Genomic DNA, 56727 nt, shown 5'->3' with positions numbered 1-56727 from the left:
CATTGCTGCCAGGCGAGAAGCACTTCCTCGAACTGCTCCCACGGCCATGTGATCCGGTAGACGGTCGCCTTCGCCGGAGCCTTGCGAACCTTGAACTTATACCGGGTGCAGATGCCGAAGTTGCCTCCCCCGCCGCCGCGCGAAGCCCATAGCAGATCCGCGTTCCGCTTCTTGCTGGCGTGGAGGATCCGCCCCTTGGCATCGATCATTTCCAGGGCGGTCAGATTGTCGCTGATAAGGCCGATCGTCCGCTGGAGCGGGCCGATGCCGCCGCCGAGTGTGATGCCTCCGATCCCGACGGACGGACTGTCGCCGAACGGAGCGATGAAGCCCCGCTTCGCCAGCGCGTGGGCGAGCCGCCCTACCCGGTTGCCGGCGCCGACGACGACGGTGCCTTTGGCTTTGTTCAGCTTGATCTCGTTCAGCTTGCTGACATCGATGACGATGCCCCCGGTTACTTGGGACAGATCGCCTTCCAGCGCATGGCGGCCGCTTCTCGCCCGGATCGGGACGTCGTTCTCCCGAGCCCATTTGATCGCGTTGGACACGTCTTTGGCCGTCCGGGCAAAGACGAACACCTTCGGAAAGCGGTCCGTGTGCGGATCCCAGTTTTTGCGCGCGGCATCATAGCCCGGTTCGCCGCGAAAAATGACTTTTCCAGTCAGCTTCGTGTTGGATTTCATGGATCCAGCTCCCATCGGGACAAGTGGGCATCTCGCCTTGACGCGGCCAGATGCCCTCTATCCTATGTGGGGCATTCGCGGACGGAATGGGCCCTTGCGGCAAGCCGGGAAGGACCGCGGAGCGTTCCTGCTACATCTCTCTATGCTCCCGCCACATTCTTCTATTCGCAACCGGCTGCGATTCTGGTTTAATCCGAATAGACGACATCATGCGGCGAGCGTTCCTCCCGATCGGATCGACGGCGCATGATAAAGAGAGGATGAAGGAAATGGATGCTAACAAGCCGCTTGGCCTGACGCCCGCTTTGGGCTGGAATTCATGGAATACGTTTACATGGGATATCAACGAGGAGCTGATCCGCAACGTCGCCGATCTATTCGTGACGGATGGCTATAAAGATGCCGGCTACGAATATATCGTCATCGACGACTGCTGGAGCTTGAAGGAACGGGATGCCGACGGCAATCTTGTGGCCGATCCGGCCAAATTCCCCAGCGGGATGAAAGCGCTGGCCGATTATATCCACGCCAAAGGCTTGAAGTTCGGCATGTATTCCTGCGTCGGCACCCACACTTGCGCCGGCTATCCGGGCAGCTTCGAGCATGAGTTCCAGGATGCGGCGCTGTTCGCCGAATGGGGCGTCGATTTCCTTAAGTACGATTACTGCTTCAAGCCCCGCCATATTTCCGGCGAGCTGATGTACAAGCGGATGAGCCTCGCCCTCAAGAACAGCGGTCGCGACATTCTCTTCTCCGCCTGCAACTGGGGCGCGGACGATGTGTACGACTGGATCCGCGAATCCGGCGCCCATACGTACCGGTCGACCGTCGACATCCGCGATTTCTGGGATTCCATCAAAGAGCTCGCCATCTCCCAGCTCGACAAGACGCCGTATACGGGACCGTTCAGCTACAACGACCTGGACATGCTCGTCGTCGGCATGAACGGCGGCAGCAACGACGCCTTCATCGGCAGCAAGATCGGCGGCTGCACCGACATCGAGTACAGGACCCACTTCGCGCTCTGGGCCATGATGGGATCCCCGCTCATGATCGGCTGCGATATCCGCAACGCGAGCGAGGCGACGAAGGACATTTTGCTGAACCGGGATCTGATCGCCATCAATCAGGACATCGAAGGGCGCGGCGCCTACCGGATCAAGCCGGAGCCGAACTGGTTCCATAACGACGAGGTGTTCATCCTCGTCAAAGTGCTGACGGACGGCGATCTGGCGATCGGCTTCTTCAACCTGAGCGACACCCAGCGCGAAGTGCCGGTGCTGTTCTGGGATCTCGGGCTGCCGCATGCAGCCGGCTTCTCCCTGTCGCTGTACGACTGCATCGAGCATGCGGAGCTGGGATCGTTCAAGGAACGTTTCGCTCCGGTCGTGCCTGCTCACGATTGCCGCGTCGTGCGCGCCAAGCTCGTCCGCTGAAATGGCCGGCCCCCGCATCTGCACCAGCTGCCGCGTGCCGCTCCAGACGGATGACGTCGCCATCTACCTGAAGCTCGTGTCCCGCTTCGCGCAGGACTTCCTCTGCATCGACTGCCTCGGCGTCAAGCTGAATTGCGGCCGCGAGCCGATCGAGAAGCTCATCCAGCATTATCGGGCTTCCGGAAAATGCTCGCTGTTTCGTTGATGGAATAGGATTTCACGACGAAAGCAATCGGGAAGAAACGGATGCATCCGTTTTAGGTTAAACTCAAGGGGATGAACCTAAAAGGAGGCCGTTTACGATGAGCATGCACCAATCGGGTCTGGATCGGGGAATCGTTCCGCATCTGTGGTTTGACAAGGAAGCGAAAGAGGCGGCAGAGCTCTACAGCAGCGTCTTTCCGGATTCCAGCATCAACAGCGTGACGCCCTTGAACGACACGCCTTCCGGCGATGCGTCCCTCGTCTCGTTCCAAGTATGGGGGCAGCCGTTCATGGCGATCTCGGCAGGACCGCATTTCAAGCTGAATCCCTCGATCTCGTTCTTTGCCAATTACGATCCGTCGCGGGAACCGAAAGCGAGGGAAATGCTTGACGAGGCATGGGAGAAGCTGGCCGAAGGAGGAACTCCTCTCATGCCGCTCGGCCCATACCCGTTCAGCGAACGGTTTGGGTGGATCCAGGACAAATTCGGCGTCAGCTGGCAGCTCATTCTGACGAATCCGGACGGGGAGCCGCGTCCGCCGATCATCCCTTCCCTGCTGTTCGTCGGCGCCAACTGCGGCAAGGCTGAGGAAGCGCGCGACTTCTATCTTTCGGTGTTCCGCGACTCGCAGCCCGGCGAGCTCGTTCGTTATGGACCCGGCATGGAGCCGGATCGCGAGGGAGACGTCATGTTCTCCGACTTCAGGCTGGGAAGCACCTGGTTCACGGCGATGGACAGCGCCCATGACCACTCGTTCCAATTCAACGAAGCGATTTCCTTCGTGGTCCGTTGCGACACCCAGGAAGAGATCGACTTCTACTGGGACAAGCTGTCCGCCGTTCCTTCAGCCGAGCAATGCGGCTGGCTCAAGGACCGCTACGGCGTGTCATGGCAGATCTGTCCCAGCGCCATGGACAAGATGATGGCCGAAGGAACGCCGGAGCAGCGGGTCCGCGTCACGAAAGCTTTCCTGAAGATGAAGAAGTTCGATCTGGCAGAGCTGGAGCAGGCTTATCGGGGAGATTGACGAGGGCAGCAGCTTTACCTGAAAAAACGCCATCCCGGTCGGGAGGGCGTTTTTTTTGGTTCAACCTGCGTCAGCTTTGTCTTTATGGACAGAGCGTCTCGCCTACCGCCGCCGGGGAGCCGGCTTAGCGTATTTTCGGCTATGGCCTCAGCTTTGCCGCTCTTTTTGGAAAGAGCGTCTCGCCCACCCGCGATAGCCGATCAGCGTCACGGCTAAAAAGACGCCGTAAATGGCGGCCGCCGCCCAAATATTCCGCGCGTCGTAGACGAGGCCGTCGCCGATGACGACAAACAGCAGCATCGACGGCACCTTTCCGAGCGCCGATGCGACGGCGTACACGCCGAACGAAACGCGGCTGAGCGCCGCATACACGTTGATGATGATCGACGGGATGACGGGAATGAGCCGTGCGAACAGGATCATCAGAAAGGCATTGCGCTCGAACAGCTGCGTCATCCGATCGAGCCGGCCATAGCGTGCCAGCATGCGCTTTCCCCAGTCCTGAAAGACGTAGCGGATGAACAGGAACATGAGCAGGGAAGCGGCGGTCGAGCCGACCCAGGTGACGATGCCGCCCTCGATCGGGCCGTATGCCGCGCCGATGACGGCGCCGACGACCGGATACGGGATGACGGGAAACAGCGCCATCCCCGTCGCTGCCAGCATGACGGGCAGGGCCGACTCCCGGCTTTCGATCCAGCCGAGGATCGGCTCATGGTACAGGTAGACGACGACCGCAATTCCGGCGTACAAAATCGTCATCGTTAGCTTTTTGATCATGGATGCGCTCTTTTCCGGTTCGTCATTAGCGTGCTTGCTTCTATGATACGGAATGGGCGGGGTGGATACAAATGCGGGGCGAGGCCGTCGATCCATGAATGGGTTTTTCTGGTTCAGATCAAGTCCCCGCTTTGGACAGAGCCTAAAAGCTCATACGAGTAGACTTTTCCTGATGGTCCAGCCGGGACAGGCCTCAGCTTTCCTTTTTGCGCGAGCTCGCGACAGTACTTGATGACGGTCTGCTTATGCAATTCCAGTTCGACTGCCGCTTGCGCCGGCCGAATGATTCGGTGATGACGGACCGCAAAAACGCATCCATTCGCGCTCTATCTTCCCATGCCGCCGATTTCCTGTTCCCGAATGATCTATGCCGGAATTCAAGTATGGGGCCAATATATTCCGTAGAACGGCCTCAATGTAAGCTGGATTTTCTTTCAACTCGTCCAATGAAATCGCGATCAAGCGGCATGAAAAGGATTGCAGGAACATTCCGCGGTTCAGGTCCATCCGATACTTCGTCCGGTCCTTGCCGTGCGAGCCATAGTCCATGATTTCGATCGCAAAGCGAAGAGTCCCCACGATCCACATGAAATCGACGAAATACGATCGCCCGCGCCAATCCATCACTTCATACTCGGGGTGCAAGTCATGAAAATGGCCCACGAGCGGCCACCATGTTTTCTCTGCAAAGAATCGATTTCCATACCCATGGCCTCGCTTCAACGCATCTTTTCGCTCCCCTTCGCGTCGATTCAAATGCCCCTTGATCCATTTTTCATGTTCAGCTTTGAAACTCATCCTTATCCACTCCCTCTGTTAGAATAAAATGAAATACGAGAAGAAAAGGCGTTCTGCCGGAGCGTTCTTCCAAGACAACGATCTAATCATATGTACCAAGATTGGAACCCCTGTCAATCCCCGCAATCTCCTCCGCACGTTTTATGACCTTATGAAGAAGGCTGATGTTCCCAAAATTCGCTTTCACGATCTGAGACATACTGTGGCTACTCTGATGCTCAGCCGCAACATCAATCCCAAGGTAGTAAAGGAAATATTGGGCCATTCCGATATTCGCGTCACATTGGATACGTATAGTCACGTACTACCTTCTGTTCATAAGGAAACGGCACAGCAGTATGGCAACATGCTCTTTGGGACGGAGCAAAAGAGCAAGGGACATGAAGTCTCATTTACCGTCCCGCCAGAGAGACTATTTGATACCGACTCTGAATCGTCAACGACGATTCAATAATTCGCTCTCAAGCTACTGACCGCCTTTCAACGTAGCTTTCGGAGCGGTACAAAATGAATCGCCCTGCCTTTAACAGAAGACAGGGCGATTCATTTTCTTAAAAAATATTGATCTGGATGAAGCGCGTTAGCTTTTGAGGTCCAAAATGCTACGTTGGAAATATCCTGCCTGCCGTAAGAAATTATTATGAACTTTGGTCTGTCAACATTGCTTCCTGCTCCAATTTAATACGTTTTTCAATCATGTAGTCGATGCAGGCTTGACAATCGTCAAGCTCTTCACGTAATTTCAAGGTGCCAAGTTTCTCAAGATATTTTGGCGTGAATGATGCTGTCAATGAAGAATGTTTTATCAACTCCGATTTATTCATACGGTAAGGAATGACATTATGCTTAATTTCCCGTCTCAATCTTGCTAACATTGAAAATCCACCATAATCGATATCGCTCCAATGATACCAGTTACAAGTGTTTGGTATGTTATTGGCAATGCTTTGTAAAAACTTCCGCTTTGCCGGACTGAATTGTCCTCCATGAAATACAACCAATTCATGCTCACTTTTTTGCTTATAGATGTAATCAATGTAATTTGCCCGATTTTCGATAGAGATCACACTTTTTATTTCAGGAGAAACGTTTAGGTGTCCTCTTTGGAAATCAGTTATGCTCACAGTCCCCCCGAAAGTTAACGGTGAAAAATCTACGGATTCATTATCAAATATGATTTTGACGTGCCCACAAAACTCCATTTGCTCAGGATATTTGGAAATCCCTACCTGTCTAAGAAGCCCCTCTTCAGATTCATCTACGGAATCCAAATATTTTGACAATATGCCAAGCAGCCGAGTTTTTACCGTCTTCTCAAATCTCTTTGAATCACCGAAACATTGTATCGAAAAAACACGCTCAAGTATTTCCACCGTGCCCAATTGTTCCACAAAGCATATTGCATGAATAAGATCTGTGCGCTCCTTTTTGTCGGCGGGCAATCTCTTTCCAATAGAGCGTCTGCTAGAAATAGCTTCATAAGCATCAGCTAGGAACTGTTTGGCCCAATCACTTTGGACAATTTCCATGGCAGCCAACAGTTCAAGACACACGTCGTCTATTTCATCACCTTTAGGCTTTCTACAAATCAAGGCATATGCTGAGGATATATTCTCAATATTTAACCACACCTTAGCAATAATGTGGTGTTCTTCTCCTCGCATCCACTGATAGGAAACGAGTTGCTCCTCATTCAAAGACAGTACCGCATTATTAATCATCGTACGTTTTTCAAATTGTTCAATATCATATTGGGGGAAATCTGTCTGCCCACCATCGTATAGATTCAATATGATTCGGCGTGAAGGCTGTTTTCTCTCAGAAAAATAACTACTGCGTTCGTATTTGTCTAGCAATGCTGCTATCAGTTGGTACCTGTACCGTTCACTCATATTCAAGGTCCTCTAGTTTTCTAGGATCAAATTTGCGAACACAAGCCTGTTTGCCTTCACGTAACACTAGTAGATTACTGTCGACGAGAGTGGCAATATCTCCAATTTTATCAGGTGGTGCAGAAATCACCACTTGGAAATTGAATTGACGTAGTAGTTCAACGCTACGTACGATACGCTCTCCGTCCATTTTAGAAAAAGCCTCATCAAACAGAATTATGCGAGATGTGTTTGCAATCTTATCCCTACCAACCCGATATAATTGAGTGAACGATGCCAATACAGCTATATAAAATGGCGTCTGCGTTTCACCGCCCGACTTTTTACCTAGCGTTTTCGAAAGACGTTGTGATTCGCCCTCACTGTTCATGACCTCCAAATCGAAAGACAAGTATGTACGGTAATCTGTAAAGGCTTGAACACGTTTTTCATAATCTTCGCGCTCCTGAGTTTTGGATCCAGTTCCTTCATTCGTTATGATGGCAAATAGTTCTGCTATCTCGTCCTTGTATTTTGTATTAAACTGATCGGATAATAGATTGTATCCACCCTCCAGAAGCATTGGATCAACGATCATATCATAATACCGCTTGTATTCAGGCTTGGGAATAATCCGGAATCGATATGTATCCTCACCAAAGGAACTTCCACTTAAAGCATTATTGAGTCCGTCAATTTGTCTTTTGGCATCATTAATGTTGTTTTGCAAGCGACTTAAAAAATCTTCTTGAAACTGCTCAAAGGCTTTGTTCCTTGTGTCCTGGATCAGTGAAAGATACTCTGGAAGCTTATTATCACTAAGCTCGAGCCACGCGTTATCGTAAACTTCGTTATGCAAGTCATTAATATTGTAACCCATAAGATACATATCGTTATATTGTCGGCGCAAGTTTCGCAACTCGTCCCATGTCGCAGTTTTGGCGTTTGTTGAGCGGTTGAGCTCTCGCGGAAAAGCCCTTTCAATATCGATAGCGTTGCCTCTACTAAGTAGCTCACGTTCATACCTCATTACCCCTGTATTTTCCAGCCACTCCATTTCGAATTTTTCGGATAACTGCTTTTCCATGGCGTTGAGTTCTTCGGACAATTTCGGTATCGTTTCGTCTTTGCATACTCGCAAGCGTTCTTTGATGGTGCTGCAATGGTCTTTATATCCATCAATTTCTTCACGCAACTTATTCAACATTTGATCTAAGCCTCGAATACGCTCCTGTAGGGCTTCAACAACGCTCTTATCAACGGAATTCAAATCGTGTTTCAATTGGGTAATATCCCGCTCAATCTCCGGAATCAACCCGACATTTTTCGCGGCTGATACTATTTGTCCTACTTCTGATGTGCTTATGGACATTAGGCTGCTACCCAGTTGAAAGGCAGTCTTGATGGAAGAGCAGATGCCTATTTTATCGGTTAGTTCTGCTATCTCTATTCTCACATCTTCCAATCGTTGCCGAATCGCGCCTTGACCTATAGCTGGTTTCGCCCATCTTTCAGGATTCATAGCTCTTACAACGAAATTCTGATAAATCATGCCTTCGTCAGTAATTGATGTTCGATGACGACGCAAGTCACCGACGCGATCACACTTTTTCACACGGCCAAGAGTATAATCCAAAAATAGTCGCACATTGGCATCATTGGTGTCGAGTTCTTCTGCTAAGCTACCGGGGTCCGCAGTAGGATTTATTTTCTTAATACTTTCAATATCTACAATTCCGGTACCATAAATACTACGCTTTCGTTTGATTTCGTCATACACATGTAGCGCAGTATCGAAATGTTCTGGAGGGACTATAAGATAAAATTTTTGCGTATGAAGATACCCTTCTATGACATTACGCCAGCGATTATTCCTTATTTCCGCCGCTTCCGCCACGATTACGACTTTGACACTTGTCCCCGTTTTAGCACGTAAACGACCTGATACCGCTTCTTTGAGATCCAAGACATCTCGTGGAAAGCGATAAACACCACTCTCAAGGGATTGTAGTTCTGTCTGTAATATTTTACGTTCATCAGCAATCTTCTGCTGTTCCTCAGAAAACCGGGAAACGAGTCCACCGGACTCTATTCGCATTGCATCCGCAGTTTGTGCGATGCGGATAAGCCCATCCTCACCAACTGACAAAATAGCTTCAGCATCACTATTACCGATTGTGTCAAAATTGACGAAGAATTCTTGACCTTCAGCAACCAAATCATGAATACGAGTAGTCAATAGAGGGTTTAGAGAAGAAATATCGATTTCATCTATCTTCCGGATCATTCCACCCAAATTAATACGCCACGACGCCACGCTTTTTGTAAGCATTGCCGAGGTCCTGTCATATTCCTTCTGTAATTCGTCTTTTCGTAGTTCTTTTTCTTCAATCTGCCCCTGAAGGTGTTTCAGGGTTTGAGTCTGCTCATTATTCAGATACTGGGCTTGTAAAATATCACGTTTTTCCTGCATTTCTATTTGCCGTTCATTTTCCACTTCCAATTTACCGTTCAGAGTGAATACCTGCGCTGTATATTCTATTGCCTTTTTCTTTTCAACTTCTAAGTCCATCGTTTTGATATCAGCCCGAGCACGGTCCACTAAATAAGAATAGAGCATTTCATTTTGTTGGTGAGTTACAAAACTCTGATGAGAAGTAACGATTTGATCAAGCAAGGCAATACGATCCTTAAGTACATCAGCTTCTTGTTCCAATCTTTTATAGCTTCTAATATTCTCTTGCATTCGGCTGACATCGACTGTTTGTTGCGTATCGCATACGAATTCTGAAATAAACTGCTGGATGTCCACATCCGGATTAAATGAAACAGCTTTTTTCAATAATTGCCCGAAACGATCACGCAATCCCCCGAGCTTTCCATACAGATCATTCCTGAAATCCCGGTTTACATCAGTGGTATAGCTATGTCCTGTATAACTTTCTTTGATATAAGCCCTAAGTGCTGTAATATCCATTGGCTTACGGTTAACGACGAGAGCATTGGACGGTATGGATCCATCAAATCGGAAGAACAGTTTTTGCATGTCGTTTTCCGAGTAGGTATCAAAGCAACACCCGGCAGTAAAATATTTCTTCTTTTCCTCATCATAAAACTCTATGGCAATGTAACTTGTAAACCGACCGTCTCGCAGGTATTTGAAACCAGCGTTCTCATCGTCCCCCAATTCTCCACGCAAATATCCGCTCAAGGTTCGATTCCCGCGTCCGCTAGCAGCTTTGTTGAAGAAACTGCCACTCGTATCGGCCAATAGCAATAACTGAAGCGCATCCATGATTGTGGATTTTCCAGAGGCATTTTTTCCGGTCAGAAAATTCACTTTATCAAACTCAATCATTTCATGGACAAAATAGTGCCAATGAATCAGCAGTAGTTTAGTCATCCGTTTCATTTCGCATCCTCCAGTCCCGGCTCCGTCTTGTCGACATCATCTTTGCGAAGTTCCTCTAATTCTGCCATCATATCATTAATTCCCTGATTAGAGACAATAGACAAAATGGAAGGAAGAATGAGAACTTGGTTTCCTTCACTGTTCCATGCAGAAGTATCCATTTTCTGTATGATGTTATGATGAGCAAGTGTTCTCTGAGCATCCATCCGTTCTTTTTGAGTCGTTTTCCCTTTTTCCAGAAGCCCAAGCATCTGCATCTTCTCTACGATTGCCTGAGTATCCGTTTTCACAGTGTGGAAGCTGCTCGCTTGTTCTCGTTCTTCCTCATAAATGAGACGACATGTATATAGAAAGAGTGTGGTGAATCGATCGATTCTAAAGCGATTATGGTCGTAAATGTTGATTAAAGACATAATGCCGTAATGATCATCTTTCTCAAGACGCCAACCCGTGACAGCAAAGTAATCCCGTAAGACTCCAAAAAAACGTGACGCATTCTGGTAATCATAGCTAGGCAATGTCATTTGCTGCGATGGCTGATATTCATATCGCACCATATAAGTGTGGGATAGCAGATAATTCGCAAGTCGTCTAAACTCGCCCTTCTCGTAACTAGTAAGTGCTTCATATTTCTCACTCCACAAGATGCTTTGCCACCTTTCTGCTGATTGTCAGATTCGGAATGGTGTATCCATTTTTCTCATGGCGCCCTTCCTTCATTTGAACCTTATATGTCATACCACGTTCATTAGCGCGGACAATAGCTAAAATCAGTAAAATAAAATCGGTATCATTATCCACTGGAATCGTCTCACTGCTGACCTCGCTGTTACCCGAAGCAAATAGGCTATCTACATAGGCTCGTATTCTTGCTATAGGATACCCCTTTTTAATTTGTTGCAACATGCCAGCCATTGCCGAATCGGAGAAAGTTTGATTATCCGATATTTCTAGAGGGTTTAAATTAACTCTCCGACTGCGTACATTTTTATGATAAAGAGATTTTCCATCTAAAAATTCTTGTCGATTAACTCGAACATTTCTTTCAAGCATCTCTCCAATTTTACTTCTTGCTGTATTCGTGGACTGTGCATATCCCTTCAACAATTCAACTAATTTTCCCTTGATACTTTGGTCGGCAGTCATCAAATACTGGATTTTGTCTATGGAGCTTTTGGTATAGGTACTGTGCTTTCTATCGATTTCGTTTACAATACCACCTACAGACTGATATACATCCAAAACATAATCAATCAACGTTATAATTTCCTGACTAGCTTCTTCGTGACTTTCATATTTTCGTATAGTCATAGCTCTTGAACGCATGTTATCCATAAGTTCCTCATCCGCAAGAACATCTGACAAAATCCCTTGAATTGGAGCCATATACCTATGAATAGAATCCATCGTTTTGATAGGATGATAGATACGATCGGACATCCGTTTATACTCTTCGAAATGATTTTTCAAGAGTATGTTCACATCGCTCTGCTCTTGGATCCGCCGCAAATAACTTCGAATACCATGATAGAGACTTTTCAATTCGAATGTAAGCCGCTCTGTATTTGCCTTCGCCGATAAAACCGCCTCGTACATTTGCCCGCGGTGTTCTTCTTTTGCTTGTTTAAGACTAGAGTAAGTGGCAAAAACGAGAGAGTTATACTCGTGTAACGTGTGGTCGTTCAGTTCACTTAAAAGTTTCATTACTTGAATGGCATAATCTCGCGGCGTAATTATCTCGATGAATGATCCGTCCAGAAACTCTTTATCAACCCAGCCCGTTTTTACCAACCGATTCAAGATCAAACGCGCCTTAACATTTGGTGTTAAACTACCCTCAGTAGCATCGTCATCTGCTTCAGGTGTAAACTCCTTATCTTCAATCTGTGCAATTAAAGAAGTTAAATAGTCATCCACGCGTATATTGAGTTCATATTTAAACATCTGATGTAAAAGCATGATCGCATCAAGATATATTTCTTTGTTTCCAGATGAAAGCACGGAAAAAAAGCTTCCGGGAATAGTGGCAAATAGGCTCATTTTTATACCTGCCTTCTTATACATGGTATAGATACAGCATGAATTAATTTCTTTTATGCCATACCATTTTTCATACATTCAGAAATTTCATCCAACGAAAAAGATGAGTATATAAATTAAAGTTTTCGACAAAAAATGAGGAAATTCCTTCCTAATGACAAGAATTTCTATAAGTTACCCATCCGATTGTAACTAGCCATTTTAGGCATAGTGGGCTACGAATGAAGCCGAGACGCTTTCATACTATTTAAAATGTTGAATCTCACTGCAATTAGCTGACCGCCTTTCATCCAAGTGTTGATATTTATCATAAAAGTCGCCCTGCCCTTATGAAAAGGACAAGGCGATTTTTTTTATCGAGGGATACGATGCTCTGGAATTCTCACAAGAAATTCGAAAATCCTGATTTTACACCAAAAAAATCGTCAGCGTGACCAAACGTGTGACCACGACCCAAAATCAGCTCCGTTTCGGGCATAGAAAAAACCGCCAAACACCCGGAATCCCTTGTGTTTAGCGGTTTTCTTTTGTATGGAGCCTAGGGGGATCGAACCCCTGACCTCATCGCTGCCAGCGATGCGCTCTCCCAGCTGAGCTAAGGCCCCGTATGATCATGTCGTATGTATGTCATCTGCTTCGTTAGAAGAAGATTTGCTTACCGCGACAAGAAAGAATATACCATGCTACCGAATAAAGTGTCAACACTTTATTCAATATTCTTTTCACCGCTCCGTGCGATGTGTCCAGCTGCTGCGTCATCCACTGGCTTTTCCGGCGAATGCCAGTTGCAATCCGCTAAAAAATGTTCTAACCTATTAATTGTTAAGACCTTTTAACTATTATTGAAATGAACCTATTCGACATGCGAGGTGAATGCCGCTGAACCCTCAGCATCCCCTCTCCCGACTGGTCGGAGAGTACATGCAGACGCTCGTCGAGCGCTTTACCAAGCTGCAGGACCCCGCCTTGTCGGCGCCGCAGTATTCCATCCTGCAGACGCTCGCCCGCGAAGGCCGCAAAACCTCGTCCGAGCTGGCCGCCCGCCTCGAGGTGACGCCCTCCGCCGTGACGAACCTCAGCACGAAGCTCGTGCAAAAGGGATACGTCGAACGGATCGTCTCCGAGCAGGATCGCCGGATCATGTTTCTGCAGATTACGGAATCCGGCATGGCAGCCGAAAAAGGACTGCTGGACCGATTCGAAGAGCTGATGGACGGAGCCTGGGAAAGCTTCACCGAAGAGGAGCGGAAGCTGCTCGAACGCTCCTATCGCCATCTGATCGACCACCTGCGGCAAGAAAAGAACTCCACCGGGACATCTTAGCATGGGCAGCATCCAGCATCCCAATTCATCGAATGCGGAGGAATCAACTATGGATCGACTCAAAGGAAAAGTCGCGATCGTAACCGGCGCAGCCGGAGGCATGGGCAAGGCGGACGCGCTGCTGTTCGCCAAGGAAGGCGCGAAGGTCGTCGTCACGGATTTGCAGGAGGACAAGCTCCAAGCCGTCGTCGAAGAAATCAAGGCGGCCGGCGGCGAGGCCGCAGGCTTCAAGCATAACGTCGCCTCCGAAGAGGACTGGCAGCGCGTCGTTTCCGAAGCGAAGAACGCTTTCGGCAAGATCGACATCCTCGTCAACAACGCCGGCATCTCGGACGCCACTCCGTTCATGGACCAGACGGTCGACAACTGGGAGCGCGTCATGAAGATCAACGTCACGAGCATCTTCCTCGGCCAAAAATACGTCATCCCGCATATGATCGAAGCCGGCGGCGGCTCGATCATCAACATCTCTTCGATCGCCGGCCTGACCGGCGGCAGCGGCACCGGACCCTATACGGCCAGCAAAGGCGCCGTCCGCCTGCTGACGAAGGCGACTGCGGTCGATTATGCGAAGCACAACATCCGCTGCAACTCGATCCATCCGGGCTTCATCGAGACCCCGATGACGGTCGACATGTTCAAGGATCCGCAAATGGTGCAGTGGTTCCAGATGCAGACGCCGCTGCCGCGTCTCGGCAAAGCGGAGGACATCGCGAACGGGGTGCTGTTCCTCGCCTCCGACGAGTCCTCCTATATTACCGGCGTGGAGCTGCCGATCGACGGCGGCTACTACGCGAAGTAATCCTGCCTGCCGCGGCTGACTGCCGCCTTGTAGCGGCTGCTGCCTCATAGCGGCCGGCGCTGCTCCGGCCCCCTGCCACGCGGACTAGCTGCGCGGACAAGCCGCGCCAAAAAGCCCGAGCCGCTTCGCAGCATGCGAAGCGGCTCGGGCTTTGGGCCGTCCATCGGATGCCAAGCTTGTTCCGTCTCAGCCTTCGACTGGATTTTTGGACAGCAGGCTCGACAGTTCCTTCATGAACATGTCGATATCCTTGAACTGGCGGTAAACGGAGGCGAAGCGCACGTAGGCGACCTCGTCCACCGGATAAAGCTGCTGCATGACGAGCTCGCCGATCGCCCGGCTGTCGATCTCGGCCTGGGCTGTCGTCCGCAGCTCCTTTTCGACCTCGGAGACGATCTCCTCGAGACGCTCGACCGGCACCGGACGCTTCTCGCAGGCGCGGATGAGGCCGCGCAAGATCTTGTCGCGGCTGAACTCCTCGCGGCTGCCGTCCTTCTTGATGACGATCAGCGGCGTTTCCTCGATCATCTCGAACGTCGTGAAACGGCGGCTGCACTTCTCGCATTCGCGGCGGCGGCGGATGGACTTGTCCCCGTTGGCGGGACGCGAATCCAGCACCTTCGTGCCGTTATGCTCGCAATAGGGGCATTTCATCGTTGGTCCTCCCTTTCCTCGGCTGGTTGCGCGGAGGCAAACCCGCTTCCCGCATGGACTTGCGGGCGTTTGTACAAATTTATCTTCTCCTTGCGTATGAAGCCGGCATTTCGGCACATAATACTTTTACCAACCGCGAGGAGGTGAAACGACAATGGCACAGAACAACGGCAGCAACAAGCTGGTCGTAACGGGTTCCCACGCAGCCCTGGACCAAATGAAGTACGAAGTTGCTCAAGAGCTCGGCATCGCCATCCCGCAGGACGGCTACTACGGCAACTTCACGACGTATGACGCAGGTTCCCTCGGTGGCTACATCACGAAACGCCTCGTAACCATCGGCGAGCAATCCCTCGCAGGTCAATATAAATAATTGACCTCATACCGAAAGGCCCGGAGACGCTCCCGCAGCGGACGCTCCGGGCCTTTTTCCTTCTCTCCCCCATTATACATAACGGGACCATTCGGGATAAAGGCTTTTGTACTTTTTGTAGTAATAATTGACTCTTTGCACATAATGACGAGTCTCTCCGTACGGCACCTGATCGAGCCGCGCCATCGTTCCGTCCCAGCGGCCTTCCTTGAGCCATTGGCCGACCTTGCCCGGACCGGCATTGTAGGCCGCGACCGATGCCGCCTGGTTGCCCTTGAACTGGTCCTGCAGCGAATGCACGTACCAGGAGCCGGCGCGGATGTTCTCCTCCACGCCGATCATGACCGTCTCGCGCGACATCGACTTGAATTTCGCCGTGTCGATGATCCATTCGGCCGTATCGGGCATGAGCTGCATGACGCCGCCTGCGCCCTTGCGCGACACCTTGTCCGTGCGGAAGTTGGACTCGACCCGGATGATCGCCGCGATCAGATAAGGATCGACCTGCTGCTCGGCGGCCGCCTGCTCGATGCTGTCCTTGAAGGCGATCGGATACATCAAGCGGCCGAGCCAGTCGGACTTCAAAAACAGCAGGGCGATGAAGCCGGCCAGCACGATCAGCAGCACCCGCTTGCGGACGAGCCAGCCCCAGCTCATGAGATCCCCCGCTCAGCCAGGAATCGCTCCGCCTGCCGCATCGTCTCTTGCTCGCTGCCGCCGTTGTCGATGACCCAGTCCGCACGCCGCTTCTTCTCCTCGAGGTCGAGCTGCAGCCCGATGCGCCGCCGCGCCTCCGTCTCGTCCATGCCGCTGCGCTTGATCAGCCGCTCGAGCTGGACATCGGCCGGCACGTAGACGACGAGCACGCCGTCATAAGCCGCGTCCTGTCCCGTCTCGTACAGCAGCGGGATGTCCGCGACGACGAGCCTCTCCGGCCGCTCCCGCTCCGCCTGCTCCATCTCGGCTTGCATATGCCGCCGGATCGCCGGATGCAGGATGCCCTCCAGCTGCCGGAGCTTGTCCGGCTGGCCGAAGACGATGCGGCCGAGCGCAGGCCGGTCGAGCCGGCCGTCTGGCTGCAGCACGCCCTCGCCGAATGCGGCGGCGATCGCCGCGAGCGCGGGCTCTCCCGGCTCGACGACGGCGCGTGCCGCCTCGTCGGCGTCCGATACGAAGACGCCTTTCTCCCTCAGCATGCGGGAGACGGTGCTTTTGCCGCTGGCGATGCCGCCTGTAAGGCCGATTCTCATGCGAGGTCCTCCTCCCTGTTTGCTTGTCCCGGATCTGGCCGGGCAGCGGATAAAATCCAAAATCCCCCCGTCGCGGGAGGGATCGATGTCAGTCTGGATCACGGGGCGGGCGTCGGCTCGAAAGCCGGCGTCACCAAAGCTTGCCGAGGCCGATCAGCAGCAGCAGCGTGCCCGGCAGCACGCTCAGCAGCTTCATGCGCTTGCCTCCGGAAAATCGGAAGCCGAAGCGCAGGCCGGCCGCCAGGAACAGGCCGCTGGCCAGCATGATGCTGAGCGCCGTCAGCCACGGCTCGAGGCCGACCATCGCCGCGCCGAGCCCCGCTCCGAACGCGTCGAGCGACAGCGCCGAGCCGAGCAGCAGCGCTTCGCCGGCGCTGATGCTGCCGGAGCTGTCGACATCCGCCGTCTGCGGCGAACGCAGAATCTGGATGACGATGCCGAGCTTCTTGATCTCGAGCGTCAGGACGGCGATCGACGGCACGGCGAGCTCGGCGGCGGCGCCCGAGCCGGAGCCGGCGGAAATCGCCGCAGCGGAGCCGCCGGCTCCCGCGGCAGAAGCGGCGCCCGCATGGCTGCCGTCTGGCGAAGCGGCAGCCTCGCCCTTTCGCTGCTCCTCGCCAGCCTCCGCCTCGGCGGATGTCCGCTTGGGGCGCAGCTGCTGGAACAGCGTGAAGCATCCGATGCCGATCAGGATGAGCGCGCCGATGCGCCTTGCGTCATCGGGGTCGACGAATCCCGTCAGCCAGGCTCCGACTTTCATGCTGAGCAGGATGACGACGCCCGAGCATCCCGTTATGATGAGCACGGACAGCAGCGGGATGCGGATTCGCCTCAGTCCGTACGTGATTCCGACTCCGAATCCGTCTACGCTGACGGCAAAGGACAGCAGCAGCAGCGGCAGCAGATGGGAAAGCATAGCCGAACAGTCCTCCCTGCGAATGGCTTTGCTCCATCCTATGCAGGGGCTGGGCATCTGTTCCTATCCGGCCGCCGATGCAGGCTTCGCCGCAGCGGACGGCAGCCGCTCGAAGCTAGCGGATCGCTGCCTCGGAGCGCTTGCGGCGCACGCTCGGCAGCGGCTGGCAGGCCGCGCAGAAATGGGTGCCTCGGCCGCCGACGACCGTCTTGACGATCGGCGCCCCGCAGCCCGAGCAGGGCTCGTTCTTGCGGCCGTAGACGAGCAGCTCATGCTGGAAGCGGCCTGCGTCGCCCTGGCCGTTGACATACGACTTGACCGACGAGCCGCCCGCCGCCACGGCGCGCTCCAGCGTCGCCCGGATCGAAGCATGCAGCTTGCGCCACTGCTCCGGCTTCAGCCGGTCGGCCGTCGTCTCGGGATGGATGCCCGCGAGATGCAGCGCCTCATCGACATAAATATTGCCAAGCCCGACGATGTATGCCTGGTTGAGCAGCAGCGGCTTGATCATCGTCGTGCGCTTCGCCAGCAGCCCGCGCAGCGCTTCGAGCGTGAACGTCTCCTCAAGCGGCTCCAGCCCGAGCTTCGCGAGCGGCGGCTGCGCGAACTCCTCGCCCGGCTCGAACAGATGCATCGTGCCGAACTGGCGCACGTCCTGGTAGCGCAGCTCGGTGCCGTCGGTGAAGCGGAAGCGCACATGCGTATGCTTGGCCACCGGCTCGCCGGCGTCATAAAGGCCGTAGCGGCCTTCCATGCGCAGATGCGAGACGAGCACGAGCCCGTCGAGCACGATGCGGATGAATTTGCCGCGGCGCTCGACGGTTTGGATCGTATGCCCGGCCAGGGCGGCGGCGAACGCCTCCGGCTCCTGCGGGCGCTGTATGATGCGCGGCAAGCTGACGACGACGCTCTCGATCGTCTTGCCCGCCGCGATGAGGGTGAGCGTTCGGGTTACAGTTTCTACCTCCGGCAGTTCCGGCATGGGGATCAGCACCTTTCTCTATCCTCACCATTATAACGGAGATAAGCGCTTCCTGCATGCCCAGCGAGCTGGGAAAACAACCAAGCCGCCTCCCCCGCCTCGCGGGAAAGGCGGCTGAAGGCCGTCCGTTACTTCGCTTCGTACCAGTTCGCTCCGTAGCTGACGTCCGCGCGCAGCGGCACGCTCAGCTCCAGGGCGCTCTCCATCACTTCGGGGACGAGCGCCTTCATCGTCTCGAGCTCCTCGGGATGCACCTCGAAGACCAGTTCGTCATGCACCTGCAGCAGCATGCGCGAGCGCAGTCCCTCGGCGCGCATCCGCTCCTGCATCTTGACCATCGCCAGCTTGATGATGTCGGCGGCCGTGCCCTGGATCGGCGTATTCATCGCCGTGCGCTCCGCGAACGAGCGCAGGTTGAAGTTCGACGCCTTGATCTCCGGCAGGTAGCGCCTGCGCTCCAGCAGCGTCGTCACATAGCCGTCGCGGCGCGCCTGCTGCACGATGTCGTCCATGTACTTGCGCACGCCCTGGAACGCCTCGAAATACTGATCGATGAAGCGCGCCGCCTCCTTGCGCGTGATGCCGAGGTTCTGCGAGAGGCCGAAGTCGCTGATGCCGTACACGATGCCGAAGTTGACCGCCTTGGCGGAGCGGCGCATGTTCGCGTCCACGTCCGCCTGCGCCACGCCGAACACGTCCATCGCCGTCTTCGTATGCACATCCAGATCCTGCGTGAACGCCTCGCTCAGTCCCTCGTCGCCCGAGATATGCGCGAGCACGCGCAGCTCGATCTGCGAGTAGTCGGCCGCGAGGATGAGCCAGTCCGGCTCGGACGGCACGAACGCCTTGCGGATCTTGCGCCCTTCCTCCAGACGGATCGGGATGTTCTGCAGGTTCGGGAACTGGCTGCTCAGCCGGCCCGTCGCCGCGATCGTCTGGCGGTAGTACGTGTGGATCTTGCCGCTGTCCGGACGGATCTCCTTGAGCAGCCCCTCCACGTAGGTCGACTGCAGCTTGTGCAGCTGGCGGAAGTGCAGGATGAGCGGGATGATCTCGTGGTACGGCTCCAGCTTCTCCAGCACGTCGGCGTCGGTCGAGTACCCGGTCTTCGTTTTTTTCATGACGGGCAGCCCGAGCTTGTCGAAAAGGATCTCGCCCAGCTGCTTGGGCGAGTTGATGTTGAACTCCTGGCCGGCGTGGCGGTAGATCGCCTCCATGTCGGCCTTGATGCCTGTCTCCAGCTCCGCTCCGAGCTGGCGGATCGTCTCCGCGTCGACGGAGATGCCTTGGCGCTCCATGTCGGCGAGCACGCCGGACAGCGGCTGCTCCAGCTCGTAGTAGAGCCGGTGCATGCCCGTCTCCTCCAGCTGGGCCATCTGCAGCGGCGCGGCCGCGCGCACGGCGTCGGCCTTGACCGCCAGCTGCGCGTACAGAGCCTCCTTGTCCGGCACCTTGAACTTCGCGCCCTTGCCGTAGACCGACTCGTCGGTCGGCACCGACGGCAGGCCGAGGCGCGCCGCGATGCCGCTGACGCTCTGGTCCGTCGCGGTTGGGTCGAGCAGGTAGGCGGCCAGCACGATGTCGAACGCTCCGCCCTGCAGATGCACGCCGAGGCTGGCGCTGAGCGCCAGCTCCGCGCGGTGCAGGTCGCAGCCGGTCTTCGGCGCGGAAGCATCGGCGAGCCACGCCTTGAACTCGGCGGCATCGCCGCTCGCCAGCCATTCGCCGGACATCGCATAGACGGCGTCCTCGGCCGCGTAGGCGGCTCCGATCAGCTCGGCGTGATGCGGGTTGTCGCCGATCGCCTCGAGGTAGAACGCGCCCGGAGCGCGGAGCGCCTGCTCGAGCGCCTCGCGCGCGGCGGTGTCGCCGATCTCGACCGGCCGGACGTCGAGCTCCTTTTGCGGCTCGGCCGATACGGGGGCTGCGGCGCCGAGGCCGAGCCGCTCGATGAGCGACTTGAACTCCAGCTTGCCGAACGCCGCGGCCAGCGTCGACGGCTCGTATCCTTTGTAGGCAAAATCGCCCGTCTCGCCGGCAAGCGGCACCTCGCGGAAGATCGTCGCCAGACGCTTGCTCAGCCGCGCCGACTCCTGATGCTCCTCGACGCGCTCCTTGAGCTTGCCCTTGAGCTCGCCGGAGCGCTCAATCACCGCCTCGACGGTGCCGTATTCATGCAGCAGCTTGAGCGCGGTCTTCTCCCCGACGCCGGGGATGCCGGGAATGTTGTCGGACGTGTCGCCCATGAGCCCCTTGAGGTCGATGATCTGCGCCGGCTCGAGGCCGTAGCGCTCGCGCACCGCCGCCGGATCGTACAGCTCGATCTCGCTCACGCCCTTGCGCGTGACGGCGATCGACACCCGCTCCGAAGCGAGCTGCAGCATGTCCTTGTCGCCGCTGACGACGATCGCCTGCACGCCCTGCTCGTCCGCCATGCGGGTGAGCGTGCCGATGATGTCGTCCGCCTCGTAGCCCGAGAGCTCGAACTGGCGGATGCCGAACGCCTGCACGACCTCCTTGATGAGCGGGAACTGCTCGGACAGCTCGGACGGCGTCTTGTCGCGGGTTCCTTTGTAGTCGGCGAAGCTTTCCGTGCGGAACGTCACCTTGCCCGCGTCGAAGGCGACCAGCACATGGGTCGGCTTGTGCTCCTCGAGCACCTTGAGCAGCATCGTCGTGAAGCCGAAGACGGCGTTCGTATGCAATCCAGCCGCGTTGGTGAGCGGCGGCATGGCAAAAAACGCCCGGTAGGCGATGCTGTTGCCGTCGATCAAAATCCACTTGTCCATATCAGGGCACCTCGTCGTCGTTATGATTGCTTCTACTATACCACACTCCGCTGGAAAACCTTGAAACCTTAGCGCTCAAATGTTCGTATCCAAAGAAAATATCAAACGAAAGCGAGGCATGGCTATTGATGGCAGGCATCGGCATCATCGGCGTCCTTTTCTTGCTTATTGCGCTCGGACTGTTCGTGCTTCACATCGCGCTCTGCGTATGGGCGTACCGAGACGCCCGCGACCGCGGCTACAGCAGCGAGTTCGCGCTGCTCGTGCTCCTGGCGCTGCTGTTCTTCCCGGTCGTCGGGCTGATCGTCTACCTGATCATCCGCGAGGATCGGCGCGGGAATCGGCTTCGCTGAATGGCAAAAAGGCATGGCTCCGGCGATCCGGAGGCCATGCCTTTTTCGTGCTTGCTCTAGCCTTGCTCTGCCGCTGCCGCCGCCGGCAGATGCGAAGCCGCGACGCGGTAGATCGTCACGCGGTTGCCGACGATCGGTCCCGCGCCTTCGCCGGCAGCAGCCGGACGGCCGTGCGCGCCGTGGCCATGGGCTTGACCGTGGCCGCCATGTCCGTGAGCCGGCTTTTCAGCCGCCTCGCCTTCGGCCTGCTGCTCCTGCCGCTTCGCATGCGCGCCGCGGAACGAGTCGCTCGACGCCCAGGCCTCGAAGTCGGCTTTGGCTCTCCAGGTCGTGCAGACGCGGATTTCCTCTTCGCCTTCGTTCTCGCTTTTGCCATGCAGCACGTCCATCCGGATGAAGCCTTCGAACGTGTGCACCTGCTTCGGCTTCGCGAACCGCTCCAGCACCGCCTCGGCGAATCCGGCCTTGACGACGATCCGGTTCTCGACGAGCACCGGGCCGGCGGGCTCTTCCTTCGCTTCTCCCAGCTTTTCCTTCAAATAAGCCACGACCTCTTGCGCGTCCGGCCCGCCCATCAGGGCGTGCTGCAGCAGCGTGATGCCATGCGGTCCCTTGGCATGCAGCTGAGACGGATGGCGCTCGATGACCGAGCGGACGAGCTCCAGCTCGCCGAGCATCGCCGCGCCGAACAGATCCAGACGCGCTCCCTGCTCGAGCAGCCAGTTCAGAATATCCTTGCGGCCGACGTGAGCGGCCGCTCCGGCCGCCGTCTCCCAATCGCCGCCGCCCCAGTTCATAGCGGCATGCAGCAGTCCCGGCTCTTCTTGCAGCAGCTGCTGCACGCGCTCCAGATCGCTATGGGCCGAGCCGACGAAGGCGCGTACCAGTTCTGGATTCAATGCTTGCTCAGACATTTGTCATCTCTCCCGTTTCCTGTGGTTGAATCGCTTCATGGCTCGAATCCGCGCTTGCGGATTCGGCCGGCGCCGCCAGCCGGCGTGCCGTTGTCGCACGCCGCGCCTGGAAGCTCGGCACGCCTTCGTCGGTCCGGATGCTGCCCTCGACGCCGAATACGTCGCGGAAAAACGCATGCGTAAACAGCTCGGCGGGCCGGCCCTGAGCGGCGACTCGGCCGTCCTTGACGGCAACGAGCCTGTCGCAGTAGCGGGCGGCTTGATTGAGGTCATGCAGCACGGTCACGACGGTCATTCCCTGCTCGCGGTTCAGCCTTTGGACAAGCTCCATCAGCTCGAGCTGATGGGCGATGTCCAGATACGTAGCCGGCTCGTCGAGCAGCAGCACCGAAGGCGTCTGCGCGATCGCCATCGCGAGCCAGGCGCGCTGGCGCTCCCCGCCTGACAGCGCAGGCAGCGGCCGATGCTGCAGCTCCTGCAGCGAGGCCGCCGCGATCGCCCAGTCGACGATGCTCTCATGCTCTTCGGCGCTTCCATCCTGGTACCATTTCAAATGCGGGTGGCGTCCCTTGCGCACCAGCTCGCGCACGGTCAGCTCCAATCCCGACTCCTGGGCTTGCGCCAGCATCGCGATTTGTCGCGCCACGGCTTTGGGCGGAATCGCCGCCAGATCTTTGCCGTCAAGCAGCGCCGATCCGCCGCGCGGCTTCATCAAGCGGGCAAGCATCCGCAGCACGGTCGACTTGCCCGAGCCGTTCGGGCCGATGATGCCGACCCACTCGCCTTTGACGATGTCGATGTCGACGCCGTGCACGACAAGCCGGTCGCCGTAGCCGTGCACGAGCGCTTCTCCGGTCAGACGGCTCATCGTTTCGCCCCCTTTCGCAGCAGATAAAGGAAGAACGGAGCTCCGAGCAGCGCCAGCAGGATGCCGACCGGGAACTCGATCGGATCGAACAGCGTGCGCGCCGCCGTATCGGCCAGCGTGACGAGCGCCGCGCCGCCGAGCGCGGACGCCGGCATGAGAACGCGGTAGTCCGAGCCGACAAGCATGCGGACGATATGCGGCACGACAAGGCCGACGAAGCCGACCATGCCGGCCTGGCTGATCGCCGCGCCGGCGAGGAATGCCGCGACGCCGACGATGATGAGGCGGTACAGCTCGACGCGCACGCCGAGCAGCTTGGCCGCGTCGTCACCGAGCGCCAGCAGGTTCGCCGGCTTGATCAGCAGCAGCGCCGCCGCAAGTCCGGCCAGCGCGTAAGGCAGCAGCGCGTCGGCATGCGGCCAGCTGCGGCCGTTCAGGCTGCCGCTCATCCACGGCAGCACCGATTGCACCTTTTCGCTGTTGAGGATCATGAGCGCCGACATCGCTGCGCCGAGCAGCGAGTTGACCGCGACGCCGGCGAGGATGAGCCTCACCGGAGATGCTCCGCCCTTCCAGGCGAGCCCGTAGATGACCGCGCTGGCCGCCAAGGCGCCGATGAACGCCGCCGCGGGCAGCAGCGCGATCTGCGCCGGGAACAGGATCATGATGGCGACAGCGGCGATGCCTCCGCCCGACGAGACGCCGATGATGCCGGGATCGGCAAGCGGATTGCGGAATACGCCTTGCAGCAGAGCGCCGGAAAGGCCGAGCGCGCCGCCGACCATAAGGCCGGTCAGCACGCGCGGCAGACGCAGGTTCCAAACGATTTGCCACGCCTCGGTGTCGGAGCGCCCGAGGAGCGAGGCCCACACGTCGGCGATCGGAATCCGGATCGATCCGAGCGCGAGACCGCAGACGACGCTGGCGACGACGAGCGCCGCCGCGCCGACGAGCACGGCCGCATGCCGCGCCGACGCCGGGCGCCTCGCCCGCTTGACGTCAGCCGGCGACAGGACGGCCGCCATGTCAGTTCACCTGCAGGAGCAGCTTGTTGATCGTCTTGATCGCCTCTGGAGCGCGCAGGCCCGGGTTGGCGGCGAACAGGTTCTGCGGCAGGATCTCGAACTGGTCGTCCTTGATCGCCGACAGGTTGTTCCAGGCCGGATTCGACTCGAACTGCTTTTTGAACGCCGACTTGACTTCTGCGGCGTCGCCATGGGCGATGAGCAGGATCAGGTCCGGGTTGGCCGCGACGATGCGCTCCATGCTGAGCTCGGCGTATTGCGGCATCGTGTCCATTTTCGGGAACTTGGACGCTACGTTCTCGCCGCCCGCCAGCTCCAGGAAGCTGCCCGGGTAGCTCGTCGGCAGAGCGACGACGAAGCTGCCAGGAGCGCCGTACACGATCAGCGTCTTCGGCTTGGTCGCCGGCTTCTTCAGGCTGCTCACCGTGCGGTCCATGTTGGCTGCGATTTCCTCGGCCTTTGTCTCCTTGCCGAGCAGCTTGCCGTACAGGCGCAGGGAGGACTTGATCTGATCATAGGAGTTGTGCGAGTTGAGCAGCACTTGCGCGCCGAGCTTCTCGATCGTCGCCTTCTGGCTGGCAAGAGACGGGCTCGCGATGACCAGATCCGGCTTGACGGATGCCAGCTTCTCGAACAGGATGCCGTGCGTGCTGCCGACTTCGACCGCCGATGCGGCTTCCGGCGGATTGACCGCGCCCATCGCCGTCGGACGGCCGACAACCGTGCCGCCGAGCGCGTAGATCATCTCGGTGTCGGACGAGGAAAGCGTGACGATGCGCTGCGGACGCTTGTTCAGCGTGAACGGTCCGGTGCTCGTCGTCAGCGTCAGCTTGCTCGAAATCGCGACCGTGCGGCTCGATTGCGACCAGGTGACCCACTTTCCGAACGCTTCCGTGATGAGGCGCAGCGGAACGAACGTCCTGCCGTTCTGGATGACCGGAGCGGCCTCCAGCTTCGTGGCTTTGCCGTTTATGTATGCCGTCGCAGAGCTTGCCGTCAGCTTGACGGTATCGCTTCCGCTCGTCGCCGTCACCGTGCGCGTCGAGCTGTTCCAGGTTGCCTTGCCGCCGAGCGACTGGACGATCGAGCTGTAAGGCACGAGCGTGCGACCAGCGGTTACGATCGGCTGCGCGTCGAGCGACAGCTTTTTGCCGTCGAGCGTCACCTGGATCGGCGCGGCAGCGGCGCGCGCCGTCGACGGCACGCCGGAAGCCGAGACGAGAATAAGTGCTGCCGCGGAAGCGGCGAGAAGCGATTTGGTGCTGCGGAACATGAAAGAAACCTCCCCGGTTGGATTAAGAATGAGAATCAGTATCATTTACTGAATCTATAATACTGATAACGATTCTCATTGTCAACGGGGTCCGACCATCTTTTTCCGCGCCATGGTAAAATGGAGAAATCGACCCGAAGGAGATGAACATCGACTATGACTTTCTCAGCTACGCCCGCCTCCATCCCGTCCGTCTACCTCGCCGGATTCGAGGTGTTCCGACCCGACGCGGCCGATACCGGCCGCGCGATGAAGGTGCTCTGCGCCGAATACGGCTTCCGCGGCATCTTTCCGCTCGACAAGGACATCCGTCCATTGCCCGACCGGCTGGACACCGCTCGCGCCATCTTCGAAGGCAACGTGCGGCTCGTCCGCCAGGCCGACTTCGTAATCGCCAATCTGAACGCGTTTCGCGGCGCCGAGCCGGATGCCGGCACCGTCTTCGAGTGCGGGCTCGCCTATGCGCTCGGCAAGCCGCTCTACGCTCATCTGGCCGATGCGCGGGACCAGGCCGAGCGTCTCGCGGCCGAGATCGATCCGGCTACCGGCCTGCATCGGGACGGGATGAACGTCGAGAACTTCGGCCTGCCGGTGAACCTGATGCTCGCCATCCCCGCCACCGTCGTCGAGGGTGGACTGGAGGACGCGCTGCGTCGCGCCTCCGCTGATCTGGCCGCCGGCGTGTTAAGCTTCGGTTAAACCCGACGAGTCGGGCAGACAAGCCGCTGCGCGAGGCTTATAATGGCAGGGAAGCGCCAGCGGCAGCTACGGATGCCGGTGTATGGCGCACCCGAGCCTGGCGCGACCGAGCCTGATGCGGCCGAGCCTGGCTCGACCGAGTCTGGCGCGGACGAGCCCTGGCGCGGCTGTTCGGCCGATGCGGCCGGCAGCCGGCGGCTTGGGCCGACCCTGCTTGCCGTATCCCATTTGAGAACCCGAAAGGATGGTCAAGATGAATTCCTCCCTCCAGCCGCTCGTCATTGGACATCGCGGCGCCGCAGGTGAAGCGCCTGAGAACACGCTCGCCAGCTTCCGGCTCGCCGCAGAGCAAGGCGCGCAGATGGTCGAGCTCGACGTCCATCTGTCCGCCGACGGACAGTTGATCGTCTGCCATGACGATACGCTCGATCGAACGACGGATGGCGCAGGCGCGATTCGCGACCAGACGGCAGAAGAAATCCGACGCGCCGACGCCGGAGCCTGGTTCGGTCCGGCATTCGCCGGCGAGCGCGTGCCGCTGCTGAGCGAAGTCTACGAGCTGCTGCCGTTGACGGTAGAGATCAACGTCGAGGTGAAAGACGCGGCCGGAGAGCAACTCGACGCCAAGCTGCTCGACTTTCTCCGTCAAGGAACGAACCTGTTCCGCACCGTCGTCTCCTCGTTCGACCACAAGCTGCTCGTCCGTCTCAAAGCTGCCGAGCCGGAGCTGCGCATCGGGCTGCTCTATGCCGCCGATCTGTATCATCATGCCTCCTACGCAGCTCTGCTCGAGACCGAGGTATGGTCGCTCCATCCGCATCACGGGCTGATCGGCCGCGAGGACGCCGAGGACGCGAAGGCGGCCGGCATTGCCGTCTACCCTTACACCGCCAATCGGCCCGAGGAATGGGAACGGCTGGCCGCGATCGGCGTCTCCGGCATCATCACCGATTATCCCGGCCGGCTGAACGACTGGCTGGCCCAGCGGGCCGGACGCTAAAGGCCCGGCGGGCGGGACGCTAAAGGCTCGTCAGGCGGACCGCTATTAGTCCGGCGGGCGGACCGCTATTGGTCCGTCACTCTCAGTCGCCGTCGAGCCTACGCCCTGCCTGCGGCTTGATGGCCGATCCGTGCATCCCCTTGCGGATGCCCCGGCTCACTGAATCTCGACACGATCCGAATTACGGCCTAGGCAGCATAAGACAGCTGATCGTACTCAACTGAATCCGGCTTCTCGAACTTGAGACACCTCAATCGGCCAACGCACGCTTAGGCGGAGCGAACCGGCTGAACGGCGTGTCTCTTTTTCTTGCCGGCAGCTTGAGGCGGCACATCGAGCCCGATCGCGTTTCGCGTTTTTTGTTCTTCTTGGTTTTCCTTGTCCGCTCCCCCCGGCCGCCCCGAAGTTCGACATCTTCGCGGCTAACGACTCCTGAAATCGTAAGAAGTCCCCTACGCGGCGTTGTGAAAATCTAACGACTCTCACGAATCTTAGCGAACGAAAAATAGCATTTTTTCGATAGAGAAACGCAATATCCTCAACGCTAAGCACTTGAGGCGTCGTTAGGTTTTTGAATCCACGACTAAAAGGCGTCTAAGCGTCTGACGAATCGTTAGCTTTCCAGCTGCAAAGAACGAAGCGGTGGTGCTGGGATAGCTGGGGCTGCCGGGGCTGCTGGGGCTGCTGGGGCTGCTGGGGCTGCTGGGGCTGCTGGGGCTGCTGGGGTTGCTGGGGTTGCTGGGGTTGCTGGGGTTGCCGGGGGTGCCGGGGGTGCCGGGGTTGCCGGAGTTGCCGAGGTTGCTTGGGTTGCCGGGGGTGCCGGGGTTGCCGGATGTACCGGGGTCGGGGCTACTCTACCTGTCGGGGTTCGGGGGTTGCATCTAGCAAAGGTCCAAGCAGGGAGCGAAGGGGACGGAAACCTCTTGGAGAAGCGGCAGCGGTTCCCTTGAAGGCCGGATTCCTTCCGTTTCGGAAAGGGAGATCAGAGGAATCTGGGCTTCAGCGGAATCGGAAAGAGGTTCCGTCCCCGGAGCGGGGCAACTCTTGACCCACGGCCCCACAGATTCCACAGGCTCCCCGGGCTTCCCGAATTCCCCGCTCCCTAGGCTCCCAGACTCCAAGCTCCCCGATCCCGAGGCTCCCCAAGCCCTCCCTGCGCTCAAGGGAACGCCAAAAAGCGCCTCCCGCTCCGGAATTCCGAAACGGTCAAGGCGCATGCAGCAGCCGACGCTACAAAAAAGCTAGGCGTTCAAATCCGGACGGCGGCCCGTCACGAGGTAAACGACGCTTTCCCCGATATTGGTCGCATGGTCGGCCAGACGCTCGATATAGCGGCCGACGAAGCTGAGCAGCATCGACTGGTTGATCGTGCGCGGGTCCTGCACCATGAGCGTATACAGCTCGCGGATGATCTGCGAGTACAGCGCGTCGACGGCATCGTCGTCCTTGGCCATCTTGTAGGCGAGATCGACATTCTCCTGCACGAACGACTGGATCGACTCGAAAATCATCGTCTGCACGATCTCGGCCATGCGCGGCAGGTCGATCAGCGGCTTGATGAGCTGCTGCCCCTCGAGGCGCAGCACGACCTTGGCGATGTCGACCGACAGATCGCCCATCCGCTCCAGGTCGCCGGAGATGCGGAACGCGACGAGCACGCGCCTCAAATCCTTGGCGACCGGCTGCTGCGTGGCGATCAGCTTGGAGCCGAGCTCCGTAATGCGCTCCTCCAGCCGGTTCAGCTCCGGGTCGCGGCGGATGATCGCGGACGCCGCCTCGGTGTCGACGCTCATCAGCGCCTGCATCGATCCCGCGAGCGCCGACTCCACATGCTCGCCCATTTCCTGCAGCATCTTGTCGAGCTGCTCCAGTCCCTCGTCCAGTTCCTTGCGTTTGATCATGACGGTCTCTTCTCTCCCTCTCGCCGGCGCTTCAGCCGAAGCGTCCTGTAATGTAGTCTTCCGTGCGCGCGTCGCTCGGGTTGGAGAACAGCTTCTCCGTCTCGTCGGCCTCGACAAGCTCTCCGTTGAGGAAAAACACGGTACGGTCGGATACGCGCGCCGCCTGGTGCATGTTGTGCGTCACCATGACGATCGTGTACTCCTTCTTGAGCTCGCGCACCAGCTCCTCGATCTTGAGCGTCGAGATCGGGTCGAGCGCGGACGTCGCCTCGTCCATGAGCAGCACCTCGGGCTCGACGGCGAGCGCGCGGGCGATGCACAGCCGCTGCTGCTGGCCGCCGGACAGGCTGAGCGCCGACTTGCCGAGCAGATCCTTCACTTCCTCCCACAGCGAGGCGCCGCGCAGGCTGCGCTCCACGATCTCGTTCAAGGTCGCCTTGTCGCGGATGCCGTGCAGCCGCGGGCCGTACGCGACATTGTCGAAGATCGACTTCGGAAAGGGATTCGGCTGCTGGAACACCATGCCGACCCGCTTGCGGAGGGACTCGACGTCCGTTTCCGCACCGTAGATGTCCTCGCCGTCCAGCTTGACGCTGCCGTCGATCTTGACGCCGGCGACGAGATCGTTCATGCGGTTGAGCGTGCGCAGGAACGTCGACTTGCCGCAGCCCGACGGGCCGATAAAGGCGGTGATGGTCTTTTCGGGAATGTCCAGCTCGATGTTCTTGAGCGCGTGGAACTCGCTGTAATGCAGGTTGAGCCGGTCAATCTCCATGATCGATGTCGTCATAACGTTCCCCTTCTCCCATGCGTCGATAGTCGGATTGCCGCCGCGACGGCCTCTCCCGGCCGAGCGCGGCTTGCCTTTCGGATCAGCCGAAGCGGCCCGAGATGTAGTCGTCGGTCTGCTTCTTCTCCGGATTGGTGAAAATGACGTTCGTCTCGTTGTGCTCGATCAGATTGCCCATGTAGAAGAACGCCGTCTTGTCGGACACGCGGGCCGCCTGGCCCATGTTGTGCGTCACGATGACGATGCAGTACTCCTGCTTGAGCTCAGAGATGAGCTCCTCGATCTTGGACGTCGACACCGGGTCGAGCGCGGAGGCCGGCTCGTCCATGAGCAGGATTTCCGGCTGCACCGACAGCGCGCGGGCGATGCACAGCCGCTGCTGCTGGCCGCCGGACAGCGCGAGCGCCGACTGGTTCAGCCGGTCCTTCGTCTCGTCCCACAGCGCCGTGCGGCGCAGGCAGGACTCGACGATCTCGTCCAGCTCGCGCTTGTTGCGCACGCCGTGATAGCGCGGACCGAAGGCGACGTTTTCATAGATCGACTTGTAGAACGGATTCGGCTTTTGCCACACCATGCCGATCCGCTGGCGCAGCGAGACGACATCGGTGCCCGGCGCGTTGATGTCCTCGCCGTCCAGCCAGATGCTTCCTTTGGCGCTCGCGCCGGCGATCGTGTCGTTCATCCGGTTGAGGCTCCGCAGGAACGTGGACTTGCCGCACCCGGACGGGCCGATGAGCGCCGTCACGCTGCCTCTCGCGAAGCTCAGGTCGACTTTTTTGACCGCTTCCTTCTCTCCGTAAAAGATGCTCAGCTGCTCGGCGGCCAGCGCCGCGCTGCCTCCCGGCCGCGTGCTCGCGCCGATTGCGCTCGAGGGAGCTGCGATTGCCATCTTGGGGTCCTCCTCGTAGTCGGGTTTAGCGGGATGCCGTCAGCTTGCGGTACAAGAAGCGGCCAAGCCAGCGGGAGCCCAGATTGAACAGCAGCACCGTCAGGATGAGCACGGCGGAAGCGCCGGCCGCGATCTGCGCGGCGTCCGGAGCGATGCCTTCGCTGTTGATTTTCCAGATGTGCACGGCGAGCGTCTCGGCCGGACGAAGCGGATTGAGCGGCGACACCGGACTGAACGGATTCCAGTCGGTGAAGTCCAGCCGCGGCGAGCTCATGCCGGCGGTGAACAGCAGCGCGGCGGCTTCGCCGAAGACGCGGCCTGCGGCCAGGATCGTGCCGGTCAGGATCGTCGGCAGCGCGACCGGCAGCATGATCTTGACGATCGTTTTCCAACGCGTCAGGCCGAGGGCGAGTCCCGCCTCCTTCTGCTCGCGCGGCACGCCGCGGATGCCCTGCTCGGTGATGCGCACCATGAGCGGCAGGTTGAATACGGTCAGCGCGAGCGCGCCGGCCAGCAGCGAGAACTTGAGGCCGAAGTAGTTGACGAACACCAGCAGGCCGAACAGGCCGACGACGATCGAAGGGAACGAGGAGAGCACCTCGACGACGAGCCGGATGAAGTCGGTGAACCGGCCCGGACGGGCGTACTCCGCCATGTAGATGCCGGCGCCGATGCCGAGAGGCACGGTGATGATCATCGTCAGCACGAGCAGGAACAGCGAGTTGAACAGCTGCGGCCCGATGCCGCCTCCGACCTTGAACGTCTGCGGCGGCGACGTCAGGAAGCCGAAGCTGATATGGCTGAGGCCGCGGTACAGAATGAATCCGATCAGCCCCGCCAGGATGAGGATGATGAGGAAGGCGAAGAAGTAGAAGACAGCCGTCGCTACGCGGTCGGCGGTTTTGTTGGACATTCTCATCGCAGGCTTCTCCTTTCCAGCACGCGCACGATCGCGACGAAGACGAATGTCATGACGAGCAGCACGAGCGCGAGGCTCCACAGCACGTTGTTCTGGACTTGGCCCATGATCGTGTTGCCCATGCTGAGCGTGATGACGCTCGTCAGCGTGGACGCCGATTCGAACAGCGAGCTCGGAATATGCGGAGCGTTGCCGATGACCATCTGCACGGCGAGCGCCTCGCCGAAAGCGCGCGCGATGCCGAGCACGACGCCCGTCAGCATGGACGGGATGACGGCCGGCAGGATGCTGCGCGAGATCGTCTGCCAGCGCGTCGCGCCGAGCGCGTAGCTGCCTTCCTTGAGGCCGCGCGGCAGGTTGCTCATCGCATCGGTCGCGATCGTCGTGATCGTCGGCAGGATCATGATCGAGAGCACGACCGCGCCTGCGGCGAGGCCGAGGCCCTGCCCGGGGAAGATCGCGCGGAAGAACGGCACGATAACGGTCAGGCCGACAAAGCCGTACACGACCGACGGGATGCCGGCGAGCAGCTCGATGACCGGCTGCATGACCCTTTTGCCGAACTTCGGCATCAGCTCGGTCATGAAGATCGCCGCGCAGAAGGCGAGCGGAGCCGAGATGCAGGCAGCCAGAATCGAGGTGACGAACGAGCCGGTGATGAACGGCAGCGCGCCGAACGACTGCGGCTCGCCGTCAGGCGCCCATTTCGTGCCGAACAGGAATTCCTTCAGGCTGACGCCGTTGACGAAGAAGGTCGACAGCCCCTTGGACGCAACGAAATAAACGATCGAAAAAATCGTGACGATGAGCACGGCGACGCAGATGAGCGTATACGTCTTGCCGAACCATTCTCCGCCGGAGCGCGATTTGCGGCGCGCGGTCGGACGAGGCGGCGTTCCGCCGGAAGGGGCGGCGGATGCCGGAGACGCCTCGGCGCGCGGCTCGGACGAAGCCTCGGCCCTCGAAGTCGGCTCTGCGCCCTCGGAGCCTGGCCGGGCAGGGTCTAAGGTTGCTTTCATGAATTGATCTCTCCTTACGCCGAATACTCTTGGCATGGCGCAAAGCCAAGAGGGGGCATGGGATGCCTCCTTCTTGGCCTGCCGCTGCGCCATGAAACGCAGCTGGTGATGACGGTGTTATTTTTTCGTGATCGTGCCGGCTTCATCGCGCGTCACTTGCATGTCGTTGATGGAAATGTAGCCCAGGTCGGTCACGTCCGTCTTTTGGATGTCGTCGCTGACCATGTAGTCGAGGAACGCTTTGACGACTTCGTTCGGCTCGCCCTTCGTGTACATGTGCTGGTAGGCCCAGATCGGATACTCGCCGGTTTTGACGTTGTCCGGAGTCGCTTCGACGCCGTCGAGCTTGAGCGTCTTCACCGAATCGTCGAGGTAGGAGAGCGCCAGGTAGCCGATCGCTCCCGGCGTTTCGCCGACGAGCTTTTTGACCGTGCCGGAGGAATCCTCTTGGATGTTGCCCGGAAGATCTTCGGATTTCGTGCCGAGTCCGTACTTTTCAAACGTCTTGCGCGTGCCGGAGCTCGATGGACGGTTGACGATGACGATCTTCTCGTCGGCACCGCCGACTTCGCTCCAGTTCGTCACTTTGCCGGTGAAGATGTCGACCAGCTGCTGCTTCGACAGGTCGTCGATGGCGATATTCTTGTTGACGACGGTCGCCATGGCGACGACGGCGACTTGATGGTCGATGAGCTCCTTGCCTTTGTCCGCGTCGGCATCCGTGAACTTCTCGCCGGCGAAGATGTCCGAGTTGCCGATGTCGGCTTGTCCTTCCGATACTTGAGTCAGGCCGGTGCCGCTGCCGCCGCCTTGAACCTGCACCGTGACTCCGCTATATTCCGATTCGGCCATGAATTTCTGGGATACTTGCTCAACCAGCGGCTGCATCGCCGTGGAGCCTGCCGCGAGGATCGAGCCGCTCAGGCTTGCGCCCTCCGCTCCTCCGCTGTTCGCGTCGTTCTTGCTTCCGCAGGCAGCCAGCGTCAAGGCAAGCACCGTCGTCATCAGGACCAGCATCGTCTTTTTCATCTTGTTTTTGTTTCCCCTTCCGAAGATCCGAGTTTTGATCTGCCTTACGAGATTCATTGTACGAGCCGGTTGTTAATGCCGTATGTTCGCTTTGTAAAGGTAATTGTAAAATTGCATTTATTTTATCTATAATAAAGCAAGCATATTCACATAAAATATCTATACTTCATGGCGAAAGGGAAGATCCATCATGACAATCGTTAAATGGAGGCTGCTCGTTCTGCTGGACAAGCATAAGAAGGTGACTCCCGCCGCCCGCGAGCTCGGCCTCAAGCAGCCTACGGCAACCTTTCATATGAAGAAGATGGAGGAGGAATGGGGGACGGAGCTGTTCGAGTCGAAAACCGGCCGCATCCTGCTGACCGATGCCGGCAAGGCGCTGCTGCGCTTCGCGCGCGAGATCATCCGGCTGCATGAGGAAGCGCGGCTGGAGATGCGGCTGCTCGCGGCAGCGGGAGAGCGGCTGGCGGTGCGGATCGACGCGCCTTGCCGCGAGCAGGCCGCCGCGCTTGCCGCCTCGTTGCTCGAGCCGTTCGGACGGGCGATCGACTTCACCGCCGAGCGGCGGCTGGAGGAGCCTGATCTGATCGTATCCGAGCGGGCCGAGCCGCCTTCGGTAGCGGGCAGCGTCTACTGGCAGGCCGAGCTGAAGCTGGCGGTATCCGCCTCTCATCCCGCCTACGCGGGAGCGTCGGCCGATTCTCTGCTCGCCTCGCAATCGCCGTGGATCGCTCCGCCTGCCGGCACGGAGCTGCGCCGGCTATGCCTCGAGTGGAGCGAATCCCGCCGCAGCGCTCTCCGGGAAACGTACACGTCCGCCGATCTCGGCACGGCCCGGACGCTCGCGGCGCAAGGCCTCGGTTTTGCTATCGTGCCCGACTTCAGCCGGCATCATCCGGCGGCGGCGGCCAGCGGCGCGGCCGGACTGCGGCTGATCCCGCTTCCCGGAGCCCCCTCCTACGGCCTCGAGCTCGCACCCGGACCGCTGCTCGCGCGCAAGGACGAGCCGATGCTGCTCGCTCTGTTCGCCGACACGAGGCGCGGCGGCTGACTCCCTCCTGCGGATTTCATTCGAAGCGATGAAGCATTCGTTCCGACAAAACACAAGACGGGATGGAGCGTCTGCTCCATCCCGTCTTGTGTTTTGTCGGAAAAGCCGCCCTTCCCGCTAGGGAACGGCCGATGAACCTGAAGCTTGCCGGCGTCACGCTGCTTCTATTAATAGCATTGTGGCTAGGAACGTTCGAGCACAGGCTCGTTCGTTTCCTGGCTGAGGCGGACGAGCATGTGGGCGAGCATATGCCGCTCCTCTTCCTTGCCGACCTTCCACAGCTCCTGGAGCAGCTTCTCCTCCGCGTTGCGCGGCTCTTCATGCTCCGCCAGATAACCAGCGACCTTCTCGGCGGCCGCGGCCAGCTGCTCGTCGCCGAGTCCGATGCGCCGCGCGAGATCGATCCGGTTGCCGAGATAACTCTTGAACTCGTCGAAGCTGCCGAGAATCTCGTTCTTTTTGGATTCGTCCATGCCGCCGATCGTATCCTTCACCCGATCGAAAGCTTCCGTCGCTTTCGGTTCGTCCTTCGTGCCGTCCAGATGAGCCATGATTCATCGCCTCCCGTAGTCGTTGTCCTGCCCTGAGGACTCCTTACCCGAGTGGAAATGCGGCGAATCAGACCGCCTGTCCGCGATCCGGCATCAGACGTTGAAGCCGTTCCAATGGGTGATCTCGTCGACATGCAGCCGGACGCTTGGGTGTCCGGGCTGCGCCGCTTTGCCGAGCGCGATCAGCATGACGTTGGCGTAGCGGTCGGAAATCTGCAGCAGCTCGCGGAACTGGTCGACGTTGTAGCCGGCCATCGGCACGGTGTCGAGGCCGCGGGCGCGGGCGGCCAGCATGAGCTGCTGGGAAACGAGGCCGCCGTCGATCAGAGCGGACTGGAGCGCGCGCTCCGGCGGCAGGGAGCCGTAGAAGCGGTTCATGTTCTCGACCAGCTTGGCGGCCGTCTCCTCGTTCATATAGCCGGCCTCGACCGCTTTGCCGTAGATGCGGGGAGCTTCCGTATACGCCTGGAGATCGACGAGCACGGCGATGACGGCCGAAGCGGCGACGACCTGCTCCTGGTTGAAGGCGATCGGGAGCAGCTTCTGCTTGAGCTCCGAGTCGGTGATGACGATGAAGCGCCACGGCTGCATGTTGCTTCCGGAAGGAGCGAGCGTTGCCGTCGTCAGAAGCTCCTTGATCTCTTCGTCCGTCAGCTTGAAGTCCGGATCATATTTGCGGACCGATCTTCTGCTTTTGATCACCTCATGGAAATCTGCGGCCGGCAGGCTCGCTTGTGGATTCGTCGTCGACATGTCTCCCACTCCTTGAACTGTTATGATAATAACCACAGTATAGGGAGGAGATTAATCCCTGTCAATAGGTCGGAATAAACTCCCGTGCTTAGCTGCCGGCCGCTTGAGCTCTCAGGTAGCTCTCAGGTCGGCAAGAAAAAACCGTCCCCTGGTTTCCAAGGGACGGCGGGATGAATCGGTCAAGCGTCCAGGCCATGCTCTTCGCGGATTTTGTACAGACCGGTGATGAGCGGGTCGGCAGTATCGCGATTCAGCAGATGCAGCGCGAGCAAGTAGTGGAACGGCATCGCGACGACGTTGTTGCCCTCGCGGATCGACGGGAAGCCGGCCTCGACGACCGGACCGTGGTCCGGATGGATGTCGATGTCGACATGGACCGGCTCGTCCTCGAACTCGGCGCGGCACATCTTGGCGCAATGCGGAACGATGATCTGGTCGAACAGGTATTTCGCTTCCTCTTCGTTTTGCGGCGGCGGCGGCAGCAGGCGGCTGCGCTCGCCGCGCAGGATGTCCACGAAGAACGACGACATCCAGAGAGCCGGATCCTCGTTCTTTTGGAAATTGTGCACGAGCTCGTTCATGAAGAAGCCTACGGAATGGGGATTCTTATTGGCATCGAGCAGCCGGTAGGTGAACAGCGGCCCGTACATCGGGTGATTCACCACTTGTCCGTCTACTTCGTATTCGTCCTGATAGAAGCTTCTGAGCGCGAGCTCGCCGTGCTGATAAAGCGCAGCGATCATCTGCTGCAGCTCCTCCTCGGTCAGCTGAGGCTGTCCCGGCGTCGCCGCTTCGGCTCCTTGTCCTGGCTGGAGCTCGTCGGTATTTTGATTAGTCGTCATGAACGCATCCTCCTCATGCGTCCATCTTACCATCCCGTCCAACAAAGGGAAAGCGTTTGACGAACTTCGAGGCGGCTCGCGCCCCGCCTCTCGAACGGTCAGCGGCCGGCGGCGGGGTATGCCGAGCGGTCCCAGCTGTGGTCGGCTGCCATGGCGGCGTCGGAGCGGAGGAAATAGGCGAGCTTGCTTTTGCCCGCTCCGGGATCGTCCAGCGTCGCGTCCAGATGCTGCCAGACGCCGTCCAGGCGGACCATGTTCCAGAGATGAAGATCGCCCTTGGACTTGCCGTACACGATGCGGCTCTCGTAGCCGGCCGCCTGCAGCAGGCGATGAAGCATGAGCGCATAGCCCTGGCAGACCGTTCCGTTCTTGCCGTACAGTCCCGCATATGCGGAATGCTCCTCCAGCGTGCGGTCGTAGCGGAACCGGTCCATCACCCATTCATAGATCGCCAGCGTCTGCTCGCGGCCTTCCTTCTTGCGGGCAATGGCCGGCGACTGGACAGCCTTGCGCGCTTCTTCGTTGACGGCCTCGGTCTGTTCGGACGTCTCCCAATAGGACATGCGATAGTCGATCGTCGCGGAGTAGGCCGTGCTTGTCCAGTTCCAGGTCATCTTTTTGAGGACAAAGCGCAGGTCGTCGTCCTTGGCGCCGACCGCCTTGAACACCTGCTGCAGCTTCTGGTCCAGCGATTCCGTGCTGCCGCGGTACAGGACCGTCGCCCGCTCGCCGTAACCGTCCTTCATGACGCCGTAGATCAGCTCCGCGATCTCCTCGAACGTCGCAGCCTCGAGGACAGGCACGGCGTCAGGCTCGGCGACGGCCGCTGCCGGCCGGGCCGTCGCGACGGCAGGATCGGCCGCGTAGGCGATATCGGCCTTGCTCGCGCCGATCCTTCCCTTCGCCGCTTTCGCGATCGGCGCATCCGCGGCCGCAGCGGCCGGCAGCGCCGCGCCGAGCAGCAGGCTCGCGGACAGGATGGCGATCAGCGCAAGCCTGCCCGTCCGCCGGAACGGCTTGCTTCCGATCCGCCGCCTCGCCTCGCGGCTTCCGTCCTCCATTGCCGCTGACTGAGCTTCGCCGATTCCACGTCCGATCATATCCGATTCCTCCCCTTCACCCGTTGCCGGATTGCGATATAAGACTAACGAACGATCAATATATCGTTTTATGGTTCTTATGGCACGGGTATTTAGTTAGGTATTTCTTCGGATTGAATCAGGATTTATTGAATATCCGCCAAACGAATTAGTTCTATAGAACTATTTATGCAGATCGCGCTTCCCTTATAAATAAAGGCGGCTGCGTGCGGACATCCTAAGCGAAACAGGATCCGGGCTGACGACAAGGTGATTGGAGCTTTGCCGGCACGGTTACTTAATAGCATGAGCGAGACCAAAAAATACGAAACGACTAAGGGAGGAAACACATCATGGCATGGTTATGGGCACTTATCGTCGGCGGCATCATCGGTTGGCTGGCTGGCATGCTCGTCGGACGCGACGTTCCGGGAGGCATCATCGGCAACATCATCGCCGGCTTCGTCGGCGCTTGGCTCGGCGCGCTGCTGCTTGGCGAATGGGGTCCGGTCGTAGGCGGGTTCTACTTCATCCCGGCGCTGATCGGAGCCATCGTGCTGGTCGCGATCGTCAGCCTCATCCTCGGCAGCATGCGCCGCGCCCGCTAACGCAGGCCGCGCGGCCGTCTGACCGGCCAGGCGCCAGGCTAGATGCGCCTGACGCAAAGAAGCCGCTTCCCCGGTCGGGGAAGCGGCTTCTTTTTGCGTGCGCGCTTGCAGCGGTCAAGCGAATTATTCCTCGTAAATTTTCGTCAGCATCTCGCCGAGCTCGCGGAGCGCCTGCTCTTCCTGCTCGCCTTCGGTTTCGAGGCGGATCTCGCTGCCGGCGGAAATGCCCAGCGTCAGCAGGCCGAGCGAGCTTTTGCCGTTGGCCTTCTTCTCGCCTTTGTACAGCGTCACCTTGCACGGGAACGCATTCGCCTTCTCGACGAACAGCTTGCTCGGACGGGCATGGAAGCCCTGCGGGTGAATGACGGTGAATGTACCGGATGCCATGATTATGCTTCACTCCTTGCGGTATAGTGGCGGACGAGCTTCAGCACCTCGTCCTGGGACTCGAGCTCCAGCGCTTGGCGGGCCAGCTCCGCGCAGTCGGCGCGGGACAGGCGGGAGATCTGCTCGCGGGCGGACAGCACGGTGGACGCGCTCATGCTGAATTCATGCAGGCCGAGGCCGAGCAGCAGCGGGATCGCGTCGGGATCGCCGGCCATCTCGCCGCACATGCCGGTCCAGCGGCCATGGCGCTCCGAGGCGCGGATGACCATCTCGACGAGGCGCAGGATCGACGGATGATGCGGCTGGTACAGATAGGCGACCGATTCGTTCATGCGGTCGGCGGCCATCGTGTACTGGATCAGATCGTTCGTGCCGATGCTGAAAAAGTCCGCTTCGCGGGCCAGCGCGTCGGCATTCAGCGCCGCGGCCGGAATCTCGATCATGAGGCCGACCTCGATCCCGCTCGATACGGCGATGCCGTCCCGCTCCAGCTTGGCGCGCTCCTCGGCGAGGATGCGCTTAGCGTCGCGGAGCTCCGAAGCGACCGCGATCATCGGGAACATGATCGCCAGGCGGCCGTAGGCGCTGGCCCGCAGCAGCGCGCGCAGCTGCACGCGCAGCAGCTCCTCCTCGGCCAGGCAGAGGCGGATCGCCCGCCGGCCGAGGAACGGATTGCTCTCCTTGGGCAGATCGAGGTAAGGCAGCTCCTTGTCGCCGCCGATATCGAGCGTGCGGATGACGACGCGCTTGCCTTGCATCTTTTCCAGCACATGGCGGTAGACGGAGAACTGCTCCTCCTCGGTCGGCAGCGAGCTGCGTCCCATATAAAGGAATTCCGTGCGGAACAGGCCGATCGCGTCCGCCCCGCTCTCCAGCACCTTGGCCACATCGGCGACGCTGCCGATATTGGCGGCCAGCTCGACCTCGTGGCCGTCGGCGGAGACCGACGGACGGTCGACGAAGCCGCGCAGCCGCGCCATCTTCTCCTCGTACTCGCGCTTGAGCAGCCGATAGCGCTCCAGCTCCTCGGCGGAAGGATCGACGAGCACGACGCCTTCGACCGCATCGAGCACGAGCATCGTGCCGGTCTCGATGCGGCCGGCCTCGCGGCCGGCGCCGACGATCGCCGGCAGCTCGAGCGAGCGCGCCATGATGGCGGAGTGCGACGTGCGGCTGCCGACTTCGGTCAGGAAGCCCTTCACATAGTCGAGATCCAGCTGCGCCGTATCGGACGGCGTCAAATCCTCGGCGACGAGGATCGTCTCCTCGCTGAGGCCGGACATCGTGCCGCCGTCGCGGCCTTCGAGGATGCGGACGACCCGACCCGCGACGTCGCCGACATCCGCCGCGCGCTCGCGCAGCAGCTCGTCGTCCATCGAGCGGAGCAGCTCGGCGATGCCGGCAGCCACTTCATGGAGCGCCGATTCGGCGTTGATGCGCTCGTCCCGGATTTTGTCCTCGGCCGCTTCGATCAGCTCCGGATCGTCCAGCAGAAACAGATGCGCCTCGAAAATCTCGGCCTTCTGCTCGCCCATCCGCTCCAGCGTCGAGCGGCGGATCGCCTCGATCGCCTCTTTCGCCTCGGCGACGGCCGCCTTCAGGCGAGCCGCTTCCGCCTCGGAATCGGCGACGGCGCGCCGCTCCGGGATCGCCGCGGCCGGCTCCAGCCGCAGCGCCTTGGCGATGGCGATGCCCGGCGATGCCGCCGTGCCTTTCCATGCGATTGTCGTCATGATGCTTGCGCCTCCTGTTCGTAGCTCGCAGCCGCAGCCGCGAGGAGAGGATGGCCGGCGTCGAGGCCGCTCGCCTGCGCCAGCGCGCCGGCCGGGCCGAGCTCGCGCAGCGCCTGCTGCAGCTGCACCGCCTCGGGATCGCCGGCGACATCGAAGCGCAGCGCAAGGCCCATCGCCTCGGCGAGCCGATCCGCCGGCAGGCCGAGCGCGAGCGCGAGCAGCGCCGGCCGGACGAGCCGGTCCTCGCGGGACAGCTTGCGCAGCGGCGAGCGGCCGACGCGCTCGACCTCGTCCGTCAGATGCGGGTTGCGGAAGCGGCCGAGAATCGTCTCGACATAGGCTTCATGCTCCGCCGGGTCGAAGCCGTAGCTGCGGACGAGCATGTCGCCCGTCTCCCGCAGCACGGCGCGCACGAACGCGGCAACCTCTTCATCCTGCATCGACTGCTGGATCGTGGCGAAGCCTTTTGCATAACCGGCGTAGGCCGCCGAGCAATGGCCCGTGTTGACCGTGAACAGCTTGCGTTCGATGTACGGCGCCAGATCGTCGACATAGCGGACGCCGGGGATCTCCGCTGTGCCGGGCAGCAGCTGCGAGCGGTCGACGACCCACTCGTAGAACGGCTCGACCGTCACCGCGAGCACATCCTCGTGATGCTGGATCGGCACGATCCGGTCGACCGCCGAGTCCGGAAAAGCGGTGCAGGCGGCAAGCGCCTCGCGCTCTTCGCCGCTCAGCCGCTCCATGACCTGCTGCTTGAGGATGGAGCTGGCGCCGATCGCGTTCTCGCAGGCGATCAGCTGCAGCGGAGCTGCGCCCCGCTCCAAGCGGAGCCTCAGCCCTGCGGCGATGCCGGGGGCGATATGCCGCAGCACGCCGACGCCGACGGCCGTCGTGACGAGGTCGGCCTCCGCGACCGCCTCCGCGACCGCCTGCGGGTCGCGGCCGTCGATTGCGCTCACGCCGCCGACGCGGAACTGCCGGCCCTCCTCCTCGGCCAGCGTCACCGTGTACTCGCCTCGGCGCTGCAGCTCGCGGACGAGCGGCTCGTTCACGTCGGAGAAGACGACCTCGTAGCCGGCTTGCGAGAGCAGGAGGCCGATGAAGCCGCGGCCGATGTTGCCCGCTCCGAAGTGGACCGCCTTCATTCTTCCATCCCGCTTTCGAAGATGTCGATGATCTCCTGGGCGCTTCGGGCCGTGCGGATGCGCTCCATGCTCTCTTCCTCGGAGCACACCATCGCGACGCTCGTCAGGATGTCCATATGCTCGCCGCCCTGCGCGGCGATGCCGACGACGAGCACGGCCGGCTCGTCGCCGCCGAAGTCGACGCCGCCCGGAATTTGCAGCACCGACAGCCCCGTGGAGCGGATGAGCGCCTTCGCCTCGTTCGTGCCGTGCGGGATCGCGAGTCCGCTGCCCATGTAGGTGGACAGCGCCTGCTCGCGCTCGACCATCTTCTCCACATAATCGGCATCGGCATGGCCGGCGTCGACGAGCAGCTGGCCCGCCAAACGAACGGCCTCCCATTTGTCCTTGACGGCTACGTTCAGTCGGATGAGTTCAGATTTCAGCATGTGGGTCAAGCACTCCTTTATTCTCTTTCTAATTTATGATTCAGATACGCCTTCAAATGGACGGCCAGATCGGCGCGGATGCGGTTTTCGCGTCCTGCCGCCAGCACCTCGATCATCTCGCTGTCCAGCAAGGAGGCGCTGATCTCGCTCAGCACCTCGAGGCTCTCGCGCGCCAGCGCCAGCGGCGCCAGCATGAGCAGGAACCTGCGCAGCGCCGGCGCGTCCGGATCCGGATCGAGCCGCAGCGGCTGCTCAAGCTCGAACAGCGCGAGCAGCGGCCGGGAAACGTTCCCGCTGCGCGTATGGAACAGGGCGAGATCGGTGCCGGGAAGCATCTGCGTGCCATGCGCCTCCCGCTCGATCAGGCGGTCGACGACTTCTTCCGCGTCGCGCACCGATGCGGCAAGCTCCGGACGGCGGCAAGCCTCCAGCAGCATCGGCCGCAGGCTGGCGGACGCCGTCCGCAGCTGCAGCACGCGAAAGTCCTCCAGCAGCCGCGCGCACTCCGCGGCCGCTCGGCTGACCGAGAGCAGCGACTGCTCCGGCCCGCGGCCGTCTGCGGGCCCGTCTGCGGGCTGCGGCTGAGGCGCGGCGAGCGTGGCGTCGAACGGCCCTGTCTCCGCTCCGTCCTGAAGGGCCGGCTCGCCGGATTCCTTCTCGCGCGGACGAGAGCGGATGAACTCGCGCAGCCGCTGCGCCTCCCCGGAATCGAGCAGCGGACTGAGCTTGATGTAGCGGCTCGCCGCGATCGGCAGGTCGACGGTGCTGATGATGATGTCATAGGCCGACGGCGGGATTCGGCTCGCCTCGTACCAGGAGGCTTGCTGGACGAGGTCCAGCTGCGGGAACTCCTTGCCGAGGCGGGTCGCCAGCATGCGCGAGGAGCCGATGCCGCTCGTGCAGACGATGATCGCCCGCAGCGGCTGGCTCAGCTGCTGGCGGCGCTCCAGGCTCGCTCCGAAATGCATGACGAGGAACGCGATCTCTTCCTCCGGCACGGTCCAGTTGCGCAGCGCCGCATCGCTTGCCGCCCGCACCTGCGCGAACAGCTCGGCGTAATCCTTGCGCACCGCCTCCAGCAGCGGATTGCGGATGCGCTGGCCGGCGGCGATCCGCTCGAGAGCGGCCTTCAGATGGGCATACAGGCCGTCCCGCAGCGAGCGGTCGGACTCGTAGTCCCCGCCGCCGATCTCGTCCATGCGGCGGATGAGCTGACGGACGATCGTCGCAAGCTCCAGATCCTCCGCCGGCAGCGGACCGGCGGACCGGCGCGCCGCCCGCTCGAGCAGCAGCTGCGCATAGTGGCGCTCCGACTCTCCGTAGGTCAAGCCCGTCTCTTCCTGCAGCAGGTCGCATAGCCGCTCCGTCTCCGGAGCCGGGCGCCGATAGTAGCCGCGCAGCTCCTCCAGCTCGGACAGCGGCGCGACATGGCCGCGGCCGATGCGCTCGGCGGCGATCGCCAGCCGGACGAGCAGGTCGGTATACGCCTGCTCGCTCAGCGGATGGTCGTCCTGCTCTTCTTCCCAGCGCCAGAGCACGTCCTCGATCTCGGGCATGCGGGACGTGCCGGACAAGTCGGCGATGCTCTCGTCGATCGGATGCCGCAGCCGCTCCTCGTCCAGCGACAGCAGCGCCAGATCGTCAAGCCTCAGCCGCTGCAGCGCTCGGACCGCATCGCGGCGGGCCGTTTCGGCGCCGGCCAGCTCGATGCCGTAGCCGCGGCGGCGCACGAGCTCCAGCCGGTTCGCCGCAATCCACGCCTCCAGATCGTCGAGGTCGGCGCTGACGGTCGGCACGGTCACCTTCATCTCGGACGCCAGCCCGAACAGCTTGATCGGCTCGGCGCTGCCGAGCAGCCGGGCGAGCAGATGCAGCTGCCGCTCTTCGGCGGAAAACTCCGCCTCCTCCGGCGCGTCCAGCTCGCGCTTCAGCCGGAGGAGGCGTTCTTCGTCCGCTTCGAGCCGCAGGCCGGAGCCTGCCTTGCGCAGCAGCCGCGCGCCTTTGCGATGCAGATAGCCCTCGAGCGCGTCGAGCTCCCGATGCACCGTGCGCGAGCTGACCTGGATGCGGCGGGCGATCTCGGCGACGGTGATGTCATCGGCATCGGAATGAAGCAGCAGATCGAGCATGCGTCTCATGCGATGCGTCAGCTCCATGCGTCCCTCCTCCTCCTCGCTTCTGCTTTTCGGACAAAATGCCGGAAAGACGCCATGGATGCCGGGAGCTCGCGGCTCCGGCATCCATCCGTCTTGTCAGGTCAAGCGCGAATCACGGCTTCAGGCGTTCCGCCAGCTTGTCGTATTCCGGGCTCTTGAGGAAATTGTCGATGGAAACATGCTCCGCTGCGGGAACGACCGAGCGGGCGCGGTCCGTCAGCGTATGATGCGTGATGACGACGTCGGCGTCGGACGGAAGGTCGCTGATCGCCGTGTTCGTCACCTCGACATCGGAGCCGATCGACTTGAGCTTCTTGCGCAGCATCGAAGCTCCCATCGCGCTCGAGCCCATGCCGGCATCGCAGGCGAAGACGATTTTGCGGATGTCCGAGCCTGCCTTCGTTTCAGACGCGGAAGCAATGATCGAGGCCGGTGCGCCCGCAGCCGCTCCGGCAGCCGGCGTCATGCCTTGCGCCTTCATGTCCTTCATGCGCTGCGCCGCTTCCTCCAGCGACTCCTCGTCGTCCTTCTGCTTGGAGGTCTTGAGCAGCAGCGCTGCGATCAGGAAGGAGACGATCGCCGAGGTGAGCACGCCGCTCAGCACCTGCAGGATCTCGCCGCGCGGAGCCATCGCCAGGTACGCGATGATGCTGCCGGGAGACGGCGGTCCGACAAGGCCTGCGCCGACGATCGAGAACGTCAGCGTGCCGGTGACGCCGCCCGCGATGACCGCGAGCAGCAGGCGCGGATTCATGAGGATGTACGGGAAGTAGATCTCATGGATGCCGCCGAAGAAGTGGATGATCGCCGCTCCCGGAGCCGACTGGCGGGCGGAGCCGCGGCCGACGATCATGTAGGCGAGCAGGATGCCGAGGCCCGGTCCCGGGTTCGACTCCAGCATGAACAGGATCGACTTGCCGGCGCTCGCCGCTTGCTCGATGGCGATCGGGCTCAGCACGCCGTGGTTGATGGCGTTGTTGAGGAACAGCACCTTGGCCGGCTCGATCAGAATGTTGACGAGCGGGATGAGGTGATGGGCGACGAGGAAGTCGACGCCGGCGGAAAGCACGTTCGTCACCGCTTCGATCGCACGGCCGATCAGCGAGTAGGCGACCAGCGCGAGCGCGCCGCCGATGATGCCGAGCGAGAAGTTGTTGACGAGCATCTCGAAGCCCGAGCGGACCTTGCCTTCGATCGCCTCGTCGAACTTCTTGAGCACCCAGGCCGCGGCCGGGCCGACGATCATCGCGCCGAGGAACATCGGGATGTCCGCGCCGACGATGACGCCCATCGTCGCCAGGGCGCCGATGACGCCGCCGCGCTGCTTGTGGATCATCGTACCGCCGGTATAGCCGATCAAGAGCGGCAGCAGGTAGGTGATCATCGGACCGACGAGCTTGGCGAAGTATTCGTTCGGCCACCAGCCGGTCGGGATGAAGAGCGCGGTGATCAGGCCCCAGGCGATGAATGCGCCGATATTGGGCATGACCATGCCGCTGAGAAAGCGTCCGAACTTCTGCACGCCTACGCGTGCGCCTCCGGATGCGGATTTGGTGGATTGCGCCACAGTGGATTCCTCCTCGAGTTGACTTGCCGAAGGAGCCCTGCGCGCTAGGCCCTTCGTTCTGGTTCATTCTATGCTACGAAACGCAAGCGCTCAATAAAATGAAAACGCTATCTTGTCATCAATGCTCCTGCCATTTCTTTAAAAGGGAAGAAAGGCGCCCTAAAAAGGGGGCTTCGGCCACTGGACGCGCCTCCACCCGCCATCCTGCGGTATACTGGAGGAATGATGGCTTCGCCATCCTACATTGTCTGTTTCGGGAGGAATCGCTATGCCTGATTTCGCGTCTATTTTCCAAGCGGCCGCAGAACGCAGCGGACAAGGCTGGAAGCAGCTGTCGAGGGCGATCGGGGAACGTCCGGAGCTCGGCCATGAAGAGTTCTACGCCTCGGCGCAGCTCGCGGACGAGCTGGAGAGGCAAGGCTTCGACGTGAAGCGCGGCGTGCTCGGCCTGCCGACGGCGTTCGTGGCGGAGTACGATACCGGCCGGCCCGGCCCGGTGGCCGGACTGCTGTGCGAGTACGACGCCCTGCCGGACATCGGGCATGCATGCGGGCATCATCTGATCGGCGTCATGGGCGTCGCCGCCGCCGCGCTGCTGAAGGAAGCGCTCGACGCATGCGGCATCGGCGGACGCATCCGCGTGTACGGCACGCCGGCCGAGGAGACGCGCGGCGCGAAGGTCACGATGAGCGAGGCCGGCTGGTTCGACGACTGCGGCTTCGCGCTGATGGCGCATCCGTACCACGCGCATGAGCGGTCGGGCCGCTCGCTGGCGATGCACGCGCTGCAGTTCGATTATTACGGCCGCACCGCCCACGCCGCCGCCAGCCCGCATCTCGGGGTGAACGCGCTCGACGCCGTGCTGCTGCTGTTCGGCTCCGTGAACGCCCTGCGCCAGCAGATGCGCAGCGATGCCCGCGTGCACGGCATCGTCAGCGAGGGCGGCCAGGCGCCCAACATCATCCCCGGCCATGCCGCGGCCCAGTTCTACGTGCGCGCGGCCGACAGCGCCTATCGCGACGAGCTGACGGAGCGCGTGCGGGCCTGCGCGCAAGGCGCGGCGCTGCAGACCGGCTGCCGGCTCGAGATCACGCCGTTCGAGTTCAGCTACGACGAGCTGCGCACGAACGAAGCGCTGTCGGAGACGTACCAGCGGATGCTGCGTCTCGAGGGCGTGCCGGACGAGCAGGTGCTCTCGGGCAGCGACCACGGCTCGCTCGACCTCGGCAACGTTTCGCTGCGCTGCCCGGCGATCCATCCCTACCTCAAGGTCGTGGAGGAAAAGCTCGGGCTGCACACGGTCGAATTCCGCGATGCGGCCATGCGCGAGGAGGCGCTGGACGCGATGCTGGCCGGCGCGCGGCTGCTCGCGGCGACGGCGCTCGAGGTGATGGCGGACGAGTCGCTGTACCGGGCCGTCCGCGACGAGTTCGAGGGCGGCCGATAGCCTGATCGGACCGTCATGAACGCCAAAAAAGCCGGCTGCGGATTCGTTCCGCAGCCGGCTGTTGAGGTTTTTGGGGCTTTAGTCGAAGTAGACGGCCTTGCCCGTCTTGGACGACTCGTAGATCGCTTCGAGAATCTCGGAGACGACAAGCGCCTGCTCCGGCGTGACGACCGGCTCCGTATCGTTGATGACAGCCTGGATCCATGCGCGGGCCTCCAGCTCGCCCGGATCCTCGGAGGCGCCCTCGTAGAAGGCGACGCCGCCGCTGTTCAGCTCGATCTCCTTGACGTACAGGCGGGAGTTCTCCTCGCCGTTGAAGCGCAGGCCGCCCTTCATGTCGGCTCCGGCCTTCGTGCCGCTGAGCGACACCTTCGCCTCGTCGACTTCGAGCGAGTTGAGCGCCCAGCTCGACTCCAGCACGATCGAAGCGCCGTTCTCCATCGTGATCATCGCGAACGCCGAGTCCTCGACCGTGAACTTCGCCGGATCCCAAGGTCCCCAGGCATTGGCGGCGTTCTCGGTCTGCGACAGCTTGTGGTAGGCGCGTCCGAGCACGACCTTCGGCTTGTAGTTGTCCATCATCCACAGCGCCAGGTCGAGCGCATGCGTGCCGATGTCGATGAGCGGGCCTCCGCCTTGCTTCTCCTCGTCGAGGAAAACGCCCCAGGTCGGCACCGCGCGGCGGCGGATCGCATGGGCCTTGGCGAAGTAGACCTCGCCCAGCTCGTCACGGACGCAAGCGTCCTTCAGGTAGCGCGTATCGCCGCGGAAGCGGTTCTGGTAGCCGATCGTCAGCTTCTTGCCCGTGCGCTTCGCCGCTTCGAGCATGCGGCGGGCGTCGTCGGCCGTCTTTGCCATCGGCTTTTCGCACATGACATGCTTGCCCGCCTCCAGCGCGGCGATCGCGATGTCTGCGTGAGAGTCGTTCGGGGTGCATACATGCACGACCGCGATCGACGGATCGTTCAGCAGGTCATGGTAGTTTTCGTAGACGGCCGCCTCGCTGCTGCCGTACTTCGCTTTCGCTTCCTCGGCGCGGCCGCGCTCGATGTCGCAGAACGCCACCATTTCCGCTTCGCTTACTTTGGCCAGGGACGGCATATGCTTGCCATTGGCGATGCCGCCGCAGCCGATGATTCCAACACGTACTTTGGACATGTGTTCATTTCCTCCCGGTATCCTTAACGTGGATCGAAGTTGGTTTTTTAGGGGAACGCTTGAAGGCGCATGCTTCAAACACTAAAATAAGTATAAGAGAACCGATCGGCAAAAATAAAGCTTCTTTCTAGCGCTCGTTTTATGCGATCTTGGTATTGGAGGCCTCTCCCCCTTGGAAGTCTATAACGAAAAGGTCCTTTATGAAAACCCTCTTTTGTCGCTGCGCGTCTTTCGGTCGCAGCGCGACCATAATCTGCACATCAACTGGCATTATCACCGCGAGCTGGAGCTGCTGCTCGTCCTGAGCGGCAGCCTGGAGGTCCATGTCGAGGAGGAGCGCTTCGATCTCGCCGAGGGCGACGTCGCGATCATCGGCGCCAGCCAGCTGCACCGGGACCGGAGCAGCTCCGGCTCGCTCGACTATATCGTGCTGCAGTTCGACCTCGAGCAGTTTTTCGACCACAGCACGATGCCGTACATGCGCTTTTTCATGGAGACGAACCACCCGCTCAGCCAAGTGAACTACATCTTCCAGGAAAACTCCCATGTCAAGAACGAAATCGGGCAAACGGTTCGAGACATTCTTGCCGAGACGACCGTCAAGGAGATCGGCTACGAGCTTGCCGTCGGCATGCTCGTCAAGCGCATCCTGCTGCTGCTGCTGCGCAACGACAAGCGCAAGATCCTTTCCGACCAGGACGACTTCGACCGCCTCCGCTTGAAGCCCGTGCTGACGTTCGTCGAGCAGCATCTCACCGACCGCATCCAGGTCGAGGAAGTGTGCAAGCTGGCCAACATGAGCTATTATTATTTCGTCAAGTACTTCAAAAAAACCATCGGACTGAGCTTCACCGAGTATGTCAATTACCGCAAGATCAAATGGGCCGAGCGCATCCTGCTGACGAAGGATCTGAGCATCTCCGAGGTCGGCGACCGGATCGGCATGCCGAACATGGCCCATTTCTACAAGATGTTCAAGAAGTACAACGACTGCTCGCCCAAGGAATTCCAGAAGAAGATGCTCGCCTGGGGACGCAGCTGACCGAAGCTTCGACGAATTGAAAAAGCTGTCTCGCCCGTTTCTCGACGGGGAGACAGCTTTTTTGCGATCGCGGCGGGCGCGGAGCAGGCTTGCGGCAGCCTCATTTCCCGAGGCGGCCAAGCCGGGCGGCCGGCCCGAAAGCGAGGCAGCCAAGCCCGTCGGCGGCCCGCCGGCGCATTCTCTATGCCAGCGCTCAGCGCTGCCCGCTCAGCCTGCGCCGACTTTTTTGGGCAGCACGAGCTTGTAGCCGACGCCGCGGATCGACTCGATGCAGACCGAATTGGCGCCCAGCTCGAGCTTTTTGCGGAGGGAGCTGACATGCACGTCGACGGTGCGCTGGCCGCCGATGTAGTCGAAGCCCCAGACGACATTCATCAGATCGTCGCGCGTGATGACCATGCCGGGCCGCTGGATGAGATACAGCAGCACCTCGAACTCCTTGGGCCGCAGCGGCACCTGCTCCCCGGCCAGGATGACCTCGTAGCGCTCGGGATAGATCGCGAGGTCTCCGGCTCGGATGACCTTGTCCTGCGGCTGCGCCGTATCGGCCACCGCATGGCCGGAGCGCCTCAGCACCGCCGAGACGCGGGCCAGCAGCTCGGCGACGCCGAACGGCTTGGTGATGTAGTCGTCGGCTCCATGCTTGAGGCCCTGGACGACCTCCTCCTCCGCCGTGCGCGCCGTCAGGATGATGACCGGCGTCTTGATCCCGCTCTGCCTCAGCTTGCCCAGCACCTCGAAGCCGTTCATCCCCGGCAGCATGATGTCGAGCATGATCAGGTCGAAGCTGCGCTGAATCGCCGCCTGCAGCCCTTCTCCTCCATGATCGCAGACCGTCACGTCGTAGCCTTCTTGCGTCAAGTTGTACGAGAGCAGCCTCGAAAGAGTGGGCTCATCCTCGATGACAAGCACTTTGTGCGACATGATCGTCAAACCTCCAGCCGTCCGGAACGGATGCCCGTTCTCGGTATTGTTATCTCTATCTTAACATGACAAGCCCTGCGGCGAGGCAAAAAGATCATTTTTCCCCCTATGGCTGAATGACCGGCAGCTCCAGGGTGAACGCCGTGCCGATGCCGACCGTGCTGTCGACCGTGATCATGCCCTTGTGCAGCTCCACGAGATGCTTCACAATCGACAGGCCGAGGCCGGTGCCCCCGCTGACGCGCGAGCGGGCCTTGTCCACCCGGTAAAACCGCTCGAAAATGCGCGGAAGATCTTTTTTCGGAATGCCGATGCCCGTGTCGCTGATGCGGATGCGCACGGCCTCCACGCCGTCGTCGCGAGTCGCGAGCGATGCGGAAAGCGTGACATGGCCGCCTTCGGTCGTATAGTTGATGCCGTTCTGCAGCAGGTTGATGATGATCTGGCGCAGCCGGTCCTCGTCCGCCTCCAGGAAAATGCCATCCGCGATCGACGATTCCAGCGCGATCCTTTTTTTGGCGGCCTCCGGCTCCATGACCTCGATCGAGCGGCGCAGGAACGCGGTCAGGTCGACCGGCGACAGCTGCAGCGGCACTCGCCTCGACTCTACCTTGGACAGCTCGAGGATGTCGCCGATGAGCCGGTTGAGCCGCTCGCTCTCGTCGTAGATGATCTGCATGAACTGCTGCGACATGACCGGATCGTGCACCGCGCCGCCGAGCAGCGTCTCGGCGAAGCCCTTGATCGCCGTCACCGGCGTCTTCAGCTCATGCGAGACGTTGGCGACGAACTCGCTGCGCATCCGCTCAAGGCGGCGGATCGCCGATACGTCATGCAGCACGAGCAGCGCTCCGCCGTAGCGGTCGTCGCTCGCGTACACGGGGACGAGGTTGAGCTCCAGCAGCCTTTCCTCCGGGAAATAAAACGTGATCTCGTCGTGCATCGGCTCCTGGTTGTCGATGCCCTGCTGGATGAACTGCGACAGCTCGTACTGCTGCTTGACCTCGCTGTAGTGCTTGCCGACCATCTCGCGATGCTCGAAGCCGAGCACCTCCTCCGCACGGCGGTTCAGCAGCACCATGCGGCCGTCGGGATGGATCATGACGATGCCGCTCGTCATGTTGTCGAGGACGCTGTACAGCTGCGTCTCGTTCTCCTGGATGCGGTTCATCTGCACCTGCAGCCCTTCGGCCATCGCGTTTATCGCCGTGCCGAGCTCGCCGATCTCGTCCTTGCTGCGGATGTCGACCCGAACCGAGTAGTCCATCGCCTTGATGCGGCGCGCGGCGCCGGTGATCTGCTCGAGCGGCCGCGTCAGGCCGAGCGCGACCCGGTAGCTGACGGCCGCCGACAGCAGGAAGAGCAGGATCAGGCCGCCGATAAGCACCGTCCATAGCTTGTTCACGCTGCTCTCCACCGATGCGAGGCTGTAGGACAGCCGGATCAGGTCGGACGGCAGCTGCTCGGGATCGGCGGCGACGGCGACGTAGAGCATGTTCTGCCGAACCGTATCGCTGTGGCGGATCGCCCGGCCGGAGCCCTCGGCTTCCGCCTCGAGCACCTCCTTGCGCCCGCTGTGGTTGTCCATGGCGTTCGGATCGGAGTCGGAGTCGCCGAGCACCTTGCCGTCCTTGCGGATGAACGTCACGCGCGCGCCGGTCAGCTCCTTGAAATCCAATGCCCGCTGTCTGAAATACGCCTGCCCCTCGTCCGGCTTGTCCGCGAGGCTCCAGTCGAGGTGGGCGTTGATCACCTTCATCTCGCGGAGCATGCTTTCCTCGAGGGCGGAGATATGGTTGTCCTTATAGGTCTTGCCCATCAACAAGCCGGCTGCCGTGACCGACAGCCCGATCATGACGATCATGATCCACGTGAGGCGGACCCGAAAACGCTTCATGCCAAAATCTCCCCGCTGTCATCTGAATTCGTCCATTTATCGTACCTCCCGCGAGTCAAAGGCGCCATAGCAGTATTGTAAACTTTGTGTAAAATTTCATACGGCCGGAAATGCAGCCGAGATTGCATCGCTTCTCGGGAGGCGGAGCGGAGGACCGTATCGCTTCGCGGGGAGGCAGAGCGGGAGGAGCGTATCGCTTCGCGGGGAGGCAGAGCGGGAGGAGCGTATCGCTTCGCGGAAATGGATGGCAGGACCGTGCCGCTTCGTGGATTTGGAGGGCAGGACCGTGCCGCTTCGCGGATTTGGAGGGCAGGACCGCATCGCTCCGCGGAAATGGAGGGCAGGACCGTACCGCTTCGCGGGACGGGGGCTCGTTCCGATCTCCCTGGAGCCCAGATTCCTTTGATCCCATTCCCCAGCAGGGGTGGAATCCGGCCTCCAAGGGAACCGCTGCCGCTTCTTCACGAGCTCCCCGCCCGCTTCGCTCCTGGTCCTTGATCATGCACCGCTTCGCGGGAAGGCTCCGCTCCTAAAAATGGACTCTCTCATACAAGACGCTCCGCTGACCAATGGCTCCCCAATCCTCCGATTGACTACGTACCCGAGTTACTCGGTTTTTCCGCGTAACTCCGCCGTTTCTCCCGCTGCGTACCCGAGTTACTCGGTTTTTCCGCGTAATTCCGCCGTTTCTCTCGCTGCACACCCGAGTTACTCGGTTTTTCCGCGTAATTCCGCCGTTTCTCTCGCTGCACACCCGAGTTACTCGGTTTTTCCGCGTAATTCCGCCGTTTCTCTCGCTGCACACCCGAGTTACTCGGTTTTTCCGCGTAACTCCGCCGTTTCTCTCGCTGCACACCCCAGTTACTCGGTTTTTCCGCGTAACTCCGCCATTTTTCCTTCTGCGTGCCCGAGTTACTCGGTTTTTCCGCGCAACTCCACCCGTTTCTCTCGCTGCATGCCCGAGTTACTCGGTTTTTCCGCGTAACTCAGCCCGACCTTCCCCGATCGCCTTCCACCTAACTCGATTTTTTCGACTTACTGCCTCGACTCCGCCCCTGCAAGCGCCTATTAACTCGATTTTTTCGACTTACTGGCCCGCCCTCATGGCGTGGCCAAGCGCTGGGCGCAGTTAGGACTGCCGTCTCCCAGGTATGCGGGAGACGGTCCACCCCCTATAAAAAGGGGGTGGAGGCGGGCGGCGGGACGAAGGGAGCGAAGCGAGACGATGCCTTTCGGAGAAGCGGCAGCGGTCCTCTTGGAAGACGGATGGCCTCCGCATAGGAGGTCAGGGGATCAAGCCATCCGGCTTCCAGTGGAATCGGAGAAAGGCTCGGCTCGCGCAGCGGGCTTCTCGTCCCAGTCGGCTCGGCCTGCGCAGCGGCCTGTTCGTCCAATAAAAAAGTCCCTCCCGAAGGAAGGACTTTTACACAATTCAATTCCGGCCTACAGCCCGAATCCGAACGGATACGCCTTGCTCAGAGCCATCGGCAGCTTGCCCGACGGCGTAAGCTCGCCGGCCAGCGCCTTGGCCGCCGACCGCAGCGCCAGCGGGCGGCACTCGTACACGGCGAGGAACGCCTGCACCGACGGGAACCGGCCCAGGTCCAGCGGATTGCGGACCGAAACGGCGACCGTACGGTCGCTCGCCGCCGCCAGCAGCCGCTCCGCCAGCTCAAGCTCCTGCGGATGCTTGGAGGCGTCGTAGCTGACGAACACGATGCGGTCGAACGCCTCCAGCCCGTCGAGAGCCTGCGGGTCATCGTGGCGGCGCTCCTCGACGTTCGGCAGCAGCTTGGTTAGCCAGCTGCCGAGCGTGCCGTCGCCCGACAGCATCTCGTCGGCGACCGAGACGGCCTTGATCTCCGGCCACAGCACGAGCGTGCGTCCCTCGGCCGGCAGCGGCAGCAGGCCGCCCTCGTTTTTGACGAGCGTCACGGACGCCTCGCTCCAGCGCTCGGCGACGGCCCGGTTGTCCGCCGTGCCGATGCGCGGCGCGCTCTCTTCCCAGGAGGCGAGGGGCTCGCCGGCACCGAGCTTCTCTTTCAAGGAAAGGATGCGGTCGAGCGACTTCTCCAGCCGCTCCTCGGACAAGCGGCCTTCCTCGACGGCCTGCACGACGGCGTCGATTCCGGCGAGCTGCTTGCCGATCGTATGGCTGATGAGCACGAGGTCGGCTCCCGCCTCGATCGCGCGCACGGAGCCTTCGCCAGGCCCGTACGTCTTGTCGATCGCGTCCATCTCCAGGCAGTCGGTGACGATGACGCGATCGTAGCCGAGCTCGCCGCGCAGCAGGCCGGTCAGCACCGGCTGCGACAGCGTGGACGGCACGCCGCTCGGGTCGAGCGCGGGCAGGCAGACATGCGCGGTCATGATGACGTCGGCGCCGGCCGCGATGGCGGCGCGGAACGGCGGCAGCTCGATCTCCTCGAGCCGCTGGCGGTCATGCGCGACGACCGGCAGCGCGTGATGCGAGTCGACGCTCGTATCGCCGTGGCCCGGGAAGTGCTTGACCGTGGCGGCCACTCCGGCCGACTGGAAGCCCTCCACAGCCGCCGAGCCGAGCTCGGACACGAGCTCCGGACGATCGCCGTAGGAGCGGACGTTGATGACCGGATTGTCGGGATTGTTGTTGACGTCGATGCAGGGCGCGAAGTTGAGGTTGACGCCGAGCAGGCGCAGCTCCTCGCCGCAGATGCGCGCCGTCTCGTAGGCGCCTTCGCGGGATGCCGCGGCGCCGAGCGCCATGTTGCCCGGCATGAGCGTCACGCCGTCGACGATGCGCGCCACCATGCCGCCCTCCTGGTCGATGCTCACGAGCAGCGGCGGACGTCCCGCCTCCGAGGCGGCCCGGTGCAGCTGCGAGGACAGCTCGTGCACCTGGCGGGCGTCGTCGATGTTGCGCGTGAAGTAGATGACGCCGCCGACGCCGTGCCGCTCGATGATGCCGAGAATATCGTCCGACGGCTGCTTGCCGTGGAAGCCGAAGACGAACAGCTGGGCCGCCTTTTCCCGCAGCGACCACCCGTCATACGGTTTCGGCGCCGAATTGCGCGATTCAATCATAGACATGATTATTTCTTCCTACCCCTCTTCGAAAAATGATCGAAATAAAGTTCATCACGATTAATTGTACCAGCACTCGCGATCATAATCTAGGAAGAGTTAAGCCTTTTCAACCCGGCTGCTGCAGCCTCGCGCGGAAGTCGGTCGGGTTTTCTCCCGTATATTTCATGAAGACCTTGGTGAAGTAGCGGCGCTCCGAGTAGCCGACCTCCTTGGAGATCTGGGCGACACTCTTGGAGGTGTTCTCCAGCAGCTGCTTCGCCTTCTCCATGCGCTGGCGCGTGACGTACTCGATGAACGTCTCGCCGTACGTCTGCTTGAACAGCAGGCTGAAATACGAGGTGCTCAGCCCGACGCGGGTCGCCGCCTCCTCGACGCCGATGTCGCGGTACAGGTTGCGGTCGAGGTAGGCTTTGGCCTCGGCGATCGTGCGCTCGGAATGCTTCTTCTTGTCGCTCGAGCCGGCCAAGCCGGCGTCCGCCGTCTGGCGGATGACGCTGAGCAGGTCCTTGGCGCTGATGCGCCGGTCGAGCTTGCGCCAGAGCGCCTCCTCCTGCTCCTTGCCGAGCAGCTGCATCTCCTTCATCTCGCGCATCAGATGGAGCGCGAAGTAGTGCAGCACCGGCTTGATGCGGCCGAGCTCGGGCGTGCCGAGCGACTGCAGGCGGGAGGAGAGCAGCTTCATCTCCTCGTTGACGTCCTGCGCATGGCCGCGCTTGAGCGCCTCGAGGATCCGCTCGGAGCTCGACCAGAGCACCTCATGCGAGACGTTCTGCAGCAAGGTCTCCCCCGTAAAGAAGCGGATCCGCTCCGCCTCGGGATCGAGCTGCATCGAGCGATGCACCCGCTTGTACGCGGTCGACAGCCCCTTCA

The 56727-nt window shown here is 60.3% G+C and carries 52 protein-coding genes, 1 tRNA gene and 1 pseudogene (2 of these 54 running past the window's edge); 14 read left to right on the top strand and 40 right to left on the bottom strand.

Features of this window, described 5'->3' with window-relative positions:
* Nucleotides 1–683 carry the start of an FAD-binding oxidoreductase gene (locus tag H582_RS26200; protein ID WP_052333005.1) on the bottom strand. The gene continues 703 nt to the left of window position 1, outside the view, so only the first 683 of its 1386 coding nucleotides appear in the window; it begins with the start codon at nucleotides 681–683; its stop codon lies off the left edge, out of view.
* Between the two features lie 269 nt (nucleotides 684–952).
* Between H582_RS26200 and H582_RS0106075 the strand changes: the two genes are divergently transcribed.
* The 3 genes from H582_RS0106075 to H582_RS0106065 all read left to right on the top strand — a co-directional run bounded on the left by H582_RS0106075 (nucleotide 953) and on the right by H582_RS0106065 (nucleotide 3351).
* A complete protein-coding gene (locus tag H582_RS0106075; RefSeq protein ID WP_028597828.1) occupies nucleotides 953–2119 on the top strand; it encodes a glycoside hydrolase family 27 protein in 1167 nt (388 codons plus the stop codon).
* Between the two features lies 1 nt (nucleotide 2120).
* Complete coding sequence (locus tag H582_RS0106070) at nucleotides 2121–2324, top strand: hypothetical protein (RefSeq protein WP_028597827.1); 204 nt, start codon at nucleotides 2121–2123, stop codon at nucleotides 2322–2324.
* A gap of 97 nt (nucleotides 2325–2421) precedes the next feature.
* Nucleotides 2422–3351, top strand: a complete 930-nt coding sequence (locus H582_RS0106065; RefSeq protein WP_043110977.1) for a VOC family protein — start codon at nucleotides 2422–2424, stop codon at nucleotides 3349–3351.
* A 147-nt stretch (nucleotides 3352–3498) separates the two neighbouring features.
* On the opposite strand, the gene H582_RS0106060 is transcribed toward H582_RS0106065, so the two are convergent.
* Nucleotides 3499–4131, bottom strand: a complete 633-nt coding sequence (locus H582_RS0106060; protein ID WP_028597825.1) for a TVP38/TMEM64 family protein — start codon at nucleotides 4129–4131, stop codon at nucleotides 3499–3501.
* Between the two features lie 243 nt (nucleotides 4132–4374).
* On the bottom strand, nucleotides 4375–4929 hold the full coding sequence (locus H582_RS26195) for a cyclin family protein (protein ID WP_228551377.1): 555 nt from the start codon (nucleotides 4927–4929) through the stop codon (nucleotides 4375–4377).
* A gap of 28 nt (nucleotides 4930–4957) precedes the next feature.
* Here H582_RS26195 and H582_RS30750 point away from each other — a divergent pair, with 28 nt between their 5' ends.
* Entirely contained in the window at nucleotides 4958–5383 is a 426-nt protein-coding gene (locus H582_RS30750) for a site-specific integrase (RefSeq protein ID WP_084136714.1), read from the top strand.
* 184 nt (nucleotides 5384–5567) lie between these two features.
* Here H582_RS30750 and H582_RS30745 read toward each other — a convergent pair whose 3' ends face one another.
* From H582_RS30745 to H582_RS0106020, 5 genes are all read right to left on the bottom strand, one after another.
* A complete protein-coding gene (locus H582_RS30745) occupies nucleotides 5568–6821 on the bottom strand; it encodes a Wadjet anti-phage system protein JetD domain-containing protein (protein WP_084136713.1) in 1254 nt (417 codons plus the stop codon).
* Nucleotides 6814–10212, bottom strand: a complete 3399-nt coding sequence (locus tag H582_RS30740) for an ATP-binding protein (protein ID WP_084136711.1) — start codon at nucleotides 10210–10212, stop codon at nucleotides 6814–6816. The genes H582_RS30745 and H582_RS30740 overlap by 8 nt, the downstream gene beginning before the upstream one ends.
* Entirely contained in the window at nucleotides 10209–10856 is a 648-nt protein-coding gene (locus H582_RS0106030) for a DUF4194 domain-containing protein (protein WP_028597822.1), read from the bottom strand. Before H582_RS0106030 ends, H582_RS30740 begins: the two co-directional genes overlap by 4 nt.
* Nucleotides 10846–12330 (bottom strand): Wadjet anti-phage system protein JetA family protein, encoded by a 1485-nt coding sequence (locus tag H582_RS0106025; RefSeq protein WP_127464467.1) that lies wholly within the window; start codon nucleotides 12328–12330, stop codon nucleotides 10846–10848. The genes H582_RS0106030 and H582_RS0106025 overlap by 11 nt, the downstream gene beginning before the upstream one ends.
* 454 nt (nucleotides 12331–12784) lie before the next feature.
* A tRNA-Ala gene (locus tag H582_RS0106020) sits at nucleotides 12785–12857 on the bottom strand.
* Between the two features lie 268 nt (nucleotides 12858–13125).
* Here H582_RS0106020 and H582_RS0106015 point away from each other — a divergent pair.
* On the top strand, nucleotides 13126–13575 hold the full coding sequence (locus H582_RS0106015) for a MarR family transcriptional regulator (RefSeq protein WP_052333004.1): 450 nt from the start codon (nucleotides 13126–13128) through the stop codon (nucleotides 13573–13575).
* Nucleotides 13576–13624: 49 nt separating this feature from the next.
* Nucleotides 13625–14377, top strand: coding sequence for an SDR family NAD(P)-dependent oxidoreductase (locus H582_RS0106010; protein ID WP_028597819.1), 753 nt, complete (start codon nucleotides 13625–13627; stop codon nucleotides 14375–14377).
* Between the two features lie 186 nt (nucleotides 14378–14563).
* Here H582_RS0106010 and nrdR read toward each other — a convergent pair whose 3' ends face one another.
* Nucleotides 14564–15031 carry a transcriptional regulator NrdR gene (gene nrdR / locus H582_RS0106005; RefSeq protein WP_028597818.1) on the bottom strand — a complete coding sequence of 156 codons (468 nt, stop codon included), beginning with the start codon at nucleotides 15029–15031 and terminating at the stop codon, nucleotides 14564–14566.
* Nucleotides 15032–15185: 154 nt separating this feature from the next.
* On the opposite strand from nrdR, the gene H582_RS0106000 reads away from it, so the two are divergent.
* Nucleotides 15186–15404: an alpha/beta-type small acid-soluble spore protein gene (locus H582_RS0106000; RefSeq protein WP_028597817.1), complete on the top strand. Its 219-nt coding sequence runs from the start codon at nucleotides 15186–15188 to the stop codon at nucleotides 15402–15404.
* Between the two features lie 72 nt (nucleotides 15405–15476).
* Here H582_RS0106000 and H582_RS0105995 read toward each other — a convergent pair whose 3' ends face one another.
* The 5 genes from H582_RS0105995 to polA form a co-directional block, all read right to left on the bottom strand.
* Nucleotides 15477–16061, bottom strand: a complete 585-nt coding sequence (locus H582_RS0105995) for a lytic transglycosylase domain-containing protein (RefSeq protein WP_028597816.1) — start codon at nucleotides 16059–16061, stop codon at nucleotides 15477–15479.
* Nucleotides 16058–16654 carry a dephospho-CoA kinase gene (coaE, locus tag H582_RS0105990; RefSeq protein WP_028597815.1) on the bottom strand — a complete coding sequence of 199 codons (597 nt, stop codon included), beginning with the start codon at nucleotides 16652–16654 and terminating at the stop codon, nucleotides 16058–16060. Before coaE ends, H582_RS0105995 begins: the two co-directional genes overlap by 4 nt.
* 130 nt (nucleotides 16655–16784) lie before the next feature.
* Nucleotides 16785–17570 (bottom strand): manganese efflux pump, encoded by a 786-nt coding sequence (locus tag H582_RS0105985; RefSeq protein WP_028597814.1) that lies wholly within the window; start codon nucleotides 17568–17570, stop codon nucleotides 16785–16787.
* 115 nt (nucleotides 17571–17685) lie between these two features.
* A complete protein-coding gene (gene mutM, locus H582_RS0105980; RefSeq protein WP_028597813.1) occupies nucleotides 17686–18552 on the bottom strand; it encodes a DNA-formamidopyrimidine glycosylase in 867 nt (288 codons plus the stop codon).
* 128 nt (nucleotides 18553–18680) lie between these two features.
* A complete protein-coding gene (gene polA / locus H582_RS26190; RefSeq protein ID WP_043110976.1) occupies nucleotides 18681–21341 on the bottom strand; it encodes a DNA polymerase I in 2661 nt (886 codons plus the stop codon).
* A gap of 128 nt (nucleotides 21342–21469) precedes the next feature.
* Here polA and H582_RS0105965 point away from each other — a divergent pair, with 128 nt between their 5' ends.
* Nucleotides 21470–21694 carry a PLDc N-terminal domain-containing protein gene (locus tag H582_RS0105965; RefSeq protein ID WP_028597812.1) on the top strand — a complete coding sequence of 75 codons (225 nt, stop codon included), beginning with the start codon at nucleotides 21470–21472 and terminating at the stop codon, nucleotides 21692–21694.
* Between the two features lie 56 nt (nucleotides 21695–21750).
* Here the strand turns inward: H582_RS0105965 and H582_RS32750 are convergent, their stop codons facing one another.
* The 5 genes and pseudogenes from H582_RS32750 to H582_RS26175 all read right to left on the bottom strand — a co-directional run bounded on the left by H582_RS32750 (nucleotide 21751) and on the right by H582_RS26175 (nucleotide 25774).
* Entirely contained in the window at nucleotides 21751–22188 is a 438-nt protein-coding gene (locus H582_RS32750; RefSeq protein WP_276203376.1) for an antibiotic biosynthesis monooxygenase, read from the bottom strand.
* Between the two features lie 42 nt (nucleotides 22189–22230).
* A pseudogene (locus H582_RS32745) lies at nucleotides 22231–22608 on the bottom strand (ankyrin repeat domain-containing protein); the annotation flags it as partial.
* Nucleotides 22601–23476 carry an ABC transporter ATP-binding protein gene (locus H582_RS26180; protein WP_084136709.1) on the bottom strand — a complete coding sequence of 292 codons (876 nt, stop codon included), beginning with the start codon at nucleotides 23474–23476 and terminating at the stop codon, nucleotides 22601–22603. The pseudogene H582_RS32745 and the gene H582_RS26180, both read right to left, overlap by 8 nt.
* Complete coding sequence (locus tag H582_RS0105950; RefSeq protein WP_028597811.1) at nucleotides 23473–24501, bottom strand: FecCD family ABC transporter permease; 1029 nt, start codon at nucleotides 24499–24501, stop codon at nucleotides 23473–23475. The genes H582_RS26180 and H582_RS0105950 overlap by 4 nt, the downstream gene beginning before the upstream one ends.
* 1 nt (nucleotide 24502) lies before the next feature.
* Entirely contained in the window at nucleotides 24503–25774 is a 1272-nt protein-coding gene (locus H582_RS26175; RefSeq protein ID WP_052333003.1) for an ABC transporter substrate-binding protein, read from the bottom strand.
* Between the two features lie 156 nt (nucleotides 25775–25930).
* On the opposite strand from H582_RS26175, the gene H582_RS0105940 reads away from it, so the two are divergent.
* Both H582_RS0105940 and H582_RS0105935 read left to right on the top strand, forming a co-directional pair.
* Nucleotides 25931–26473: a nucleoside 2-deoxyribosyltransferase gene (locus H582_RS0105940; RefSeq protein ID WP_205621414.1), complete on the top strand. Its 543-nt coding sequence runs from the start codon at nucleotides 25931–25933 to the stop codon at nucleotides 26471–26473.
* A gap of 253 nt (nucleotides 26474–26726) precedes the next feature.
* On the top strand, nucleotides 26727–27473 hold the full coding sequence (locus H582_RS0105935) for a glycerophosphodiester phosphodiesterase (RefSeq protein WP_028597809.1): 747 nt from the start codon (nucleotides 26727–26729) through the stop codon (nucleotides 27471–27473).
* A gap of 1241 nt (nucleotides 27474–28714) precedes the next feature.
* Here the strand turns inward: H582_RS0105935 and phoU are convergent.
* From phoU to H582_RS0105905, 6 genes are all read right to left on the bottom strand, one after another.
* Nucleotides 28715–29374, bottom strand: a complete 660-nt coding sequence (gene phoU, locus H582_RS0105930) for a phosphate signaling complex protein PhoU (protein WP_028597808.1) — start codon at nucleotides 29372–29374, stop codon at nucleotides 28715–28717.
* A 31-nt stretch (nucleotides 29375–29405) separates the two neighbouring features.
* On the bottom strand, nucleotides 29406–30164 hold the full coding sequence (pstB, locus tag H582_RS0105925; protein WP_028597807.1) for a phosphate ABC transporter ATP-binding protein PstB: 759 nt from the start codon (nucleotides 30162–30164) through the stop codon (nucleotides 29406–29408).
* A gap of 82 nt (nucleotides 30165–30246) precedes the next feature.
* Nucleotides 30247–31053: a phosphate ABC transporter ATP-binding protein PstB gene (gene pstB, locus H582_RS0105920; protein ID WP_084136705.1), complete on the bottom strand. Its 807-nt coding sequence runs from the start codon at nucleotides 31051–31053 to the stop codon at nucleotides 30247–30249.
* A 25-nt stretch (nucleotides 31054–31078) separates the two neighbouring features.
* On the bottom strand, nucleotides 31079–31966 hold the full coding sequence (gene pstA / locus H582_RS0105915; protein WP_028597805.1) for a phosphate ABC transporter permease PstA: 888 nt from the start codon (nucleotides 31964–31966) through the stop codon (nucleotides 31079–31081).
* Nucleotides 31967–31968: 2 nt separating this feature from the next.
* Nucleotides 31969–32991 (bottom strand): phosphate ABC transporter permease subunit PstC, encoded by a 1023-nt coding sequence (gene pstC, locus H582_RS26170; protein ID WP_084136702.1) that lies wholly within the window; start codon nucleotides 32989–32991, stop codon nucleotides 31969–31971.
* Nucleotides 32992–33108: 117 nt separating this feature from the next.
* A complete protein-coding gene (locus tag H582_RS0105905; protein WP_028597804.1) occupies nucleotides 33109–34020 on the bottom strand; it encodes a phosphate ABC transporter substrate-binding protein PstS family protein in 912 nt (303 codons plus the stop codon).
* A 190-nt stretch (nucleotides 34021–34210) separates the two neighbouring features.
* On the opposite strand from H582_RS0105905, the gene H582_RS29840 reads away from it, so the two are divergent.
* A complete protein-coding gene (locus H582_RS29840) occupies nucleotides 34211–35071 on the top strand; it encodes a LysR family transcriptional regulator (RefSeq protein WP_028597803.1) in 861 nt (286 codons plus the stop codon).
* A 182-nt stretch (nucleotides 35072–35253) separates the two neighbouring features.
* Here the strand turns inward: H582_RS29840 and H582_RS0105895 are convergent, their stop codons facing one another.
* From H582_RS0105895 to H582_RS0105880, 4 genes are all read right to left on the bottom strand, one after another.
* Complete coding sequence (locus H582_RS0105895) at nucleotides 35254–35622, bottom strand: DUF3243 domain-containing protein (protein WP_028597802.1); 369 nt, start codon at nucleotides 35620–35622, stop codon at nucleotides 35254–35256.
* Nucleotides 35623–35715: 93 nt separating this feature from the next.
* Nucleotides 35716–36375, bottom strand: coding sequence for a nitroreductase family protein (locus H582_RS0105890; protein WP_043110975.1), 660 nt, complete (start codon nucleotides 36373–36375; stop codon nucleotides 35716–35718).
* A gap of 179 nt (nucleotides 36376–36554) precedes the next feature.
* A complete protein-coding gene (locus H582_RS0105885; RefSeq protein ID WP_028597800.1) occupies nucleotides 36555–37217 on the bottom strand; it encodes a hypothetical protein in 663 nt (220 codons plus the stop codon).
* Nucleotides 37218–37315: 98 nt separating this feature from the next.
* Nucleotides 37316–38317: a transglutaminase domain-containing protein gene (locus H582_RS0105880; protein ID WP_028597799.1), complete on the bottom strand. Its 1002-nt coding sequence runs from the start codon at nucleotides 38315–38317 to the stop codon at nucleotides 37316–37318.
* A 332-nt stretch (nucleotides 38318–38649) separates the two neighbouring features.
* On the opposite strand from H582_RS0105880, the gene H582_RS0105875 reads away from it, so the two are divergent.
* A complete protein-coding gene (locus H582_RS0105875) occupies nucleotides 38650–38904 on the top strand; it encodes a GlsB/YeaQ/YmgE family stress response membrane protein (protein ID WP_028597798.1) in 255 nt (84 codons plus the stop codon).
* A 123-nt stretch (nucleotides 38905–39027) separates the two neighbouring features.
* Here the strand turns inward: H582_RS0105875 and H582_RS0105870 are convergent, their stop codons facing one another.
* The 6 genes from H582_RS0105870 to H582_RS0105845 form a co-directional block, all read right to left on the bottom strand.
* Entirely contained in the window at nucleotides 39028–39291 is a 264-nt protein-coding gene (locus H582_RS0105870) for an HPr family phosphocarrier protein (protein ID WP_028597797.1), read from the bottom strand.
* Between the two features lie 2 nt (nucleotides 39292–39293).
* Nucleotides 39294–41024, bottom strand: a complete 1731-nt coding sequence (gene ptsP, locus H582_RS0105865; RefSeq protein ID WP_028597796.1) for a phosphoenolpyruvate--protein phosphotransferase — start codon at nucleotides 41022–41024, stop codon at nucleotides 39294–39296.
* Entirely contained in the window at nucleotides 41021–42172 is a 1152-nt protein-coding gene (locus H582_RS0105860) for a mannitol-1-phosphate 5-dehydrogenase (RefSeq protein ID WP_028597795.1), read from the bottom strand. Before H582_RS0105860 ends, ptsP begins: the two co-directional genes overlap by 4 nt.
* Nucleotides 42169–42600 carry a PTS mannitol transporter subunit IIA gene (locus tag H582_RS0105855; protein WP_043110974.1) on the bottom strand — a complete coding sequence of 144 codons (432 nt, stop codon included), beginning with the start codon at nucleotides 42598–42600 and terminating at the stop codon, nucleotides 42169–42171. The genes H582_RS0105860 and H582_RS0105855 overlap by 4 nt, the downstream gene beginning before the upstream one ends.
* A 17-nt stretch (nucleotides 42601–42617) precedes the next feature.
* The gene (locus tag H582_RS0105850) at nucleotides 42618–44756 is read right to left on the bottom strand and encodes a BglG family transcription antiterminator (protein WP_028597793.1); all 2139 of its coding nucleotides are present in this window, start codon (nucleotides 44754–44756) and stop codon (nucleotides 42618–42620) included.
* A gap of 112 nt (nucleotides 44757–44868) precedes the next feature.
* Nucleotides 44869–46323 carry a PTS mannitol transporter subunit IIBC gene (locus tag H582_RS0105845; RefSeq protein WP_028597792.1) on the bottom strand — a complete coding sequence of 485 codons (1455 nt, stop codon included), beginning with the start codon at nucleotides 46321–46323 and terminating at the stop codon, nucleotides 44869–44871.
* 268 nt (nucleotides 46324–46591) lie between these two features.
* Here H582_RS0105845 and H582_RS0105840 point away from each other — a divergent pair, with 268 nt between their 5' ends.
* A complete protein-coding gene (locus tag H582_RS0105840; RefSeq protein ID WP_052333002.1) occupies nucleotides 46592–47770 on the top strand; it encodes a M20 family metallopeptidase in 1179 nt (392 codons plus the stop codon).
* 78 nt (nucleotides 47771–47848) lie between these two features.
* On the opposite strand, the gene H582_RS0105835 is transcribed toward H582_RS0105840, so the two are convergent.
* Entirely contained in the window at nucleotides 47849–48928 is a 1080-nt protein-coding gene (locus H582_RS0105835; RefSeq protein WP_028597790.1) for a Gfo/Idh/MocA family protein, read from the bottom strand.
* Nucleotides 48929–49100: 172 nt separating this feature from the next.
* Between H582_RS0105835 and H582_RS0105830 the strand changes: the two genes are divergently transcribed.
* On the top strand, nucleotides 49101–49970 hold the full coding sequence (locus H582_RS0105830) for a helix-turn-helix domain-containing protein (protein WP_028597789.1): 870 nt from the start codon (nucleotides 49101–49103) through the stop codon (nucleotides 49968–49970).
* Nucleotides 49971–50177: 207 nt separating this feature from the next.
* Here the strand turns inward: H582_RS0105830 and H582_RS0105825 are convergent, their stop codons facing one another.
* The 4 genes from H582_RS0105825 to H582_RS0105810 all read right to left on the bottom strand — a co-directional run.
* On the bottom strand, nucleotides 50178–50894 hold the full coding sequence (locus H582_RS0105825; protein ID WP_028597788.1) for a response regulator transcription factor: 717 nt from the start codon (nucleotides 50892–50894) through the stop codon (nucleotides 50178–50180).
* Nucleotides 50895–51000: 106 nt separating this feature from the next.
* Nucleotides 51001–52791 (bottom strand): two-component system histidine kinase PnpS, encoded by a 1791-nt coding sequence (gene pnpS / locus H582_RS0105820; RefSeq protein WP_028597787.1) that lies wholly within the window; start codon nucleotides 52789–52791, stop codon nucleotides 51001–51003.
* Between the two features lie 1443 nt (nucleotides 52792–54234).
* On the bottom strand, nucleotides 54235–55860 hold the full coding sequence (locus tag H582_RS0105815; protein WP_240478951.1) for a glycoside hydrolase family 3 protein: 1626 nt from the start codon (nucleotides 55858–55860) through the stop codon (nucleotides 54235–54237).
* A 103-nt stretch (nucleotides 55861–55963) separates the two neighbouring features.
* Nucleotides 55964–56727, bottom strand: the 3' portion of a protein-coding gene (locus H582_RS0105810; protein WP_028597785.1) for a response regulator transcription factor. It continues 847 nt past the right edge of the window; only the last 764 of its 1611 coding nucleotides appear in the window; its start codon lies off the right edge, out of view — the gene reads right to left on this strand; the stop codon is at nucleotides 55964–55966.

Source organism: Paenibacillus pasadenensis DSM 19293 (assembly GCF_000422485.1).
In the GTDB taxonomy this organism is placed as follows: Bacteria; Bacillota; Bacilli; order Paenibacillales; family Paenibacillaceae; genus Paenibacillus_O; species Paenibacillus_O pasadenensis.
This window is presented reverse-complemented; position numbering and strand designations above follow the sequence as displayed.

Bases quoted from the DNA above. Each gene is read 5' to 3' on its own strand.
- H582_RS0106075 (WP_028597828.1), top strand. From the start codon at position 953: ATGGATGCTAACAAGCCGCTTGGCCTGACGCCCGCTTTGGGCTGGAAT.
- H582_RS0106070 (WP_028597827.1), top strand. From the start codon at position 2,121: ATGGCCGGCCCCCGCATCTGCACCAGCTGCCGCGTGCCGCTCCAGACG.
- H582_RS0106065 (WP_043110977.1), top strand. From the start codon at position 2,422: ATGAGCATGCACCAATCGGGTCTGGATCGGGGAATCGTTCCGCATCTG.
- H582_RS0106060 (WP_028597825.1), bottom strand. From the start codon at position 4,131: ATGATCAAAAAGCTAACGATGACGATTTTGTACGCCGGAATTGCGGTC.
- H582_RS26195 (WP_228551377.1), bottom strand. From the start codon at position 4,929: ATGAGTTTCAAAGCTGAACATGAAAAATGGATCAAGGGGCATTTGAAT.
- H582_RS30750 (WP_084136714.1), top strand. From the start codon at position 4,958: ATGAAATACGAGAAGAAAAGGCGTTCTGCCGGAGCGTTCTTCCAAGAC.
- H582_RS30745 (WP_084136713.1), bottom strand. From the start codon at position 6,821: ATGAGTGAACGGTACAGGTACCAACTGATAGCAGCATTGCTAGACAAA.
- H582_RS30740 (WP_084136711.1), bottom strand. From the start codon at position 10,212: ATGAAACGGATGACTAAACTACTGCTGATTCATTGGCACTATTTTGTC.
- H582_RS0106025 (WP_127464467.1), bottom strand. From the start codon at position 12,330: ATGTATGAAAAATGGTATGGCATAAAAGAAATTAATTCATGCTGTATC.
- H582_RS0106015 (WP_052333004.1), top strand. From the start codon at position 13,126: ATGCCGCTGAACCCTCAGCATCCCCTCTCCCGACTGGTCGGAGAGTAC.
- H582_RS0106010 (WP_028597819.1), top strand. From the start codon at position 13,625: ATGGATCGACTCAAAGGAAAAGTCGCGATCGTAACCGGCGCAGCCGGA.
- nrdR (WP_028597818.1), bottom strand. From the start codon at position 15,031: ATGAAATGCCCCTATTGCGAGCATAACGGCACGAAGGTGCTGGATTCG.
- H582_RS0106000 (WP_028597817.1), top strand. From the start codon at position 15,186: ATGGCACAGAACAACGGCAGCAACAAGCTGGTCGTAACGGGTTCCCAC.
- H582_RS0105995 (WP_028597816.1), bottom strand. From the start codon at position 16,061: ATGAGCTGGGGCTGGCTCGTCCGCAAGCGGGTGCTGCTGATCGTGCTG.
- coaE (WP_028597815.1), bottom strand. From the start codon at position 16,654: ATGAGAATCGGCCTTACAGGCGGCATCGCCAGCGGCAAAAGCACCGTC.
- H582_RS0105985 (WP_028597814.1), bottom strand. From the start codon at position 17,570: ATGCTTTCCCATCTGCTGCCGCTGCTGCTGCTGTCCTTTGCCGTCAGC.
- mutM (WP_028597813.1), bottom strand. From the start codon at position 18,552: ATGCCGGAACTGCCGGAGGTAGAAACTGTAACCCGAACGCTCACCCTC.
- polA (WP_043110976.1), bottom strand. From the start codon at position 21,341: ATGGACAAGTGGATTTTGATCGACGGCAACAGCATCGCCTACCGGGCG.
- H582_RS0105965 (WP_028597812.1), top strand. From the start codon at position 21,470: ATGGCAGGCATCGGCATCATCGGCGTCCTTTTCTTGCTTATTGCGCTC.
- H582_RS26180 (WP_084136709.1), bottom strand. From the start codon at position 23,476: ATGAGCCGTCTGACCGGAGAAGCGCTCGTGCACGGCTACGGCGACCGG.
- H582_RS0105950 (WP_028597811.1), bottom strand. From the start codon at position 24,501: ATGGCGGCCGTCCTGTCGCCGGCTGACGTCAAGCGGGCGAGGCGCCCG.
- H582_RS26175 (WP_052333003.1), bottom strand. From the start codon at position 25,774: ATGTTCCGCAGCACCAAATCGCTTCTCGCCGCTTCCGCGGCAGCACTT.
- H582_RS0105940 (WP_205621414.1), top strand. From the start codon at position 25,931: ATGACTTTCTCAGCTACGCCCGCCTCCATCCCGTCCGTCTACCTCGCC.
- H582_RS0105935 (WP_028597809.1), top strand. From the start codon at position 26,727: ATGAATTCCTCCCTCCAGCCGCTCGTCATTGGACATCGCGGCGCCGCA.
- phoU (WP_028597808.1), bottom strand. From the start codon at position 29,374: ATGATCAAACGCAAGGAACTGGACGAGGGACTGGAGCAGCTCGACAAG.
- pstB (WP_028597807.1), bottom strand. From the start codon at position 30,164: ATGACGACATCGATCATGGAGATTGACCGGCTCAACCTGCATTACAGC.
- pstB (WP_084136705.1), bottom strand. From the start codon at position 31,053: ATGGCAATCGCAGCTCCCTCGAGCGCAATCGGCGCGAGCACGCGGCCG.
- pstA (WP_028597805.1), bottom strand. From the start codon at position 31,966: ATGTCCAACAAAACCGCCGACCGCGTAGCGACGGCTGTCTTCTACTTC.
- pstC (WP_084136702.1), bottom strand. From the start codon at position 32,991: ATGAAAGCAACCTTAGACCCTGCCCGGCCAGGCTCCGAGGGCGCAGAG.
- H582_RS0105905 (WP_028597804.1), bottom strand. From the start codon at position 34,020: ATGAAAAAGACGATGCTGGTCCTGATGACGACGGTGCTTGCCTTGACG.
- H582_RS29840 (WP_028597803.1), top strand. From the start codon at position 34,211: ATGACAATCGTTAAATGGAGGCTGCTCGTTCTGCTGGACAAGCATAAG.
- H582_RS0105895 (WP_028597802.1), bottom strand. From the start codon at position 35,622: ATGGCTCATCTGGACGGCACGAAGGACGAACCGAAAGCGACGGAAGCT.
- H582_RS0105890 (WP_043110975.1), bottom strand. From the start codon at position 36,375: ATGTCGACGACGAATCCACAAGCGAGCCTGCCGGCCGCAGATTTCCAT.
- H582_RS0105885 (WP_028597800.1), bottom strand. From the start codon at position 37,217: ATGACGACTAATCAAAATACCGACGAGCTCCAGCCAGGACAAGGAGCC.
- H582_RS0105880 (WP_028597799.1), bottom strand. From the start codon at position 38,317: ATGATCGGACGTGGAATCGGCGAAGCTCAGTCAGCGGCAATGGAGGAC.
- H582_RS0105875 (WP_028597798.1), top strand. From the start codon at position 38,650: ATGGCATGGTTATGGGCACTTATCGTCGGCGGCATCATCGGTTGGCTG.
- H582_RS0105870 (WP_028597797.1), bottom strand. From the start codon at position 39,291: ATGGCATCCGGTACATTCACCGTCATTCACCCGCAGGGCTTCCATGCC.
- ptsP (WP_028597796.1), bottom strand. From the start codon at position 41,024: ATGACGACAATCGCATGGAAAGGCACGGCGGCATCGCCGGGCATCGCC.
- H582_RS0105860 (WP_028597795.1), bottom strand. From the start codon at position 42,172: ATGAAGGCGGTCCACTTCGGAGCGGGCAACATCGGCCGCGGCTTCATC.
- H582_RS0105855 (WP_043110974.1), bottom strand. From the start codon at position 42,600: ATGCTGAAATCTGAACTCATCCGACTGAACGTAGCCGTCAAGGACAAA.
- H582_RS0105850 (WP_028597793.1), bottom strand. From the start codon at position 44,756: ATGGAGCTGACGCATCGCATGAGACGCATGCTCGATCTGCTGCTTCAT.
- H582_RS0105840 (WP_052333002.1), top strand. From the start codon at position 46,592: ATGCCTGATTTCGCGTCTATTTTCCAAGCGGCCGCAGAACGCAGCGGA.
- H582_RS0105835 (WP_028597790.1), bottom strand. From the start codon at position 48,928: ATGTCCAAAGTACGTGTTGGAATCATCGGCTGCGGCGGCATCGCCAAT.
- H582_RS0105825 (WP_028597788.1), bottom strand. From the start codon at position 50,894: ATGTCGCACAAAGTGCTTGTCATCGAGGATGAGCCCACTCTTTCGAGG.
- pnpS (WP_028597787.1), bottom strand. From the start codon at position 52,791: ATGAAGCGTTTTCGGGTCCGCCTCACGTGGATCATGATCGTCATGATC.
- H582_RS0105815 (WP_240478951.1), bottom strand. From the start codon at position 55,860: ATGTCTATGATTGAATCGCGCAATTCGGCGCCGAAACCGTATGACGGG.